Consider the following 57,671-nt stretch of genomic DNA (forward strand, 5'->3'; position numbering starts at 1 on the left):
ACAAACAAAGTGTCATCGGCATCGAAAGCGATTACTTTAAGATTCATATCCGTTTATTTTTCTAACTAATCAAAGCACCGTTCCCAACACCATCCGCATCCGGATTCACAAAAACCAATTGACCTTCTTTGTTGTTGGTCATTAAAATCATTCCTTGGCTTTCCACGCCACGTAAGGCTCTTGGCGCCAAATTCACCAATACCGTTACGCGTTTTCCAATCACTTCTTCCGGAGAAAAATGTTCGGCTATACCCGAAACGATAGTGCGAACGTCTATACCGGTATCCACTTTTAAAACCAATAATTTATTGGCTTTCGGCATTTTTTCGGCTTCTAAAATGGTACCGACACGCAAGTCTAATTTTGAAAAATCTTCAAAAGTTGTTGTAGGTTTTTGAGGTTCTACCACTTGGTTTTCCATAATATTGGCTTTTTTAGTGGCTTCGAGTTTGTCTATTTGTTTCTGAATTTCCGCGTCTTCAATTTGGGCAAATAAAATTTCGGCTTGACCAATTTGGTGACCGGCTTTCGTCAGGTTCCATTGGTCGAATGCCAAATTCCAGTGGTTCAATTGGATGTTCAGCATCTTACATAGTTTTTGCGAAGTAAACGGCAAAAACGGTTCGGATAAAATGGCTAAGGCCGAAGCGATTTGCAAAGCCACATACATTTGGGTTTGCACGCGCTCCGGATTGGTTTTTACCATTTTCCAAGGTTCTTCATCGGCCAAGTATTTGTTGCCTAAACGGGCTACATTCATCAATTCGACTTGCGCTTCTCTGAATCGGTAACGCTCTAAAGAACTGGCAATCACTGCCGGATACGCTTTGAGTTCGGCTAAAGTTTGTTCATCAACTTCAGTTAGTTCATTCGGAGCCGGCACTATGCCATTGTAATATTTGTTGGTTAAAACGACTACACGGTTGATAAAATTACCGAAAACAGCCGCCAATTCGTTGTTGTTTCTGGCTTGGAAATCTTTCCAAGTGAAGTCGTTGTCCTTAGTTTCCGGTGCATTGGCCGTTAACGCATAGCGCAATACGTCTTGCTTTTCCGGGAAGTCGATTAAATATTCGTGCAACCAAACTGCCCAGTTTTTGGAAGTCGACAGTTTGTTGCCTTCTAAATTAAGGAATTCGTTCGCAGGCACATTATCGGGTAAAATGAAACTACCTTCGGCTTTCAGCATGGCCGGGAAAATGATGCAGTGAAATACGATGTTGTCTTTCCCGATGAAGTGCACCAATTTAGTATCTTCTTTTTTCCAATAATCTTCCCAATTTTTACCCTCACGAGCGGCCCATTCTTTGGTGGCCGAAATGTATCCGATAGGCGCATCAAACCACACATAGAGTTTTTTGCCTTCAGCACCTTCTACCGGTACGTCGATGCCCCAATCCAAATCGCGGGTCACGGCACGAGGTTTTAAACCATCGTCTAACCATGATTTCACTTGTCCCAATACATTGGTTTTCCAATCTTTCGCATGGTCTTCTAAGATCCATTTTTGCAAAAAGTCTTGGTAGCGGTCTAACGGTAAAAACCAGTGTTTGGTTTCCTTGATAATTGGCGTTTCTCCGGTGATAGTAGATTTCGGATTGATTAAATCAGTAGCGTTTAAAGTAGAGCCGCAACGTTCGCATTGGTCGCCGTAAGCTTCCGGATTTTCACATTTCGGACAAGTTCCGGTGACGAAACGATCAGCCAAAAACTGCTCGGCTTTGGCATCGTATAATTGCTCAGTAACTTCTTCGATAAAGTCGCCGTTGTCGTATAATTTTTTAAAAAAAGCAGAGGCCGTTTCGTGGTGAATTGCAGCGGAAGTTCTGGAATAGTTGTCGAAAGAAATTCCGAAGTCTTCGAACGATTTTTTGATAATACCGTTGTATTTGTCGATGACTTCTTGCGGTGTAATGCCTTCTTTTTTGGCTTTCATGGAAATGGCTACACCGTGTTCATCGCTACCGCAAATAAAGGCTACATCTTTACCTTGCAATCGTAAATAACGCGCATAAATATCGGACGGAATGTAAACGCCTGCCAAATGTCCGATGTGAATCGGACCATTGGTATACGGCAATGCCGCCGTAATAGTATATCTTCTTGGATTTTCTAACATATTCAGATAAATAGACTGCAAAAATAACTTTTTAGCCACGAAATCCCGAATTAATTTTGGGATTTGTTTACTTTTGGGATAGCCAATTTACAATCATTTTCGATTCATGCGAATCCTTTTAATTTTTGTTTCACTAATTACTTTTTCTTCTTATTCCCAAAACAAGATGATTACACCACCTTATCTCCAAAAGGGCGACACCATTGCTATCGTTTCTACCGCACGAAAAAATATCGACGACAACTTAAAACCTACTATCGACATGCTGGAAGGTTGGGGCTTGAAGGTTAAAATAGGCAACACTATCGGGTTGGATTATTTCCAATTGGCCGGAACCGATGACCAACGTGCAGCCGATTTTCAGGAGCAGATGGACAACCCGAACGTCAAAGCCATTTGGTGTGTTCGAGGCGGTTACGGTACGGTGAAAATCATCGATAAATTGGATTTTACGCAATTCAAGAAAAACCCTAAATGGATTATCGGTTTTAGCGATGTAACAGTTTTACATAGTCATTTGAACCGTATGGGCATCGAATCTTTGCATGCCATTATGCCCGTGAGTGTGGCTCGAGCAACCGATGAGGCCAAAAACTCGCTTTGTACCGCACTATTTGGCGAGAAATTGCAATACACTTTAGACTGCGATGCGCTCAATCATACCGGAAAGGCCAAAGGCGAATTGGTAGGCGGGAATTTGTCGATTTTATACAGCTTGTTAGGCTCCGAATCGGCGATTGATTGCCACGATAAAATCCTGTTTATAGAAGATTTAGACGAATATTTATACCATGTAGATCGCATGATGATGAACCTCAAACGCAACGGTTGTTTGAGCAGTTTGAAAGGCATTATCGTGGGTGGCATGACCGAAATGAAAGACAACGAAATCCCATGGGGCAGAAATGCTTTGGAGATTATTGAAGATACCGTGAAAGGGCTAAATATTCCTATTATTTACAATTTTCCGGCCGGTCATATCCGAGACAATCGCGCTCTGATATTCGGGCGACAAATTACGATGGAAGTCACGCCTGAAACGAGTAAGGTAGTATTTGAATAACCTCAAACTTGTCGTTCCGAGGGACGAGGAATCTCATAATCTGAATCAAGTGATGTGACTCCTCCTTCGTCGGAATGACAAAAAAGAAAAAAATGGCAGAACACAACGAACTCGGTAAGTTAGGCGAAGAATTGGCCGTGGATTTTCTGCAGCAAAACGGCTATACCATTTTAGAAACCAATTGGACTTTCCAAAAAGCCGAAATTGATATTATTGCGCAAATCGGTAACACTTTAGCCGTGGTGGAAGTTAAAACGCGTTCTTCCATAGAGTTTGGTTTGCCACAGGATTTTGTCAAACCCAAGAAAATCCGGTTGTTGGTTAAAGCCGTAAATGAATACGTAACGAGTAACGATTTAGATGTTGCCATTCGCTTCGATATTATCGCTATTTACAAAGAAGAAAATAGTTATAAAATCGACCATATTCAGGATGCTTTTTATCATTTTTGATAAGAATTTCTGAAAAAAAGCGTTAAAAATAGATTTTACACTGAATTTCAATAACTTTACTTCAAAAATATTGCTATGAAAAGAATCCTACTATTCTCATTGCTACTGCAATGTGCTTTGCTCCCGGCACAAAACAGAATTGCAAAACAAGTATCCGAGTTGCAGACCCGGAATACTAATTTCAAAGATTTTTCTGTGCTGCAAACCAAATCCAATCAGTTTGATGCTCAGGTAAACGGCGTGGTTAATGACGCTACTTTAGCTACAGTTGACGTGTCTAAAGTAAATGAAATTGCTCTAAACCAATACGAAGCGATAAAGCTTCAAATTCCTTACCAAGGACAGAATATCGAAGTCTTACTTTTTAAGGTTACCCTTTTTACCGAAGATTTTAGTTTGGATACCGATAAAGGGAAAAATGTGCCTTACCAAAAAGGAGCTTACTATCGCGGTATTGTAAACGGCGATGTGAATTCGGTATCTTCTTTTAATTTCTTCAACGGAGAGTTCAACGGCATCATTTCCGGAGCGCAATGGGGAAATTTGGTGATTGGAAAATTGGACAGACCCAACAACCAATCGGATTACATAGTGTATTCGGATGCTAAGATGAAAGTAGCTAACGATTGGGATTGTTTCACCAAAGAAGAAGGCTATGAAAGAGACCAATCTGCTTTTGCTGCCAGAGAAGTAAATACTTTGAAATGTGTAACGTTTTATTTTGAAGTTGATTATACGTTGTTTACCCAAAACGGTAGCGATGTTATTGCCACAACCAATTGGATGACCTCTGTTTACAATAATGTACAAACGCTATTCACCAATGACGGCATTACCACAGCTTTGAAGTCTATTTTTGTTTGGACTTCCCTTGATCCATATAGTGATATGCCATCAGATGCAACTTCCGGAGATTATCTTTGGAGTTTCTCTCAAAACAGACCGGTGTTCAATGGGGATGTTGGTATGTTAGTGAGTATTGATCCCGGAGGATTAGGCGGAGTAGCTTACTTAAATTCTATCTGCGGACAGTCCAATTATGCCTATTCTGATGTGAACTTGAATTTTGCTTCAGTACCAACTTTTTCCTGGACAGTACAAGTTATTACTCACGAATTCGGACATTCATTAGGTTCGCCGCATACGCATGGTTGTGTTTGGAACGGTAACAATACCGCAATTGATGGTTGCGGACCACAAGCAGGTTATGTAGAAGGCAATTGTCCACAAGGACCTATTCCATCCGCTACGGAGAAAGGAACTATTATGAGTTATTGTCATCTGGTATCCGGAGTAGGCATCAGTTTTGCCAACGGATTTGGACTACAACCGGCCGCATTAATCAGCAATACGGTGAATTCTAAAAGTTGCTTGAGTAGCGACTGTATTGCTACTTGTATCAATACCGTTGTTGAAATTCAGATTACTAATATCACTCAAACATCGGCAGTTATTACTTGGAATGACTTGGATACCAGCAGAACAACTTGGCAAATTTCGGTTACCGGTTACGGATTGGCTTCTTCTTGGCAAACGGTATCGAGTAATTCTTATACGGTGAATAATTTGCTGCCAAACCGATACTATGAAGTTCGATTAAGACCAATTTGTACAGGTATTACACCAACCATAGAAAGAAAAGTTTTTGCTACCAACGGTGATTTTTGTGGTGGGATGGTATTTACGGATACCGGCGGTACAACAGGAAACCACAGCAATATGGAATCGTTCACCAGAACCATGATTCCTAATCAACCGAACCAAAAATTAATGGCTTCGTTTACAAGCTTTGAATTGGAATTTGATTATGATTATTTGTACATCTATGACGGACCGGACACCACTTATCCTGAGTTTTTAGCCGGCGGTTACACCGGAACCAATTCGCCGGGGAATATTGTCTCAACAGCAGCAGACGGATCTTTAACTTTCCGATTCTATTCGGATCAATACGTAACGGCTCCGGGTTGGATTGCTACGATTTCTTGTGTCCAATCGTTAGGTGTGGCAGGAAATGATTTTATAGATTACAGTTATTATCCTAATCCTACCAATGGCAGCGTGTCTATCAAATCGAAAGATGCCATACAAGAAGTTGCGGTGTATAATGTTCAAGGGCAATTGTTGTTGCAACAAAAAGGCAATGAGTTGACTGCGGAAGTCGATTTGTCTATTTTCTCTAAAGGCACTTATTTTTTCAAGTTGAAGATTAACGATAGAGAAACCAATTTCAAGATTTTGAAGATGTAGGTTGAGAGTTAACCCTATAAGGTCATTTAAAAAAGAAGGCGTTTCATAATAGGAACGCCTTTTTATTTGTTGTAGTAATGCAATGAATTATTGAGCCATCAATTGCATAAACTCCAGTGCTCGGGATATGGATTTCACATTGTCAAATGTCAGCAACAATCGCAAACCGTTTTTGGTTTCTTTCTCTTTCATTTTACACAGGTTTCCGTGCTGTTGTACAAATCGCAATACCTTTGAAAATTGTTTCGAATTGTAATAATCCGATTGTTGGTCGGAGACAAAATAGCCAATCAACTTGCCTTGTTTCATCACAATTTTTTCAATACCCATATGCGTGGCAATCCATTTGATGCGAATGCTGTTCAACAAAGCCTTAGCTTCTTTTGGTAATGGGCCAAATCGGTCGATGAGCTTAGTTTCAAAAACCTGCAGTTCTTCCTCGGTTTTAAGGTTGCCCAATTCGTTGTACAAGTTCAAGCGTTCGGTAATATTATTGATGTATTCATCCGGGAATAGCAACTCGAAATCGGTGTCGATTTGCAACTCTTTGACATATTCTTTGGTGTCGATATCACTCTCGGATTCGTACAATTCTTTGAATTCGTTTTCTTTTAATTCTTCAATGGCTTCGTTCATGATTTTCTGATAGGTTTCGAAACCAATTTCATTGATAAAACCACTTTGTTCGCCACCCAATAAATCGCCGGCACCACGAATCTCTAAATCTTTCATCGCAATGTTAAAGCCGCTACCCAATTCGCTAAATTGCTCCAAGGCCTGAATCCTTTTTCTGGCATCTTCTGTCATCGCTGAGTATGGCGGACAAATAAAATAACAAAATGCTTTTTTATTGCTTCGCCCAACGCGACCACGCATCTGATGCAAATCGGATAACCCGAAGTTATTGGCGTTGTTGATGAAAATTGTATTGGCATTCGGTACATCCAATCCGCTTTCAATTATAGTGGTAGCTACTAAAACATCGAACTCGCCGTTCATAAAGCCCAGCATCAGTTCTTCTAATTTGCTGCCTTCCATTTGACCGTGACCAATGCCTACGCGCGCATCGGGAACGAGTCGCTGAATCATACCGGCAATTTCTTTGATATTTTCGATTCGGTTATTAATGAAAAAGACTTGACCGTTTCTTTGAATTTCATAAGAAATGGCGTCGCGAATCAGCTCTTCGTTAAAACCAACCACTTGCGATTCGATAGGATAACGATTTGGCGGTGGTGTAGTGATTACCGATAAATCGCGCGCCGCCATCAACGAAAACTGTAAAGTTCTCGGGATAGGTGTAGCCGTTAAGGTTAAGGTGTCTACGTTGGCGGCTATGGTTTTGAGTTTGTCTTTTACGTTCACGCCAAACTTTTGCTCTTCATCAACAATGAGCAATCCCAAATCTTTGAATTTAACGTTTTTATTTACCAATTGGTGCGTTCCGATGATAATATCCAATTTACCCGAAGCCAAATCTTCCAAGGTTTGCGCTTTTTGTTTGGCGGTTCGGAAACGGTTGAGGTAACCAATTTTGACCGGCATGTCTTTCAAACGCTCGCTAAAAGTGCGGTAATGTTGGTAGGCTAAAATGGTAGTTGGCACCAAAACGGCGACTTGCTTACTGTTGTCCACCGCTTTAAAAGCAGCACGAATGGCGACTTCCGTTTTCCCGAAACCTACGTCGCCACAAACCAAGCGGTCCATCGGACGGTCTTTTTCCATATCGGCTTTGACGTCTTGGGTGGCCGTAATTTGGTCGGGCGTATCTTCGTAAATAAAGGAACTTTCTAATTCTTTTTGCAGATAACTGTCGGGCGCAAAGGCAAATCCTTTTTCCAAGCGGCGTTTGGCGTACAACTGAATCAAGTTGAACGCAATGTGTTTGACTCTTGCCTTGGTTTTTTGCTTTAAGGCTTTCCAAGCGTTGGAGCCGAGTTTGTAAATCTTGGGCGGCGTGCCGTCTTTCCCGTTGTATTTCGAAATTTTATGGAGCGAGTGGATGCTAACGTAAACAATATCGTTGTCGGCATACACGAGTTTGATGGCTTCTTGAGTTTTGCCTTCGACCTGAATTTTTTGCAAACCGCCAAACTTCCCGATACCGTGATCGATATGCGTCACATAATCGCCTACGGACAACGAATTCAGTTCTTTTAAGGTGATGGTTTGCTTTTTGGAATAGCCGTTTTTGATGCTGAACTTGTGGTAGCGTTCAAAAATTTGATGATCGGTATAGCAAGCCACTTGGTTTTCTTCGTCGATGAATCCTTGGTATAACGAAGCCACTACGGTATGGTATTGCTTGCGGATGTCTTCGTGATTTTCTTCGTCTATTGATTCAAAAATATCGTGGAAACGGTTGGCCTGTGCTTCATTGGCACAGTACAAATAATTGGTATAACCGTGAAAATGGTTGTCGCTTAAATTGTTGAGCAACAAATCGAATTGTTTGTTGAACGACGGTTGCGGCTGGATGTGAAACTCGAACGTTTTGGTGGTTTTGAACAGTGGCTTGTTCGATAATTCGATTAGGGAAAAATCCAATGCTTTGCGCAAAAAACCTTCTTGGTTTAAAAACAACTGTTCCGGCGAAGCGTGTTTGACGTCTTTAGAAAGTTTCTCGAAAGTCTCGATGGCTTTCCCGAAAAGTTTGTCGAGTTGCGCCGTTAAGAACTCCGTGTTTTCGATGCATAACACGGTTTTATCGCTGATGTATTCCAGGAAACTTTCGCGATTTTCTTTGATGAATTTATTTTCTAAATTCGGAATGATGGTAATCTTGTTTTGCTTTTCTACCGAGAGTTGGCTTTCCACATCGAAGGTTCGGATGCTGTCGACTTCATTCCCAAAAAACTCAATGCGATACGGATTGTCATTTGAAAACGAAAACACGTCTAAAATTCCGCCTCGTACTGAAAACTCGCCCGGTTCAGTGATAAAATCCACGCGCTTGAATTCGTATTCAAACAATACTTCGTTGATGAAATCGATGGAAACATTATCGCCTACCGCTACTTTTAAAGTGTTTTTGTCGAGTTCTTTTCGCGTCACCACTTTTTCAAAAAGTGCTTCGGGATAGGTAACAATGACGGCCGGTTTTTTACGCGAATTGATGCGGTTAAGCACTTCGGAACGCAGTAAAACATTCGCGTTGTCGGTTTCTTCAATTTGGTACGGTCGCCGATACGAACTTGGATAGAACAACACATCGTTGGCGCCAATCATTTGTTCTAAATCGTTCAAATAATATGCGGCTTCTTCCTTTTCGTTAAAGATGAGCAAATACGGCTTTTCACTGTTTTTGAAAAGCGCGTTAAACACAAAAGAAAAGGATGAACCTAAAAGGCCTTTGAGGTGTATTTTGGCTAAAGGTTGTTCTAAACTTTCCGCAATTTGCTTGACTTTCGGCGAATGCAGGTAACGGTTGTATAAAGCGTTTTGACTCAAAACTTAGGGTAAAGATTTTACTTTAGGTGAACTGGGAATGGCTCTGGTGGTGTCGAGCATTTGCAACATGTCGCTTTCGCCATCTTCCATTTTAATCTGACTTTTACGGGTAATTTCTTCCAGTTGAAATTGCAAGGCATTCACTTCGGTGTTGATACTCGGAATCAATTCCACAATTTTTTTATCCGGAATTTGTTGCAGGTTGATGTACAAGTTAACCGCATTGATTTTGGTGGTAATGGCGGCAATTCGGCTTTTTATTTCCGGAGTATTGTAAGCCATCGGGATATTGTTGTTAAGCTCTAAAGCTCTTTTGGATAAGGCTTTGGCTTTTTGTTTGAAAGCGCCGATACTGCTTTTAGGCTTTTGCCCTAATTCGGTTAAAAACATACGCCATTCCGCCCAATTGCTGGTTAACGAACCGGCTGTTTGGGTAACGGTTTGCGCATTAAAACGCCATCCCTGATTGATGTTGTTGAAAATGGCTTCTTGTTTTTTGGCTTCTTTTTCTTGTTCTAAGAGTCGGATTTTAGGATCTTCTTGACAAGACACAAGCGTCAGCGAACCGGCGAAGCAAACCAAAAGCAGAGAGCGCATCACAAAACGCAACAAATTGATTTTCATTGACCTTACTTTTTTACATCACAAAGGTACAAATGTAAAAGGAAACATGGTAAAGATGTAGTTAAAGCAAAGGTAATTTTTAAGACTTTTCCATTTACGAAAACGTTATCTTTGTTGCAATACTCTTGTGGTCTTTTCCGACGACGAGTTTTTGCTTAAAACACACAACATGAATACAAAAATTTTAATCATTGGTGCCTGTGGTCAGATTGGGACCGAACTTACCAAAAAACTCAGAAGCATTTACGGCGTTGATAATGTAGTGGCTTCCGACATCAGAAAGCTGAATATTGACATTGTTAACGAAGGCATTTTTGAAGTAGTTAATGCTTTAGATTACAATCAGATTGAGCATTTAATTGAGCAATACCAAATTACCGATGTGTATTTGATGGCCGCCTTACTTTCGGCTACGGCGGAAAAGAATCCGGCCTTTGCTTGGGATTTGAACATGAATTCGCTTTTCCACGTGTTGAATTTAGCCAAAGCGGGTAAAATCAAAAAGATATTCTGGCCTTCCAGTATAGCGGTTTTTGGGCCAACAACTCCTAGAATCAATACACCGCAATACACCATTATGGAACCAACTACTGTTTACGGCATCAGCAAGCAAACCGGTGAGCGTTGGTGTGAATATTACCATAATATTTACGGCGTTGACGTGCGCAGTATTCGTTATCCGGGCTTGATCAGTTGGTCGACAGAACCCGGTGGCGGCACGACCGATTATGCCGTGGATATCTACCACAAAGCCTTGAAAGACGGTAAATATGAATGTTTCCTTTCAGAGGACACAGCCTTGCCGATGATGTATATGGATGATGCCATACGCGCCACGGTAGAAATCATGCAAGCGCCGGCTGAAAGTATCAAAATTCGTTCGTCTTACAACTTGGCGGGTGTGAGTTTTACGCCGAAAGAGATAGCCGCTGAAATTAAAAACCATATTCCCGACTTTGCCATTTCATATAAACCCGATTTCCGTCAGAAGATTGCCGACAGTTGGCCGGCTTCTATAGACGACAGTTGTGCGCAACAGGACTGGCAATGGAAGCACCAATACAATTTGGCTTCGATGACGGTAGAAATGCTGGAAAACTTAAAATAGAAAAACGCTACTCTTTAGGGTAGCGTTTTTCGTTGCATGGAGTGGTATTTGAGGGTTTTACTGAACAATAGGATCGCGTAACGATTCTAATACCGCTACGATATCTGAGTACAATTCGGTATTAGCCGCTACACCGTTTTGCTGGGCTGCCGCGCCAACATAACCTACGAATTTAGTATAGTCGGCATTAGTTGACGTTGTGCCCATTCTTGGGTTTAACGCCGGATTGTGTGCCGTTACCATATCCAAACCGGTATAGGTATTTACCGGATTTGTTCCGCCGGTATTGAACGAGAAGAAATCGGTTAAGTTGTCTACCAAAATGGCCAAGTTAGTGGTGTTTCCTGCACCTACTTCGCCTAAAATCGGGGCAAAATGGGCACCCAAATTCCCTGAAGCATTGGCTTGCACATCGGCTACAATTAAACCTACCGTAGTATTCACTACTTTGCGGTAACTTAAGCGGCCTTGTTCAATCATTTGTCCCGGATTATCGGGATCGGCCACCATAGTGGTACCGCCTAGTCGTTCGTAAATGGATGCCTCGGGAGCAGGTGAATCATCATCACTGCTGCATCCTGTAAAAGAAATGGCTCCGAGCGCTAAGGCCAATAAGGCCCAATTTGAAAACTTTTTCATAACATTATATTTAGAGGATTAATTAAAGATTCCTTGAATGAATTTGCTGAATTTATATTTGTAACTGTCTTTTTTCATGACAGGACAAACTTGCTTTTGGGCCAAGTTGGCAGGCAGCAAAAAGCGTTCGGCTTTATAGTTGCCTTTAGTCATAAGCTCGTCGTAGATTTTTTTTGAATCGGCGATGTTGTTATCGTGGAAATACACCACTACGTTTCGCTTCACGATGATCTCGCTTTTCACACCCTTGATTTCGTGTAGCTTCTTTTGAATATCGATACTACTAATTGAATCAAAGGGCTTGTCAAAGTCGATGCGACTAATTTGAATATTGGCATTTTCCACCGGTTTCATACTGGCAATGTGGTACACTAAAATACCGAAGAGCAGCACGGCGATTCCTAACACGCTCAGCATTATTTTTTTTACGGTTCGGTTGATTCTCATGTCGATTTGTTTTTGCGGTTTCTTGCATTTACGAGAACCAATAGGATTTGGTTTTTAAATGGCTGAAAAATCGAAAAGCGCTATCTGAATTCAGACAGCGCTTTTCTTTAAACAAAAACAAAACTAACCTAATGCTATGAGACTGTAATGTAAGATTTGGATAGTGTTAAACGGGAGCAAAAAGGGCTAAGTAATAAGCTGACAGTACTAGTAATACCAATATTAAAATTGTGATGGCTACAAATAGTACTGTTATTTTTTTATGTTTATCCATAGGTATAAGGTTTTGTTTCTTGTTCTCAATTACGAGAAAAGAACTGCTATGGATTTCGGCAAAGACAGAATTTATATTTTCTTTTCTTTTAAGGTAATGATAAGTTCGTCTTCAATTGGAGATTTGATTTCGACTACTTTGTCAACATTGTCATTCGGTACGGTCATAGAAAGCACATAGTGTTTGATTTTCCATTGGCCGTTACGAAAAACCAAAACGCCCGAACCGCGACAAATTTTCATCTGTGTATCTAATAACTCGTCAAACCAAACGGTTTTTTGGTCTTCACTAACGTAAATATTGCGGTCTAAAGCTTTAAAATGCCAAGCTTTACCACGGTCGAAATACGGTTTGGCGAAAGCCTGAAAAGCGGTTTTGTTCCAATTTTCCGTGGCATCGGTTCCGATAAAAATACCATCATCGGCGATTGCCTCAAAATAGTTTTGAAAGTTCGCTTCGGCGGCGGCTTTGTGCCAATTGTCTAATATGACTTCGATTTTTTTCTTGACATTAGCAGGTGTTTCGGTTTTTGAAGTTTGCCCGAAGGTAACAAGACTAACGAATATCATAAGTCCTAAACAGTATCTTTTCATGGTTTTACAATTTGGATTCGACAAGTAAATATAAGTGTTCCATTAGTTACTAGCGATTAGTTTTTGTATTTTTATAAAAATAATTCTGCCCCGTATGAAAAAAAGAGAGTGGTTTATCGGACTGGTCTTGCTTATTTTACTCGGATTTTCTCTGACGAGTTGGTATTGTGCCCATAAAGAAAAGGCAGATAACGCTGCAACATTAACGAAGACACAATTCCACTTTGAAGAAGTTTCGTTGTCGTTTGACAGTACAGCTGTTGCTGCTTTTTACGCCAAATATCCGAAGTTGGTTTTGTACCAAAAACAAGCGGTTGATTTGTATCGTAACAACCAATTTGCCTATCTCTGGTATGACAAGAAAGGGCGCAAAGAAACGGCCGAAGTCATCTACAACAAAATGAATAATTTGTTTGAAGAAGGCGTTCAGGCGAAAGTACCTTACAAGGAAATTTTAGATGGCTTGTTTCCTAAAACCAATACGAAACCCAACGTTGAGGTAGAATTGTTCCTGACCAACTATTATTTTTATTACACTAACAAAGTACTGCAAGGCATAGACAACGCCAAAGTGGAAGAGTTGGGTTGGTATTTGCCGAGAAAGAAATTGTCTTACGGTCAGTATCTGGACTCTATTTTATTGGATCCTAAGCTAATAGATAATAATGCCAAGTTGATAGGACAATATTACAAGTTGAGAGCCGTTTTGCAGCGGTATAGAACTATTGAAAAAAACGGCGGTTGGGAAGCTATTGCAATGCCGGCCGAATTCAAGCAACTTAATCCGGGCGACACTTCCGATATGGTAGTGCAAATCAGAAAGCGAATGTTCTTGACTAATGATATAGCCGCTGATTCTAAAAGTAATATTTATGACGAATCGCTGCAAGAAGCCATTTTGAAGTACAAAAAGCGCAACGGTTTTTCCGAAGATAAAATCATCTTACCGAAACACATTTCGGAAATGAATGTTCCGATTAGCGACCGCATCAAAACCATTATGGTCAATATGGAACGCTGTCGTTGGATATCGACCGATTTGACTAAGGCAAAAGAATTTATTGTGGTGAATATTCCGTCCTATCGTTTGACTTATTTTAAAGAAGGGAAAGCCGCATTGGTTTCGAATGTTGTGGTGGGAACGGCACTCAACGAAACGGTAATATTCAGTGGGATGATGAGCTATATAGTGTTCAGTCCGTATTGGAATGTGCCGAAAAGCATCCGCGACAAAGAGATACTTCCGGCCATTAAAAAGAATAAGGATTATTTGGCCAAACACAATATGGAATGGAATGGCAACAATATCCGTCAGAAACCCGGTCCGAATAATTCGTTGGGTTTGGTGAAGTTTTTATTTCCCAATTCTAATAATATTTATTTGCACGATACACCGTCAAAAAATTTATTCAGTCAGGAAAAAAGAGCCTTTAGTCATGGCTGTATTCGAGTACAAAAGCCAAAAGAACTGGCCAATTTGATTTTGCAAGATGACCCGAATTGGACGCCGGAAAAAATAGACGCTGCCATGAACAGCGGCAAAGAAAAATGGTACACCTTAAAAAATAAAATCCCGGTTTACATTGGCTATTTTACCGCTTGGGTTGACGATGACGGCTTGGTGAATTTCCACAAAGACATTTACGGGCGCGATAATGCGTTGGCGAATTTGTTGTTGGAGGAGTAAAGGATAAGGGAAAAGGCGTTGTAGTTGATTGGATTTTGTTTTTATTTACATTTACTGCATAACATTGGTTGAACTTTTATTTTATGGCAACCAAGATTTTCACGATGTATTTTGAGAAGTGCATCTTTCACGTTTCTTCGATACGTTTTAGACTCAGTTTTGCGTTGCATTCGTCTAAAAAAAGCATCTTTTCGGCTAAGCAATAAAGCCCTTAGTCGAATAATCTCAGAAAATTTAGTTTTCTTATCCATATTTGTTATTGTCAAACAAAACGCAAACTCGGAATTATCTTTTTATGACAAAAGATGTACACATCAAAAGATTAATTAAAATGATTCCAACTGTTAGTCGGTTTTTACTAAACACCGAAAACCGACTAACATTTTTTTGTAAAATTCAAACTAAATATAACCGGAATAAGGCCGCTAATGAGTCTTTTAACACTATCCCCACAAATACAAACACAGTGTTAAACAGCACTTCTGTCACAAAAAAAGTTAATACCAATACCACAATTCATTCCCCCGACCTAATTAAATTCCTCCTCTACAGTTTTTCCCTTAACAGAGGAGGAAGGGTCAACAAAATTAACCTCTACAGAAGTGCTTTATTTTCCGGGTTTAGAGAATTTGAAACAACAAGTTCAGTGTCCTTAAGTTGCTGAACAAATAAGATGATACTACACCGATTTTAAATGAAGAGGTGAACAGTTGTTAAGTAGAGTAATGTGATTTTTTTAGTTAGGTCCCCGCAAAAGTATTGGGCGTTGCGGGGACTACTTTTTTACAGCACTTCCTTTTTGTAATTCTTTTAAGTCGGCACTTTTAAAGTTGGTCGCCGAAGCCGTATGTGCCAAGTAAATTATCTCACCGGTTTGTGATTGGGTAACCGTCACGAATTTCTCCGTAGGTGTTTTTACGAACAGTAAATAATAAAAGGGCGCAGTGCTGTTGGTGATTTTTTCGTTGAGTTCGGCAAGGTTTAAGATTTTATACGAGAGTGTAAGGTCGGTGAAGATTTCTTTTTCGGAGTACTTTTTACTCTCGTCGTCGGAATTTTTAGAGAACTTGGTCAGTACATAATCGGGGATGAAAAGCGTGGTTGAAGCCATTTTTTGGAGTTCGACAGGGTTGGCTATTTCGGTTTTGGCGGTGCATTCATTGCCTTTTTCCAGTAAAGTACAAAGTTGTTGCAGGTAGTTGCTCAGCACACCGGCGCCCCAGTTTTTAAAATGGCCGGTGGCGTCATACTCCATTTTATACATCGCACTCGGATTGTTTTGCGCATAGTAATCGGCGAAGAGTTCCACAGTGGCCACCACTATTTTATCGGCTTGATTGAAATGTCTTCTTTTCTTTGGGTCGTAGGTGAATTTGCCGTTGGTGGTCCACAGTTCCAAATACATGCGGGTTTCGGTGGAAGCCAAGGTGCTGTTGGAGGTAGTCATGTTAGCGCCCAGGGTGACAAAGCTGTTGTTGGGGGCGATGTTTTTTTCTACCTCTGTATATTTAATACACTCCACTTTACTAAGTGACCACGCTTTTTTAATGGCCGCCACATACCCCGCTGCCGCAGGCGACCCCGGATCTTTCATGGCGAAGTAGGTAGTGCCTTGTTTGATTTTGGCGATTTCGGCGGTGTTGGTGAGGGTGATTTGGGAGAGGCTGGCCAACGGCAGCCCTAACACTAGTAAAAGCAGGATTAACTTTTTCATGATAAGCGTCTTAGGTACCCAAATGTAATAAAATTTATAGTTATCCTATGCTATTTGACATAATGTATGTTTTGATATAGTACTCATATAGTAAGTAGGGCGCAGATAGGGAGGAGGCAGGAGAGCGGGTATTGATTTGTCATTCCGAAAGAGGAGGAATCGCACTTCCTTCAAATCCATCGGAGAATTATTTGGGCTTGGGATAAATTTGATTAAAATAGTTTTCAAAAGCTTTTCCCAAAAGTTCTTTGTCAAGTTCCATTAGTTCTTTTCTAACATCCCAGTCTTTGATGCACTCTTCATCTTTTTCGCAGATTTCTTCGCCATCTAGTTTTCTTGTTAAGATATCGCTTAATAATACATTATTACAATGGTAATAATTGGGATAATATTTTTCAATGAACCTCCAATAGTTAAACTCTTCTTCTTTAGGTGTTTGTTTTGTTTGAATCTCTTTGATGATTTCGAATTCTACCCATCCATTAGATTCTGACAACCCTTTGTAGAATGCATTTCTTTCAGCTAAGGTTTCAAATTCAAATTTCTTCTTATGAATTAAATTCTCATAGTCATTAAATTTTTCAACACGATGGTGTTTTTTTACCTCGTCCTTTCCAAAGATGATTTCAACTACATAGCCCATATAAAGAAAAATATTACCAAAAGTAAAAAAAACCGGACTATACTCCGTTGTTTTAAAGTCTACATTTTTCAAATTTTGTTAACATGGATATTAAACAACGATTTGGAATAAAAATTAAAGAATTGCGAAAACAAAAGGGGTTATCGCAAGAGAAGTTAGCCAATTTGGCCGAAATTGATAGAACCTATTTGCCAACAATTGAAAAAGGAGAGCGCAATGTTTCTATTGAAGTGGTTGAAAAATTAGCAAAAGCACTAGATGTTAAAATAAAAGATTTGTTCGATGAATAGGGCTTATTATTCTAGCTCTATTGATGAGTTTGTAAAAGAAGATAATAATTCTATTTATGGAAAGATTTCAGGCAATTATGATTTGAACAAATTAACTATCCAACAATCTAATGCATGGAAAAAACAAATTGAAATTTTAAAGCAATCCCTCTCTTTCTTCAGTGGTAGAATTTACTTCGAATTTACAATCCCTAGAATGGGAAAAAGGGTTGATAATATTGTAATTATTGATAATTGTATTTTCGTTTTAGAGTTTAAAATTGGCTCTGATTTATATGATAAATATGCTAAAGAGCAAGCTTTTGATTATGGATTGGATTTGAATAATTTTCATGAAGGAAGTCATAATCAAAATTTAATACCTGTCTTAATTGCAGACAAAGCACCTTCTGTTATAAACAATTATCATAAAAGTCTTGATAATTTACATCAAACTATTTGTGCAAATTCAAGCAATCTCAAAGACGTAATTGATAATACAATTCAGCATTTAAAATCTTATGAAAAGATAGATGTTAAGTTTTGGGAGCAATCCATATACAAACCAACACCAACAATTATTGAAGCTGCGACAGCCCTTTATAAAAAACATAATGTAGCAGAAATTTCTAGAAGTGATTCTGGAGCGGAAAACCTATCAGTGACTTCAAATTGTATCTCTGATATAATTGATTTTTCAAAAGAGAATAATAAAAAATCTATCTGCTTTATCACTGGAGTTCCCGGTGCTGGAAAAACATTGGCAGGTTTAAATATTGCTAATTTACGTTCAAATTATGAAGAAGAAGAACATGCTGTTTTTTTGTCGGGTAACGGACCTTTAGTTGATGTTTTGAGGGAGGCATTAGCACGAGACAAAGTCAAAAATGCAAAAGAATTTGGTGAGATTTTGTCAAAAGAAAGTGCCAAATCACAAGTGAAATCATTTATACAGAACATTCATCACTTTAGAGATGCATCTTTAAAAGATGATAAGGCCCCGATTGAAAAGGTTACAATATTTGATGAAGCTCAAAGAGCATGGACTAAGGAACAAGCTTCTAGTTTTATGAAAAGAAATAAAGGAAATTCTGATTTCAACAAATCAGAACCTGAGTTTTTAATAGAAGTAATGAATAGACATAAAGATTGGTGTACAATAGTTTGTTTGATTGGAGGCGGGCAGGAGATAAACACAGGAGAAGCTGGTCTAGAAGAATGGATAAGACCGTTTGAAAACGGTTTTAGAGATTGGAACATTTATTATTCCTCTAAAATCATTGAGGACTATAATTATATACAAGACAAAAATGTTTTAACAATCTTAAAGAACATAAATGCAGAGAAAAAAGACGAATTGCATTTGTCGGTTTCTTTGAGGTCATTTAGAAGTGCACAATTATCTAATTTTATTCAGCAAATTATAAGTAATAATCTTTCAGAGGCTAAGGATATTTACAATTTATATATTGAAAATGACTATCCAATTAGAATTACACGGGATCTAGAAAAAGCAAAAAAATGGCTAAACCAAAAGGCTAGAGGAAATGAGAGAATAGGTATAGTAGCTTCGTCAGGCGCTATAAGATTAAGACCTTTAGGCTTAAATGTAAAAGCTAAGATAGATGCTCCAATTTGGTTTCTAAATGATAAAGATGATATTCGTTCTTCATTTTTTTTAGAAGAAGTTGCAACAGAATTTGATATTCAAGGTTTAGAATTAGATTGGACTTGTGTAGCTTGGGATGGAGATTTTTATTATGATAAAAATCAATGGAATTATAAGAAGTTTACTGGAACTACTTGGAAAAACAATACTAATACAGAAAGAATTAAATACTTAATTAACTCGTATAGAGTATTATTGACAAGAGCAAGACAAGGAATGATAATTTTTATTCCACATGGAAATGATGAAGATTTAACAAGACCCTCTATGATTTATGATGGGACTTTTAATTTTCTTAAATCAATAGGTATTAAAGAAATCTAGTTTTTCCCAACAAAAAACCCCAACGTTTCCGTCAGGGTTTCTATCAAAATTAATTTTCTTTTACCAAATCTTCACGCGTTGTTCAGGCGCTAAGTACAACGAATCGCCCGGTTTTACGTTGAACGCTTCGTAAAATTCCGGTACGTTGCGTATGGTACCGTTTACACGGAAAAGTGCCGGCGAGTGTGGGTCGTTGGCAATTTGACTGCGCAACGCTTCCTCGCGGATTTTCTCGGCCCATACTTGTCCCCAGCCTAAGAACACGCGTTGCATACCCGTAAAGCCGTCCATTACCTGTGCTTCTTTGCCGTTTAATGTGGCTTTGTAGGCTTTGATGGCAATGCTTAGTCCACCCAAGTCGCCTATGTTTTCGCCTAGGGTAAATTCGCCGTTCACATTTAAATCAGGGAAGGCTTTAAAGCTGTTGTATTGCTCAACCAAAGCCGAGGTTCTCTTTTTAAAGGCGGCTAAGTCCTGTGGTGTCCACCAGTTTTTCATCGTTCCGGTGCCGTCAAATGCGCTGCCCTGGTCGTCAAAACCGTGACCAATTTCGTGTCCGATAACGGCTCCGATTCCACCGTAGTTTACCGCATCGTCTGCATTTAAATCAAAGAAAGGCGGTTTTAAAATGGCCGCCGGGAATACAATTTCGTTCAGCGATGGGTTGTAGTATGCATTTACCGTTTGTGGGTTCATGCCCCATTCGGCGCGGTCCACGGGTTTGCCCAATTTGGCCAAGTTGCGGTTGTATTCAAATTCGGTCGCACGGGCCGCGTTGCCGTACAAATCGTTTTTGTCAATTTTTAGGGCCGAGTAGTCGCGCCATTTGTCGGGGTAGCCAATTTTAATCATAAAATTATCTACCTTTTTCAAGGCTTCTTTTTTAGTAGCGGCACTCATCCAATCGAGGGTTTTGATGCTTTCGGCGTAGGCTTTCAATAGGTTTTTCACCATTTGCGTCATGCGCTCTTTGGCTTCCGGAGAGAAGTGTTTTTTAACGTACACTTTCCCCACTACTTCGCCTAAACCACCGTTCACCATTTCTACGGCGCGTTTCCAATCTTCTTGTTGGCTTTCGGTGCCGTATAAGTTTTTACCATAGAACTCGAAGTTTTGTTTGTCGAGTGCCGTGGTTAATAATCCGGCAGAACCATTAATCACGCCCCATTTTAAATAGGTTTTCCAAGTGTCGATAGGTGTGTTTTTGATGAGGTTGTTCAAGCTTTTAGTATAATCCACTTGGGTTACTACCAATTTCTTTTCACGGTCAACTCCTGCATTTTTCAGCATGGCCGTCCAATTGAAGTCGTGCATCAAGGTTTTTAAGTCTTTTACCGCATACACGTTGTACAATTTCACAATGTCGCGCGTGTCTTCTTTTTTCATTTGTTGGCTGGCCAATGCGGTTTCCAGCGCCATAATTTTAGCCGCACTTTCGGCAGGATTTGGCATGTTGGTTAGTTGGAACATCTTTTCGATGTGGGCCACATATTTTTGACGGATTTCGGTCATTTTGGCATCGGTTGCCAAATAGTACTCGCGTTCCGGTAGGCCCAAGCCACCTTGCCAAGTGATTAAGGTGTGTTTGGTTGGATCTTTAAAATCCGACATCACCGATACGGAAAACGGAATAGATACACCGGCACGGTTGGCTTTCCCGAAATAAGCAGCCAAGTCATCGTAAGAAGCAATAGCATCAATGGCTTTTAACTCCGGTTGGATGGGCGCAATTCCTTTAGCATCACGGCCTTTGCGGTCCATGAACGAGGCGTAGTAATCGCCTATTTTTTGTTCGTCGGTACCTTCGGCATTGTTGCCTTTGGCGGCTTCTTCAATAATAGCTTTGACGTCTTTTTGCGATTGGTCGTACAGCATGTCGAACGCGCCGTAAGACGATTTGTCGGCCGGAATCTTGGCGGTTTTCATCCAAGCGCCATTGACGTACATCGCAAAGTTATCGCCGGGTTTTACCAGCGTATCCATGTTTTTTTTATTGATACCCGAAGTGAGTTCTTTTTGGCTGCAGGAAGCTAAACATAAGGCTGCCAGCAAGGTAAGGGTTGCATTTCTCATTTATATTTTTGATTGAATTGAAAAGCTAAAGTAATGAAAAATGCGTTTGTGTTACGTGGTCATTACAGATTGAAATTGAAGTTCACAAAAATATTTCTTCCCATACGGGGCACTTTGTTCCAGTCGGCATAAGAGGTGTAATAGGCGTCCAGTATATTTTCGACGCCTATTTTGGTGTACAAACGGCTGCCGGAAAACACAAACTTGTATCCGAAATTGGCATTCAACAACACAAAATCGGCGGTATTGGTTTCGCCGTACACCGAACCGTAATGGGTTTGAGCGGTGTTTCCAACGCATTCTACAGCCGCATTGTATTTGGGTTTGGTGAACGTCAAAGCGGTTTTGTAACTGAGCGGATTAATCAACGGAAGGTTATTACCGTTGCTGTCTTTGCCGACACTGTACAACAAGCCGAAATTCCATTTCAGCGATTTGCTTAAGGTGAATTCCGAATTCCAATCGACGTTAAAAATCGTAGCAAAGGATAAAGCGGTGTACAATTTTACACCGCTGGCGCCTATGGTCATAGGGACTAAAGAAACGTCGGGCGTCCCAATGATATAATCCGAAATGCGAAAAAAAGAACTGCTGATTTTGGTGCTGATTTTTTCTTTTTTATAGCCGATGAACGCATGGGTTTCGATCGATTTTTCGTTACTTAGGTTCGGATTGCCTACATAATCAAAACGGTCGGAACTGTTGAAGAGGTAAAAACCGTAACCTTCCGAAACCGACGGCGCTCTTTCGCCATAACCCAAACCAAAACCGTATTCCCATTCGCTTTTGTGGTAGTTATAATGGGCGGCGATGCTTTTGAGAAAACGCGTTTTTTGACGTGCCATCTCCGGGTAAAAGATTTGCAGACTTTGTAAGCCAAAATCACTCGCCACATCGTTGGTATGGCTTCCGGCAGCCACTGATAACTTTAGTCCCGAGTGGCAGTTGAAAACCCATTGGTCTTCGGCAAACAAACCGGTGTATAAGGTGCGCACATCGGGCCAAGTGTACATGAACATCAGGTTTTCGTTCGGGTCGCTTGGATACATGGTCATTTCGGCCACCGATTGGTTGTAAAACGCATTGAGGTTCACCAAAAAATGGTGGTTGTTTTTGACGGCCGTCGCTTTAGAATACATTCCGAATGTTTTGCTCCAGCCGGGCATGTCCATGTGAATGGGAACTGATGGTCGCGTGGTATCGTCCATACGATGGGTGATGGTGTTGAAATACACTTTGGTTTCCCAATCTTTCACTAAGGACGATTTCGGAACTACGACATATTTCAGAGAGGTAATTAACGCTTCTGCCAGAGATACGTCCATGGGTAAGGCCGGATAACCTACATCGGTGGCTTTGTCGTAAATGACGGAAGCTTCCAGTAGTTTGTTGGTAAAGAATTTGAACCCTGCGGTACCCAAGAAATTCAGTTTTCGAAATTGAGAATACAAAATTTCGCGGTTGTTTCCGGCGGCGTAGTTATCGGCTTCGCGGAACATGACATCGGTATCCACATAATACGTACTGTCAGTATAATTAACAGAAGAGCCCATAATTTTCTGACGGTTGTTGGTTTCGAAACCGGTGTTGAGGGCGAAATCCCATTTCTGACTTCCGAAACGGTTTTGGCTTCGTTTTAAATCGATAGCACCACCAATGGTTGACCCGAAACACGAGCCTTGCTGCCCGGATTTTATGGTAGCTTCCGATAAATTAGAGACTTCTACATAGGAAGTAATCGGATCCATTTTATCTGTACAAGCGCCAAAAATGCGCATGCCGTCTATGGTGATTAGCGTGCGTTCGGTGGCCATACTATTGATGAGCGGTTCCCAAGCATAAGCGCCGCGTTTGACCAAATCGACTTTGCTTCCTTTGTCGAGAAACTCATCGATAGTAGCCAGCGATTTGCTTTGTTTTTCGTGGATTTGTGTTTTTTTGCCGATGACAATCACTTCTTTTAAGTCTTTAGGCACCAAGGAATCTTTGGTTTCTTGGGCATACGAAAAGAAGCCACTGCACAACAGCAACAAGAATAGATTTTTCATCACGATTAGATTTTAAAGGTCTTACCCTTTTAGAAGCAAGACCTTTTGGAGTGGATTTTTTAGAATTCGACTTCGAAGAAAATGCTGCTTTCCAACACGGTGTCGGTGATGGCTTCGCCTTTTAAAACAGTACCTTCGGCATTCAACAATTGTAAGTTGATTTTCCAGTAACCCGTCATGGTTAGCGATAGTTTGCCTTCGTACAAACCACCGGTTGTTTTTTGCGTAGCATCTACATTATTCGGAGAACTGTGGTTGCCCATACTTGGCATTCTCGGATCGATTTTTACGGTGTAACCATCTACTACCGGGAAGTTCATCATGTCTTGCATTTTCCATACGCCGAAAACTACATCGTTAACGGCTACTTTTGGGTGGTGTGGTTCGGCATAGGCCACGATGTATTTGGTGCCGTCGGTTCCCATAAAAGTATTAACACGACGTTTAACAGCAGCCGGAACATCAATAACTGAAGTGGCAGAGTAGGCAGCGCCATTGATGGTGTAATCTACTCTTAAGTCCCAATATTCTGTAGCATTTTGCGCCATTTGGAATACGATATAACCTTGGTATAAGGTGCCGTTTGTAGTCACTTTTTCTACGGCCGATTTAGGGCAAGAGTGGTTCATCATGGTCATGTGCATGATAGGCATCCAATTGACTTCGGCATTTTTTACGTAGTCGCCGGAGGCGTTGTCTTTGATGCGTAAGGCGATTTCGTTATAGCCTTGTTCCAAGCTGCCCATGTGGGAATACAATTCGACAGTATGGGTTTCGTTAGCGAATTCTTTGAATTTGGTTAGGTTGGCTAATTCGTCGGTTGCCGGATTGCTGTCGTCCGAAGAACAAGAAGTAAGGGTTAAGGCCAATAAGAATAAGGAAAGCGTATATTTTAATAAGGTTTTCATGATTGTAAAGTTTAAATAATAAAGATTTGATTGGAAGATTTTCCAATGCGATTCGGACATAAATCGTCCGGTCAACCTCAGTAAGATTGATAAAAACGGTAAGGATTAAGCCGAGAAAGTAGGCGGATGGAAAACGGAACCACTCGCTAAGTGAAAGTAAAGATTGGCGTAGTGGTTGCCAATAGCATTTTTATGCTGAAAAAAAGTTTGTCCAGTCAATAACGGTTGGATTTCCTGAAAGAACAGCACTTCGGTTTCTTGTACTTGGATTTTTTTTACCGGGGTAATTGGTTTTTCCTGTTCCGAAGCTTTGGCCAATTCTTTCATTAACTGACACTTTCCGTTACATTCTAATTCGGGTTTGGCTTTGTTTTCACAAAGCACTTTTGAGATGTAATCGTAATTAATAATATAGTCGGCCACCGGGAGTATCGGTTTTGCGAACATCACAAGTGCCACTATGATTATTAACTTTTTCATGAGACAAAGATAGGAGTTAAAAAACCTCTATTTGTATGATTTCAGTCATATTTTTAGTATTTTCGTTAAAACTAAATTTGTAACCATTAGCTGTAAAGCCTTATGAAATAAGGGGTTTTAGCTTAAAACACTCAAAATCAATTATGCAAATAGACTTAGATTTACTCTATACTTGGGGTGCCATTGCTAAGGAATATAAAAAAGGCGAGATGATTTTTTGTGAAGATGAAACGGCCAATTTTTATTATCAAATTGTAGAGGGCAACATTAGGATGTACAACTCAAACGAAGAGGGCAAAGAATTTACGCAAGGGTATTTTTCCAATGGACAAAGTTTTGGAGAACCGCCTTTGTTTATTGATGAGTGTTATCCGTCTACAGCAGAAGCTTTTCAGGATAGCGTAATTGTGAAGTTGTCGAAAGACAAGTTTCTGAAAATATTGGAGGAATATCCAAGCATACAAAAACAGTTTTTAGTACAAATGTCGCGCCGGATTCATTCTAAAGCGATGACCTCGAAAGATATCATCAATCAAAAGCCCGAGTTTAGAATACTGGCGTTTTTAAACGCACATAAAAAAGGAAAATGTTCCAACGAAAAAGAGCAAATTCCGTTTACCCGACAAGAGATAGCCAACTTTACAGGGTTAAGAGTAGAAACGGTGATTCGCGCTTTATCGAAAATGGCCAAGGAAAAAAAGGTAGACATCATTAACCATAAAATATATTTCTAATGCACTTTAAGGCTAAGTTCTGGTTGCAATTTTCATTGTTCAATTTGTTACTGGTAGCATTACTTGGCTTGTTAATGCGTTACAAAATAGGTTTTGAGTTTCCGCTTTTCAACCAAAAGAACTTACAACATTCTCATTCTCATTTTGCATTTGCCGGTTGGATCAGCCATACTTTAATGGTGTTGATGGTTGGGTTTTTGGAGAAGAGAGGCCCTTCGACTGCGCTCAGGGTGACAAAAATGAAAAGGACGTTTTCGTATAACACCTTATTGACAGCCAATTTGATTTGCGCTTATGGGATGTTGGTGTTTTTCATCATCCAAGGGTATGCTGCTTTATCGATTGTATTTTCTACAGCTTCTATTGTAGTGGCTTATGTTTTCGGCTACCAATTTTGGAAAGATTTGAAACAGGTTAACCCGGAATGGCTTTCGGTGCATTGGTTTAAAGCAGCAATTTTCTTCAATGTGATTTCTTCCTTTGGGACTTTTGTTTTGGCCTTTATGATGATTACTAAAAACATTCACCAAAACGAGTATTTGGCTTCCATTTATTATTATTTGCACTTCCAATACAACGGTTGGTTTTTATTTGCCTGTGTGGGATTGCTTTTCCATTTTTTTAACCTGAAATCAACAGAGCATCCTTTCTTTAAAAAAGTGTTTTGGTTGTTTTTTGCGGCTTGTATCCCGGCATATTTTTTATCGACTTTATGGCTAAACTTACCAATTTGGCTTTATGTTTTAACCGTAGTGGCAGCTTTTGTTCAAAGTTATGCCTGGTTCAAACTGCTGGTTGTTTTGGCCCGAACCCGAAAAGGTTATTTTGAAAATTATCCGTTCTTTTTACGTTACATCATATTGTTTGTTGCAGTGGCTTGCAGCATTAAAATAGTATTGCAACTCGGTTCCACCATTCCGGCTTTGAGTCAGTTGGCTTTTGGTTTCCGACCGATAGTCATTGCTTATTTGCATTTGGTATTGTTGGCGGTGATTAGTTTGTTTTTGTTGTTCTATATTTATGTAAACCATTATTTCTACATCAGCAAACCCATTAAGTTTGGGATTATTTTGTTTTCTGTAGGCGTTTTTTTAAACGAATTGGTCCTGGCGGTTCAAGGTGTCGCTTCCTTCAGTTACACTTTAATTCCTATGGTGAATGAGTTGCTTTTTGCCGTGGCAGTATTGTTGGTTCTCGGAATTGCGGTTACAGCCTATTATTCTATAAAAAAAGTTAAAATTCCCCCGGTTTTATGAGTACAATCATAAAATAACTGTTTCATAGTTAGGTACTTTGTATGCATAAACCAAGTATTTATTATTATGAAAAATTCCATCAAAATTTTGCTTTTAGCTTGCTTTTTTGCGGCCGTAGGTTGTAAACAAAGCAGCGAAACCCCAACCGAAACCACCGAAAGTACACCAACCCAAAACGTAGGTCAAGAAGGCGTAGTAGATGAAACTTCCAACCCGAATATCGTTCAGGTCGCTTCCGGCAGTAAAGACCACACTACTTTAGTGGCGGCTGTTAAAGCTGCCGAATTGGTTACCTCATTAAGCAATGCCGGACCGTTTACGGTGTTTGCGCCAACCAATGCCGCTTTTGATAAATTGCCTGCCGGAACGGTGGAAGGCTTGTTGAAACCGGAGAAAAAAACCGATTTGCAAAATGTTTTAGGCTACCATACCTATGTAGGTGTTTTGAAACCGGAGTACATGCAAGACGGTCAAGAGTTTGACATGGTATTTGGCGGTAAGGTAAAAATTACCAAACAAGGCGAAAAAACCTTTGTTAACGGTTCTGAAATTGTTGCTTCTATAGAAACTTCCAATGGCATTATTCACGTGATTGGTGATGTTTTACTTCCAAAATAGGATAATTATTAATTCAAATCTTGTTTTTCTTTTTTGAAAGAGAAAAGGCGTGGAAGTTGTCATTCACGCCTTTTTTGTGATTAAAATCATAAATCAAGACACTTTCTTTGCTTCTCTTTGTACTTCTATTTCAAAGCCTTTATTATGTTTTCTCACGGAAAATACCTGCTTGTTTTACTACTGTTGTTGCTACTGTTTGCAGCTTACAATTACACCCTTTACACCACCCAATCGGACTATGGGACAATCCAACTTTCCGAAAAAGCCCTGCAAGGCGAAAAACATTGGCGGGAAAACAATTGTAATGCTTGTCACCAATTGTACGGATTGGGCGGTTATCTCGGACCCGATTTGACCAATGTATATTCTTTTAGAAAAGCAGATGAGCAGTATTTGAAATCGATGTTTAACAGCGGTGTCAAAGCCATGCCGCGATTTGATTTCAACGAAACTGAAAAGGAAGAATTACTGCAGTTTTTGATGGAAGTAGATCAAACCGGCACTTATCCCAACACCGAAGCCACGATTAAGCCTGACGGTTGGGTAAAAGTCCAATATAAAAAGGAAACCTATGAACACTAGTCGCTACCCGTTTTACTTTATTGCTGTCGGATTGTTGTCGTTGTTGTTGGGTTTGCTTTGCGGATTACTCGCTGGTTTTCAGTATGTTGTTCCCGATTTTATCAAAGAAACTTTACCGTTTACGGCGCTGCGACCGTTGCACACACTCTTTGTGGTGTCCTGGGTTTTGCTCACGGCTACCGGCGGGATTTATTATTATCTGAGTCGAAATAAGGCGCATTCGTTATCCGAATCGTATTGGGTTAAAGCGCATTTTTGGATTTTTATCCTGACGGGATTTGGTATTGCTTTATCTTATTTGTTACGAAACTTTGCCGGAAAAGAATACTTGGAATTTCCGAGTTATTTCTATTTTCCCATTGTTTCAGGATGGCTGTTATTCGGCATCAATTACTTTAAAACATTAGCTGCCACTTTCAAAACCTGGCCGGTGTATTATTGGATGTGGGCCACCGGAATTGTGATGATGATTTACCATTTCACCGAAGCCCATTTGTGGTTGTTGCCTTATTTTAAATCGCATTTCATACAAAACACAGCATTGCAATGGAAGGCCGGCGGTTCCTATGTAGGTTCATGGAATATGTTGGTTTACGGTACTGCCATTTTTGTCATGGCCAAAATCAGCCAAGATGAACGTTATGCTACTTCGGTCAAGGCGTTTTTCTTTTACTTTTTGGGCTTAACTAACCTCATGTTTGGCTGGGCACATCATGTATATATAGTGCCAACCGCGCCTTGGATTCGCTATCTTGCTTACGGCATCAGCATGACCGAATGGATTATTTTGGCGTCTATTATTTACGACTGGAAAAAGAATTTAGCCAAAGCACCGTCAATCCGTTTTCTTATGGCTTACCAATTCATGCGCTTGGCCGATTTTTGGGTGTTTCTCAACATCATTTTGGCGCTGCTCATTTCGATTCCGGCGATTAATTTGTTTACCCATGGAACGCACATTACTGTAGCGCATTCTATGGGAACGACTATTGGAATCAATACGTTAATTTTGCTCTCTTCCGTAACTTATATACTCGAATCGAATCAGTATTCGTTTTCAGTATCAAAAATTCGATTCGGCATTCGCCTGTTTCAAACTTCCTTTGTGCTGTTTTGGTGCTGTTTGTTATTGATGGGTGTTCAAAAGGCACATTGGACCTTCTTCAATCAAGCCTTGTCTTTTAGCCAATTCCAAGACGATATGCATTGGTTTTATCTGCTTTTTGTACTATTCGGGTTGGGCATTTTTATCGGCCTATACCGCATCGTATTCGAATTGCTCAACGGTTTGCGCCTATCCTTTAAATAATCGTTGGAAATGACATATATCATACTTTTTCCCGAATGATTTCACAAAATTCGCCCCTTATTAATACGTACTACATGACTACTAAAAACGTCCACACCTTCCACATACCCGTTATGGGATTGGCCTATACGATAGACAGCCCGATACGCGTGGCACATTACGGCATTTCCTCTGTAATTTCTATTACCGATGATGAACTGATTGAAAAAATGCGTGCCTTTTACAGCCGAAAATTCAGTTTGCCTTATCGTGAAATTACCCAAAAATGTCAAGATTACCGCGCCGAACGTATCAAGCATTACTTGAACTTGGTCGATACCGTGGTGAAAGACAAATTCGAACGTTTTAAAACTGAATTGGCGGAAAACAAATCCACTTTGGACAATTACATTGCGATGTTACCCAACCAATCGGAGTTTAAAAATGGCTTGCAAAAGCTGGCGGCTGAGGGGTTAACTTTTAAAGAAAACATCAAAAATTACTTGGCCGAACACTTTGCGCCGGGCAGTATTGATGTGAATATCATGACCAAAGTGGATAAAGAGAATTACGATAAAAATGAACCTTTGCCGGTGGAATTCAACGATGCGCATGCGTCATTGCGCGGTTTTGCCGAAAGTAATCTTACTTCGTCCGTAGTCCTTTCGGCCGGTATGAATCCGAGACTATACAGCTATTTCGAACAGTTTCCGGTGTTTTATCCGGATGCCGAGGGACAGTTGCAAAAGAAAATTATACTGAAGGTGAGCGATTTTCGTTCGGCCATGATACAAGGGAATTTCTTGGCCAAAAAAGGCCTTTGGGTGTCGGAATACCGCATCGAATCGGGTTTGAATTGCGGTGGCCATGCTTTTGCTACCGACGGATTTTTAATGGGTCCGATTTTAGAAGAATTCAAATCCAAAAAAGAGCAACTCATCCAATCAGCACATGAACTGATGGTTAAAGCTTTGCAAGCGAAAAATTTGCCCGTTCCGACGATGCCATTCGACTTAAAAATCACTGCCCAAGGCGGCGTTGGCACGGCTGAAGAACACGAGTTTTTACTACAGCATTTTGACATGGACGCTGTAGGTTGGGGTTCGCCGTTTTTATTGGTTCCTGAAGCGACTTCGGTAGATGAAGCCACCCGAACGCTGTTGGCTCAAGCGAAAGAAAAAGATTTTTATTTAAGCGATATTTCGCCACTCGGCGTATTGTTCAACACGGTAAAAGGGATGAGCAATGACCTTTGGAAACAAAAACGCATCGATGAAAACAAAGCCGGAAGTTCGTGTCCGAAAAAGTTTTTGGCGCTCAACAAAGAATACGACCCGCAAGGCATGTGTACGGCTTCTAAAAAATATCAGGATATTAAATTGGCCGAATTGGAAGCGCAAAAAGACCAATTATCAGAATCAGAAATTCAGCAAAAGCAAACCAAAATCTTCGAGAAATCGTGTTTGTGCGTAGGTTTGGCCAATGCGTCGTATTTGGAAAATGAGATGGAGGTCAAAGGCCAGCAACAAGGCGTGGTGATTTGTCCGGGACCGAATTTGGCGTATTTTGACCGCGTGGTTTCTTTGGCCGATATGGTGAAACACATTTACGGTAATGCCAATGTTTTAGCCAACAATAATCGTCCGCATATGTTTGTGAAAGAGTTAACGATGTATGTGGATTACCTCAAAAACGAATTGGAGCAATTTACCGATGACTTTACCTCGGCCCAACTTAAAAAATGGAGCGCGTTTAAAAGCAATTTGCTTTCGGGTATGGAGTATTATTCGAATTTATTCAGTAATACCGATTATTTCAGTCGGGAAAAACAGGCCATAATGCAGCAATTACAGCAGTGTAAAGCGGCAGTCAATCAAATGCAGATTCCTGTTTTAGAGACCGTTTAATTTAGCGAAATTTGATTTTCAGCTTCGGATTTTCGGGGAGTTGGTGTTCCAAACGATTTCGGGAATCCGGCAATTTGCCTATGGTTTCGACGTTATTTCGGAAGTGTTGAATGTAATACGTTCCCGTGTATTCGTTGTATTGCAGGTAGTCAATCATCTCGTTGAGCTCTTCTTTGGCCAGTAATTCCGAATGGTAAGTGGTGCGCACTTCAAAAGTAATATTGGCTGCCAACAACAACTGCAGCGATTTTTCGAATTGATCAAACAAATCTGACTGGGTGATGCTATGGAAAGATTCTTTAGTCGATTTGAAATCGAGGGCAACATAATCAATTAATTCCTGTTCCAGTAAGTTTTGCAGTACTTCGGGTTTGGAGCCGTTGGTGTCTACTTTCACCAAAAATCCCATCGCTTTAACGGTTTGAATTTGCTCGACGATGTCTTTGTGGAGCAAACATTCGCCGCCACTAAATACTACAGCATCGAGTAAGCCTTTCCGGGTTTCCAAAAAGGAGACCATTTCGGAAAAGGTAAATTTTCCTTTCCCGAAAACAACCTCAGGATTATAGCAATACAAACACCGCATATTACAGCCGGCATACCACAAGATACAGGCGGTTTTATCCGGATAGTCCAACAGGGTGAACGGTGTTATATTGCTAACCGATTTTACCATCTCAGCTTTCTTTAAAGTGCAGGCGTTGTTTGTGTTCGCCTTTTTTACCGATGTTGAAACTTTCTACCGGACGATGGTAGCCCATTACACGGGTGTACACCAGGCATTTGGTGCGTAGTTCTTGGTGTTGCTCCAGAACAAGGTTAGTGTTGGTTTTCATAGTTATCTTGGTTTAGTTTTTCTAATAAAGCATCGTCACATTTCGGGCAAAATTCGTGTTCGCCGTTGAGGTAACCGTGCACCGGACACACACTAAAAACGGGTGTTACGGTGATGTAAGGCAATTTGAATTTCGACAGCACGGTTTTCACAAAGTTTTTACAGGCTTCCGAAGTGCTGATTCTCTCGTTCATGTACAAGTGCAACACGGTGCCGCCGGTGTATTGGCACTGCAATTCGTCTTGCATTAATAAAGCTTCAAACGGATCTTGGGTAAAATCAACCGGAATTTGAGAGCTGTTGGTGTAATAAATATTGTCGTCGCTACCCGCTTGTAAAATGTTCGGATAGCGTTTTTTGTCTTCTTTGGCGAAACGATAGGTAGTGCCTTCCGCAGGTGTAGCTTCGAGGTTGTATAAATTTCCGGTCGCTTCCTGGAATTCTTTCATGCGATTGCGGATGTGGTTTAAAATTTCCATCGAAAATTCATGGCCGAAACGCGAGGTAATGTCTTCTTGGTCATTGGTGAAATTGCGAATCATTTCGTTCATTCCGTTGACACCAATGGTGGAAAAATGATTGCGGAAATGCGGCAAATACCTTTTGGTGTAAGGATATAAACCTCTATCGTACATTTCCTGTATGAATCGTCGTTTTTTCTCTAAAGTCGATTTGGCCAACACCATCAGTTCGTCCAATCGGGTGAAAAGCGCCTCTTTATCGCCTTCATATAAGTAGCCCAAACGAGCCATATTGATAGTGACTACACCAATGCTACCGGTCATTTCGGCACTACCAAACAAACCGTTCCCGCGTTTGAGCAATTCGCGCAAATCGAGTTGCAAGCGACAGCACATACTGCGTACCGCATTGGGTTTGTAGGCATTTGGGTTTTCCATTTTGTTGCCGTTTTCGTCTGTAGTATATTGACTTCCGATAAAGTTTTGGAAATAGGAAGAACCGATTTTAGCCGTGTTTTCAAACAGCAGTTCGGTGTTTTCGCCGTTCCAATCAAAATCTTCGGTGATGTTTACGGTCGGAATCGGGAAGGTGAACGGTTGGCCGTTGGCATCGCCTTCGGTCATCACCGTATAATAGGCTTTGTTAATCAGATTCATTTCGGCCTGAAAATGCTCGTAACGCAGTTCGGTTAAGCTTACCACGCCGCGTTCTTGGGCACGTGCCAAGATTTTTTTATCTGTAATTTTTTCAAATAAATGCTGGTCGTTTTTGGTTGGGACTTGTGTCGCTAAATCTGCGGGGACAACCCAATCTAAGGTAATGTTGGTAAACGGCGATTGGCCCCAACGCGCGGGAACATTAAGGTTGTACACAAAACTGCGAACGGCTTTAAGTACGTCTTCAAATGACAAATTGTCTTTGAAAACGTAAGGTGCTAAATAGGTGTCAAACGAACTGAACGCTTGGGCACCGGCCCATTCGCTTTGCAAAATTCCGAGGAAGTTGGCCATTTGTCCTAAGGCTTCTCGGAAATGTGAAGGTGCTTTGCTTTCCACCCGACCGCGAACGCCGTTGAAACCGTCGTTGAGTAAAACCCTCAAACTCCAACCTGCGCAATACCCGGTTAAGCAATCCAAATCGTGAATGTGGATGTCACCGTTGCGATGGGCGTAACCTTCTTCTTTGGCATACACTTTATCCAGCCAATAATTGGCAATGATTTTTCCGGCCACATTGTTCACCAAGCCCGCATTGGAATAGGAAGTGTTGGCATTGGCATTAATGCGCCAATCGGTTTGTGCGATATACTCTTCGATGGTTTGGGTGCTGTCTACATAAGTTGTGTCGTCGTTCAATCCTTGCACGTGTTCGCGTTGTAGTTTTCGCGTGTGGCGGTACAACATAAACGAACGCATCACAGTGAAATACTGGTGCTCGAAAAGTATTTTTTCAATGGTATCCTGAATTTCTTCAACGGCCCAAGTATCCTTGGCATCGATGGTTCCCATTACTTTTTCCAAAACACGCTCATCAAACGGAAGCGAAACGCTGGTAAAGCTCTTGACTATCGCATCCTTTATTTTAAAAGGTTCAAAAGGTTTATAATCTCCGTTTCTTTTGATGACATATTTTTCCATGATGAGCGTGGTTTTTTAGGTTAGGTTAGTAAGAATTATGCGAGGTTGAACTTGGCTTCCATAGCCTGCGCTTTAGGGAACACAATATTGTTTTCCAAGTGGATGTGCTTGTGTAAATCCTGTTCAAATTCTTTCAGCATAGCAAAAGTTACGCGGTAGGTTTCACAAGCATCGGCCGGCGGATTGTAATCATTGGTCAATTTGGCAATCAGACGGAAGCGTTCGCCTTCGTTTTCATGCTCATGTTGCATCATGGTAATCGGATTGTCAACGGTACCAAAATGTGGCTGTTCGATGGCGGTGTTGTCTCGTAAGGCATAGAACATCTTTTTGACAAACGGAAACAAAATCAGCTCTTCTTTTTTCATGTGTTGGGCCAATTCTCCGGCGCAAATTTTAAAGTGTAAAGCGATTTCAAACAGTTCCGGATGGCGCTGGCCGTGTACTTTGCATAGTTTATCGAGATAGAATAATAAAGCGGTCGATTTTTCTTCTACATAACGATGGTGCGTTTTTTCGATGTAGTCGATTAATAGGTCGGTTGGCCAAGATTTAAAATCGATGTTGTTATCCGATTTCGATTCTAAAACGGCATTCAATTCGTCTTGTACTACATGGATATCGAGTCCTTTTTTTTCGCAAACTTCGTCTAAAGTTCTATTGCCTTTGCAGCAAAAATCGATGCCGTATTTAGAGAAAACCGCAGCGGTTCGGAAATCACCCGCTACAAATTCTCCTACAGTTATTTGGTCTAAAGCATTCATAAATAATGTGTTTTAATTTTAATAATTCCAAAATTAAGACTTGAAGGCCGTTGCGATATATGATTAAAGTCATAGAAAATGGCTTTTTTCAGCCCTTATTTTGTAGCTTCTTACAATACACCTATGGAAAATTTAAAAGAGCAGATTCTCCGATTGAAAAAGGAGAAGCATGCGGTTATTTTAGCGCATTATTACCAGCAACCCGACATACAGGAAGTGGCCGATTATGTGGGCGACAGTTTGGGATTGTCGCAAGAAGCGGAAAAAGTAAATGCCGATATGATAGTGTTTGCCGGCGTACATTTTATGGCCGAAACCGCCAAATTATTGAATCCGAAGAAGAAGGTTTTGTTGCCTGATTTGAATGCCGGTTGTTCGTTAGCCGATTCTTGTCCGCCTGATATTTTTAAGAAATTCATCGAAGCCCATCCCAATCATATCGTGATTACTTATGTGAATTGCTCCGCCGAAATCAAAGCGTTGAGCCATTTGGTTTGCACGTCGTCCAATGCGGAAAAGATAGTCAACTCGGTACCCGAAAACATCCCGATTATTTTTGCGCCCGATAAAAACCTCGGAAACTATATCAACCAAAAAACCGGACGCCAAATGGTGCTTTGGGACGGCAGTTGTGTAGTACACGAAGCTTTTTCTTTAGAGAAACTGATCGCGCTACACAAAGAACACCCAAATGCTGCAATTATTGCGCATCCCGAATCGGAAACGCATATTTTAGAAACGGCGAGTTATATCGGATCCACTTCAGGGATGATTGAATTTGTAAAGCAAAGTCCGAAAACCGAATTCATCGTCGCCACCGAAGCCGGCATTTTACACAAAATGCAGGAAGCTGTACCCGATAAAGTTTTAATTCCCGCGCCGGCTATGGAAGACAATACTTGTGCGTGCAGCGAGTGTGCGTACATGAAACTCAATACGCTTCGCAAATTATACGATTGTTTGGCCAATGAAACGCCCGAAGTAACTGTTCCGAAAGCGGTGGCCGAAAAAGCCATTGTGCCTATACAACGCATGCTTGAATTATCTAAATAATGAAGTTAGAAACCGATTATTTGATCTTAGGTTCGGGCATCGCCGGACTGACGGTTGCCATCAAACTGGCCCAGCATTTTCCGAAGCGAAAGGTATTGATTGTGACCAAATCCAACGAAGACGAATCAAACACCAAATACGCCCAAGGTGGGATTGCCGTGGTGATCGATGGTGTGAGTGATGATTTTGAAAAGCACATCCACGATACTTTGGTATGTGGCGATGGGTTGTGCAATCGTGAAGTAGTAGAAATGGTGGTGAAAGAAGGACCAAAGCGCTTGGCCGAACTCATCCAATGGGGAACGCAATTCGATTTGAACGATACGGGAACGCTCGATTTAGCCAAAGAAGGTGGTCATTCTAACTCGCGCGTGGTGCATTATAAAGACCAAACCGGGCGTGAAATTGAGCGCGCTATTTTAGCCAAAGCCCATCAGCAACCCAATATTGAAATCCTCGATTTTCATTTGGCCACCGATTTGATTACTGACCAAAATACCTGCCACGGGGTTTGGGTTTTGGATGAAAAAACCAACGACATGTTGCCGATTTTTTCCCGCTTCACCATTTTGGCGACCGGTGGTATCGGACAAGTGTATCAGCAAACGACCAATGCTACAATAGCTACCGGCGACGGCATTGCCATGGCGATTCGAGCCAAAGCTAAGATTAGTGATATGGAGTTTATCCAGTTTCACCCAACAGCTTTGTATGCACCGCAGTCGGCTTCGACGTTTTTGATTTCTGAAGCAGTTCGGGGTTTTGGTGCCTATTTAAAAACAAAGGACGGGCATCGGTTTATGTTGGATTATGATGATCGAGGCGAATTGGCATCGCGCGATATCGTTTCCAGAAGTATCGAAACCGAACTCAAAAAATCGGGTGACGATTGCGTGTATTTAGATTGTACGCATTTGGATTTAGTCGAATTTAAAAAGCATTTCCCGACGATTTATCAGAATTGTTTGTTGGAAGGTGTTGATGTGGCTACAGCTTGGATTCCGGTGATTCCGACGCAGCATTATTTGTGTGGCGGCGTTGAGGTGGATAAAAACGGATTGACTTCCATTAACCGATTATTGGCTTGTGGTGAATGTGCCCGAACCGGTTTGCATGGGGCGAATCGCTTGGCGTCGAATTCGTTGTTAGAAGCGTTGGTGTATGCCCATCAGATTTATACTTATTTAGGCGAAACGGATTCGGAAAACAGTTCATTTTCCTTGAAAATACCGAGTCATTATCCTCAAAAAGCCAAAAACGTTTCCTCCGCATGGGTATCGAAGCATCGGGAAGCATTGCAAAACCTTATGCAGCAAAATGCCGGGATTGTTCGGCACGACATCGATTTGAAAAACACCTTAAAGCAATTGCAACTTTGGAAAAACGAGTGTCGGGAAATGGAACGGGAATTCGCCGTGACCAAAGATTTTTTAGAATTGAAAAACAGTATTGAGGTTAGCATACCGATTGTCGCTTTTTCTTTAAAACGTCATGAAAATAAAGGCAGTTTTTACAAAGAAGGGAAAGCTATAAACCTCCAATTCTAACCCAACTTCCCAAGACCAGCATTGCTACTCCGATAACGGTAATGGCGATAATTTGAAAAGCCACCGGGCGTAAATTGTCAGATTTGATTTTCGGGAAGACAAACAATTGGGCGTTGATGGCCAAGCCTACGGAAAGCAACAGCAGTAGCAATTTGGCGGAAACTACTTTTTCAATACTGCCTGAAAACGAAAACCAATGGGTAACCGTTACATCGTAATGATACGCCATGGCAATTCCGGTGATTAATAAAGTTAGTAACGACGGTAAGCCTACCGGTTCGAATTTATCTTTAAAATTGATTAATACCTTCGCCTCTTTCTTTTTCAAGGCTTCGGGTAAATAGCGAATGGCTAAAAAAAGATGACCGCCAACCCAAACGGTCGCGGCCAGTAAATGAAAGATTAAAATAATTTGATGTGTCATCAGCTCAGGGTTTTGTACATCATGGCGGCGGAAATGTTCAGCGCGCGATTTTTGATTTCTTCGGCCTTCGGACCTTCAAAAAGTTTGTCTACGGTTTCAGTGAATAATTTATTCCAATGTCCGAAATGCGTCGGGTTCATCGGGCTTTTTTCGTGTAATTCTTTGTGACGGGCCATCGGATTGCCTTCGTAATTTCCGGTAAAGAAAAGAATGTTTTCCCAAAAATTGTACATTTTGGGCAGGTGATTTTCCCAATTCACCTGAGCCACATCGTTGAATAAATAACCGATAACGTCGTCGGTTTTTACTTTGTCGTAAAAGGTATTGACCAATTTCTCGATGTCTTTTCGGTTTCGGATATCGGTTTTCATGTTACAAATCTTTTTGGTTGAATTTTTTCAGTGAGATAAAAAACGGAACCATCGCCCACAAACAAAGCAGCAAAAACGAAACGATTAAACCGACTGCGGTTCCGAAGAAATCCTGAAAAATGGCTCCGGTATAACCCATCATGGCAGAAACATCCAAGTGCATCAAAATTTGAATACGCGCCAAATCGATTGGGCTTAAAGCCGTCATGGCTACCATGGCATGTTCGATAGGATAATCGGCCAATTGGAAGAGTAAGAACAACACGATACCGTCGAATAATAAGGCAAAAAACAACCAAGTCATGATGGCAATCCCAATGCCTTTGGCTTTGTCTCGGGTTAGAATCGAGCTCAAAAAGGCCAGCGCTACAAAGATGACCGAGATTAAACTGCCGACCACAATCATCATTAGTCCAACGCTGTCGGGTGCATTAATCAGCAACGGAATGCCGGCACCGACCACAAAGGCTAATACCATAGAAAGTGACAATCCCAAGAACAAACTGGTCCAAATTTTTCGGCGTTTGATGGGTTGGCTCAGCAACAGTTCGATAAATTCTGAGCTGTTGTATAAGTAAATGGTGGAAAATAGTATGGAAACCAATGGTACGGTGAATAAAATTACGTTGAGTATGGTAAGTAAGCCTTTGGCAGCGTTGTCTTCCAAGGCAAAAGAACTCCAAGACAATGCGGCCAAAATCAAGGTATAGGCCAACACAATTTTATTCTTCAGGATATCGAGTAAGATGATTTTAATGATGCGGTTCATGGTGCGTTTCGGGTTTCGGTTTGTTTGGCTTTCAGGATGCTGGCAATGGCTTTGGAAATTCTGGTTTCGTTGGTTTCGGCTTGAATAACGGTAACATTTTTATGGAAATGCACTTGGCCCTCCTGCATAAAAATGATTTCGGTGATTAAGTCGTCGAGTTCACTAAGCAAGTGTGACGTGATGAGAATCAGTTTGCCTTTTTCTTTTTCGCGGATGATTTTTTCTTTTAAAATCTCAGACGCCAGCGGATCTAAACCGGCTGTAGGTTCGTCTAAAATCAGCACATCGGGATTGAATAAGAAGGCTAAAACAGCACTTACTTTTTGGGTAGTTCCGCCCGAAAGGGTTCGCATTTGTTTGTCGAACATTTTTTCGAGCTCGAAAGCGTGAATCAATTCTTCGTCTAAATTAGTGGCTGTAGGACGAACTTTTTTAATCATTTCGATGATTTGACCGATGGTCATGTTGTCGGGATAGCGTCCAATTTGTGGCATATAGCCTATGTTGTTTCGGTACAAATAATCACCGAGAATTGATTTTCCGTTGAAAGTAATCGAACCGTTATCGGGAATGACCATGCCTAAAATCGATTTGATTAAAGTGGTTTTTCCGCAACCGTTAGGTCCGATTAGGGCAATGCATTGTCCTTTTTGAAACGAAAGGGTAATGTCTTGTAATACGGCTAATTTGCCGAATTTTTTGTTTATATTTTGTATATCTATCATAGCGGCAGAGACTTCATTAAAGGCGTATTGTCTACAAAATTATCAGGGGTGATACTGGGTAATACTTTTTCGGATTTGTCCAAAAGGGTAATCATAAAACTTCGGTACAATAACATCGACGACGGATTGCTTTCGGTGAGCACTGCAAACAAACTCAGCGGATGGTAGGGCACATCGCCTATGCCGTCTTTGTTTAAATCGTAGCCTTCGTATTTGTCCCAGTAATTGCTATTGAAGGTATTGAGTACCAAACTTCCGTTGGTGCTGATGTCGAATGTATTGCCGACATAGTTGTTGTTTACCACTTCGTTTTCCATACAACTGGCTTGGATTTTCATGCCCCAGCCGTTAGCTTCAAAAACGTTTTTTTCGACTTTAATTCGGGACGTACCTTCCATATAAATTCCGGAAGTATTTCGTTTGAAATGGTTGTTAAAGATATAACTGTCGGCTATCTCTTTGAGCAATAAGCCATAGGCCGAATCGCCCCAGTTTTCTTCGAAATAATTATTGAACATCTTGACGTTTTTGGTAAACATCACGGCAACACCGGCTCCGTTTCCTTTGAAGACATTGGTTATATAAGAATCGTCGTTGGAAAACATAAAGTGCAAACCGTAGCGAATGTTGTGGTTGGAGATGTTGCGCCAAATCACGGAGTTAGTTACAAATTCGAAATAAATTCCGTCTCGGTGTCCCGAAATTTTGTTGCCAATGATTTGCAGGTTTTCGCTTTTCCAACAGTGAATACCGTTTCCGATGAGTTGTTCTTGTTTACCGTAGGCTTTGATGAAGTTGTTTTTGACAATGCTGTTTTTGGAATTTTGGAGGTAGATGCCGAAAAAGTTATTGTCCAGAATGTTGTTCTCAATGCGAACAAAGTTACGGTCATAGACTTTAATTCCACAAGGATCATCTAATGCCGCATAACCCGAATTAATGATTTTGAAGCCTTTGATAACCACATTATCGGCGGCCACAGAAATGACTTCAAATTTGTTTTGGCCGTCAAGTGTTGGGAAGTTTTTGCCCAGGAAAATGATTTTTTTGTTAATTAGAATAGTTCCTTCTTTGTAAATACCCGGAGTCACTAACACGGTATCGCCATCGTTAGCCAAAGCTAGACCTTGTTTGATGGTTTTAACCGGATAGGATTTTCCGATAGTAATGGTTTTGGCATTACTGATTAGGCAAAAAAAGCAAAGGATGTAGACTAATTTTTTCATTTGTAGGTATTGTAAACTTCAGACCAAGTTAGGGTTTGAGCTCCAAGTTTTTTGGCATATTCGCCTTGTGGTGCAGCGGAAGAGAATCCCGCCACATTGCCTCTCATGGGCGAATTAAGTTGATCACTTTTGATATAGAAAGCCGTTTCTGCCGGAATCAAGGTGTTGTCCTTCAAATAATCGCTTACAAAGAAAGATTGATAAGGAACAACTGTATTGGATTTGGCAAATTGTATCATACATGCCAAATCGTCAAACTTGTAGTAACGACCTTTTTGGGTAATCAATTCGGCTCCGAATTTACCGTTAGCAATGGTCATCTTGCAAAAATCGCAAGCATCAGTGTTTATTTTAATCGGTTTTGGTTCGTTGGAGCCGCAGGACATTAAAGTCAGTAAGGCAATACAGGCTAGGGCAATGGTTTTCATATTATGCTTTTTTAGTAAACTTATATTCTTTGAGCACCACTAAAAATAATAAAATTCCGGCTACTGTTAACATCCAGCCTCCGGTATCTGGTATAGAGTAGGCACCAAAGTTGAGTAATTGTTTGTAACCGATTAGCGGTGGTTGGTAGGCCATGCCCGGCACTCTGATGGCCGCGTTAGGATCGAGGTTGTGTCCGTACTCATAATTCCATCGGTAGAAATCTACGGCAGCTAAGATTACAAAAACCACATAACTGATTAGAAAAAGTAAGACTGCTTTTCTTTTGGCTATGAAAATCAGAATAAGAGCAATGAGTCCGAACGCTCCAAAGACATAAGGCAAAACGGTAAACTCGAAAAAGTTTTCGGTGTGCAAAGTGGCCATACCGATATAGTGATTTAATCCGTTGATGATTTCCACATCGCCACCTATTTTGTTGGCATGGAGTCTAAGCACTAATCCTTCGGGATATTGCGGTGCTTCCAGTTGGATTTGCCACATTGGTACAAACAGTGCACCGATAAATAACGCCCCGGTTATCAAAAGCAATACTTTCGATAGCCCTGATATTGTTGGATTTTTCATTTTATTGAGAGAAAAAAAGGGAACAAATAAAATCTGTTCCCTTTGGTTAATTTTATTTGGTTGCCTTCGGTAAGTTGGTTCCCACACTCCAAGAGAGCGGGACATTACTTCCGGCCGGAGAAACTCTCACGTAGCCTTGCATTTCTTGGTGTAGCGCGCTACAGAAATCGGTACAGTACATCGGATACATACCGGCTTTCTTAGGAATCCATTTTAGGGTAGTGGTTTCACCAGGCATGATGAGTAACTCACCGTTATCGGCACCTTTGATGGCAAATCCGTGCGGTACATCCCAGTCTTGTTCTAAGTTGGTTACGTGGAAGTACACTTCATCGCCTACTTTAATACCTTCAATGTTATCCGGTGCAAAGTGAGAGCGGATGGATGTCATGTACACATGTACTTGGTTTCCTTGTCGCGTTACTTTAGCATCTTTTTCCCCTTTGGCTACATAAGGGTGATTGTTATCTGCAATTTTATAGAATTTCAACTGACCGTTGTTTCGAATCAAATCGGCCGGAGCGGCTTGCGCATAGTGCGGTTCACCGATGGTCGGGAAGTCGAGTATGAGTTGCATTTTATCGCCGCTGATGTCAAATATTTGAGCGGATTGTGCTAACTCCGGACCGGTTGGTAAATAGCGGTCTTTGGTAATTTTATTATAGGCGATTAAGTATTTACCGAAAGGTTTTTTACTGTCACCACCAGGGATACATAAGTGACCTACAGAATAGTAAGTTGGTACTCTATCCAATACTTTTAAAGTTTTGATATCCCATTTTACTACTTCAGAAGACACGAAGAAAGTGGTATAAGCATTTCCTCTACCGTCGAATTCGGTGTGTAACGGACCTAAGCCCGGTTTTTGCACTTCACCATGTAAAGCAGCTTCGTATTTTACTACCGGAATTCCGCCATAATCGCCTTCGAATTGTTTGTTTTTGATGGCGCCCATTAATTTATCGAAACTGAATACCGGAATCAAGGCAGCCAATTTACCGGAACCTACAATGTATTCTCCTGTTGGATCTACGTCACAACCGTGAGGTGATTTAGGACAAGGAATCATGTAACAAATGTCTTTTAAAGCAGCAGCATCCAACACTAAAACTTCATTTTTCATTTCAGAAGTGGCAGTGTGTGTTTTCTCATTCCATTTGTTGTGAGCGTATTTTACGCTTTGTTTTTTACCTTTTCCGGCTTTGATGTACTCTTCGGCTTTTTTCCAGTTCACCGCCATAATGAAGTCTTTGTCACGTTGAGACGCATTTACTTCTAATAAGGTGTTGGCTTGTTCGGTGTTGTAACAAGAGAAGAAGAACCAACCGTGAGATTTGCCTTTACCGGCGTGAGATAAGTCGAAGTTAACACCCGGTGTAACAATTTGGAACGCTAAGTCCATTTCTCCTTCTTTGCCCACTTTCACAAAACTGATGTGGCCTTTGAAGTTTTCTTTATAAGTATTGATGGCTACATCTCCGTTTTCGTAATCCGGCGGTACACTAAAACGAGTTCCGGCTACTACATATTCAGTATTTTCGGTGATGAATGGCGAAGAGTGATTACCACCACTGTTTGGCAACTCGATAATTTCGGCAGTTTTGAACGTTTTCAAGTCGATACGAGCGATACGCGGGGTGTTGTTGGCGTTACCAAAAACCCAACGACCATCTACTTCACCATTGGTTTGAGAGAGTTCGGTGTGGTGTAAATCGTCCCAAGGCACAAAACCGTTGGACGTGTTTAACATCGGTTTGGTTTCTTCGCTGTAACCCCATCCTTTTTCAGGGTCAACGGAAAACACCGGAATTACTCGGAATAATCTACCGCTTGGCAGACCGTAAACACTCAACTGTCCGCTGAAACCTCCGGACACGAAGTTATAAAATTCGTCATATTTACCCGGAGCGACATAGGCTTTTTGAGCGGCATCACCACTCACAGCATCGCCCGAGTTCTTTGGCTTACAAGAAGTGAACAAAGCACCTCCGAGAACGATAGCAAAAATTGCTTTTACAAACTTATTTTTCATTATTATTGATTTAAATAAGATTGGTCAGCACTTTCACGGGTTAACCAATCTCAGGTTTTGGTTTATTTTACACCGTCATTTTTACGCATGTACTCTAAGATGTGACGAGCATCATCATCGCTTAATCCTTGGTTAGGCATACGAACCAGACAGATTTCCAATTGGGCCTGTACTTCCGGATCTTTGTCAATCATTGGGTCAGGATTAGTAATAAAGTTCATAATCCACTCCGGTCTTCTTCTTTCGGTTACGCCTTTCCATCCCGGACCAACCAATTTTTCATCGGTCATTTTGTGGCATGAAGTACATTTTACTCCGGATACTTCTTCTCCTTTAGTAGCCATGGCTTGATCAAGTGAAGCGCCAAGCTCTACAGTAGTGAATTTACCTTCACCTCTTTTAGGATCGTAACTAGCAGGATCAGCGGCAGTTGTTTGAGAAGCAGACGGGTCGGCTGCAGGGTTGTATTCTTCAGTTTCTTTTTCTTTTTTTCCGCAAGCAATCAGTAGGGAAAAAGCGAGAGCAGTTAAAAATAATTTTTTCATGATAGGAAGTGTTAAAAATTCATATACAAATTTCAGTATTAAACACTTGTTAATTTTATGATTACAATCATAAAGAGCAGGAAACTTTTCAGTCACATTTTTACAAACGTATGATTCTGATAATCAATCAGTCATAAATGATTCGGCTGAAGACCGTTAGTGTATTAAAAAATGCTTTACAAGCTGTAACTATAAATCTTATCTTTACTTCTCAATTTAAGCTTATGCCTAATCAAAACATCAAAATATTACACATCGACAGCAATCATCCACTGTTGTGGGAACAGCTTGAACAAGCCGGGTTTCAGAATGAAGCCGATTTCACATCGTCTAAAAGCGAAATCGAAGCTAAAATTCAGTATTATCAAGGGATTGTTATTCGGAGTCGGTTTAAAATCGACCAAGATTTTATAGATAAAGCCACCAATCTCAAGTTTATTGCCAGAGTCGGTGCCGGTTTGGAAAGTATTGATTGTGACTATGCTGAAGCTAAAGGTATTCATTTGATTGCGGCACCCGAAGGGAATTGCAATGCCGTTGGGGAACATGCTTTAGGGATGTTATTGTCGTTAATGAACAAACTCAACAGGGCTGACCGTTTGGTGCGCCAAGGCCAATGGATACGCGAAGGCAATCGAGGGTATGAGTTAGAAGGTAAGACCGTTGGTATTATAGGATATGGCAATATGGGGAAATCGTTTGCCAAAAAGCTGCGCGGATTTGACGTTACCGTTTTGTGTTACGATATTTTACCCAATGTAGGCGATGCCAATGCGCGTCAAGTTTCGTTAGCCGAATTGCAAGCCAAAGCGGAGGTATTGAGTTTGCACATTCCGTGGACACCGGAAACGGATAAAATGGTAAATGCTCCATTTATCGACGCTTTTGCCCACCCTTTTTGGTTGATCAATACGTCAAGGGGGAAAAATGTGTTGACCGATGATTTGGTGGCTGCGTTGGAATCGGGTAAAATCCTTGGCGCCGGATTAGACGTTTTGGAATACGAAAAATTATCCTTTGAAAATCTTTTCATCGATACCGAAAAACCCAAGGCTTTTGAGTATTTACTGCAAGCGGAAAATGTATTGTTAACCCCACATATTGCGGGCTGGACTTTTGAAAGTCATAAAAAATTGGCCCAAACGATAGTGGATAAAATCGTTGCGTTTTATGAACAAAATTAGTTATTACTTAGTTGTGATTGTAGGGTTACTGACTTTTATTCAGTTTTTCCCACACGCATTTTTAGGAATGCCTTCTGTATTGGAGCACATTCAAAAAGGAGAGATTCAACCTGCGGCAGCACAAAGCATGCAAATGATTTGGTTGTATTCCTCCGTAATGATGTTACTGTCGAGCATTTGGTTATTCTTTTTGGCTAAACCTGTCAAAGAAGGAAAGCACGTAGCTCGTTTGCAGGTGTTGTACCTGAGTATTGGTTTGTTGGCTTTTGGATTGGGTTGCAGTTATATTGCTCAAACAGTATTCAATCCATTGTTTTTCTTTACGGTAGAAGGTATTTTGTTGTTATTGTCGGTAACGGTGTTTTATAGAAGAGATCAGCAAGAGTAGATAAAGGTTTTTAACCGGGGTTGCTTTTTGGGTTGGAATTTTATATCAATAAATTATTACTAATTAAATTTATTACAAAATTTCTGTATATTTGAGAATATTAACCAACGGAGTAACCGAAAATCCTTAAGAGTAGGACTAACTAAAAACTATTATTTATGTTTGATTGGTACAAGAAAGTTGTATTTGAAAATTACGCCAATTTTAATGGCAGAGCCAGAAGATCAGAGTATTGGTATTTTACGCTCTTTAACGTTATTTTTTCTTTAATCACTACCGCAATTGACAAAATGTTAAACTTAGACATTGGTTTGAATACCGTTTATAGTTTGGCAGTTTTTATTCCGGGCTTAGCTGTTTCTTTCCGAAGATTACATGATATTGGGAAAAGCGGATGGTTATTAGTGATTATTTACTTAGCCATAATTATTGCTGCTTTTGTTATGGTAGGAGCAAGCTTGACAGCCTTAGCAGGTGGTGCTTCTCCTGAAAGTTTTGGAGTAGGAATGATTATTGCTTTAGTGGTTGTTCTTGGTTTAGCCATCTGGTTGCTTGTTATGTTTTGCACGAATGGAGACGTAGGCGAAAACAAATACGGTCCGGACCCAAAAGCTGATGGTTCAGAAAACATAAGTCAGATTGGAGTAGAATAATCCAATTTGCCATTCAATAAAAAAGCCGGTAGTCACTACCGGCTTTTTCTATTTGTAATTTTTCTCTTTGCGTTCCAATTCGGCTTGGAATTCTTCCATAACCGGTTTTACAGTGCTTTCGGGTAAGTCGGCAATGCGAATGTACATCAAGCCATCGACAGCATTGTTGAATAACGGATCTACATTAAACGCTACCACTCGCGCGTTTTGTTTGATGTATTTTTTAATCAATACCGGAAGACGCAAACTGCCCGGCTCGACTTCATCAATGATTTTGTCGAATTTATTCAAATCGGCTTCCGTCTCATTGAATACAAAATCCTTGTCGGCATCTTTCAATTTTACTTTGAACTCTTTCTTCGGATTGATGTATTGCGCTACATACGGATCGTAGTAATGCGACTTCATGAACTCAATCATCAACGATTTGGAGAATTCGGTAAACTGATTGCTGATGCTTACGCCGCCAATCAAATATTTGTGTTCAGGATAACGTAAGGTGGTATGCACGATGCCTTTCCATAACAAGAACAGCGGCATTGGTTTTTGTTGGTAATCGCTCACAATAAAGGCGCGACCCATTTCGATGGACTTCGACATCATGTCGTATAACTCCGGTTCGAAACGGAACAAATCTTGTAAATAAAAGCCTTCGATGCCGTATTTCGGGAAAATCTCAGCGCCCAATCCCATACGATAGGCTCCGGCAATTTGCTGGGTTTCATCATCCCACAAAAACATGTGATGGTAATAATTATCGTACTGGTCTAAGTCGATGGATTCGTTAGTGCCTTCGCCTACAGCCCTAAAAGTAATCTCGCGCAGACGACCGATTTCGTGTAAAATGTTCGGGATTTTATCGGCAGTTACTAAAAAAACCAAGTAGTTTTTACTTTGTAACAAACGGTAATCACCTTGTTTTAATACTTCGATTTCTTCTAAAATCTTGTCGTGGTTGGCCGGTTTTACAATTTGTTTCGGACTCTTAGGTGTTTTCAAATTCAAATTGAGGTTTTGCGAGCTCAACAATTTGGATTCTTCGTTAAAAGAATTGGCCAACATGTAGGTTTTACGACGCAAGAATTCCGAGTATTCTTCAATGGTTTTGTGTTCGTTTTGCTCGGCTACGGATATCGGTTTCCCGATACGCACCTTAATTACGCGGTCTTTTTGGGTTAGCAATTCCGAGGGTAATTTGGCGGTACGAAGCGTTGGATTGATTTTCGATAAGAAGTAGAAAAAGCGGCTGTTTTTGGCATGGAAATAAATCGGCACTACCGGAACTTGCGCTTTGCGAATCACTTTAATGGCGCCTTCTTCCCAAGCTTTGTCTACTACCAATTTGCCGTCTTTGTAAGTCGATACTTCTCCGGCAGGAAACATGCCTAAAGGTTTGCCGTCGCTCAAATGGCGCAGCGTTTCTTTGATGCCGATGACACTCGACTTAGCATCTTTGTGATTTTCGAACGGATTAACCGGCATGATGTAAGGCTTCATCGGTTCGATGCGATGCAACAGGAAATTGGCGATAATTTTAAAATTCGGTTCTCTTTCGAGCATTAACTTCAACAACAAAATACCGTCAATACCACCCAGCGGATGGTTGGAAATGGTAATGTACGGACCTTCTTTCGGCAATCGTTTTAAATCATCTTCCGGAATTTCAAACTTAATTTGAAACTCGTCCAAAATAGCGTTTAGGAATTCTACTTCGCTCAAATGTTTGTTGCGGTCGTAGATTTTATTCAAGGTAGAGATTTTCAAAGCTTTCATTAGTAACCAGCCACAAAAAGTTCCGAAAACCCCGTATTTATCAGCGTTTATTGCTTTTGCAACTTCTTTAGCAGTAACTAAACCCATGTATACCGTTCGTTTTTGAGTAAGAAACAAAGATAGTAATTCTGCTGAAATAGCCTTGAGAAAATGTGGAAAACACGGTTGAAACTTTAATTTTTTATTAAGGTTTTTGGGTTTCAAATGTTTGGCTTTTTGTCTATTTTTGACCCAAGACCATTCGGTTGAACAGTATGCAACAGAATTTAATCTAAAGCTTAATGCGCATCATCTCTTATAACGTAAACGGCATCCGCGCGGCGATTTCAAAAGGATTTTTGAATTGGTTGCAGCAAGCCAACCCCGATGTGATTTGCCTCCAAGAAATCAAAGCCACCGAAGACCAAATCCCGTTGTTAGACGTGGAACTTTCCGGCTATCCTTATCACTATTGGTTTCCGGCGACTAAAAAAGGTTACAGTGGCGTGGCTATTTTGTCTAAAATAAAACCCAACAAAGTAGTTTTCGGCACCGGTATTGATCACATGGATTTTGAAGGCAGAAACTTGCGGGTGGATTTCGACGATTTTTCGGTGATGAGTTTGTATTTGCCTTCGGGAACCAATATGGATCGCTTGGATTACAAGTTCCAGTACATGGATGAATTTCAGGAATACATCAATAATTTGAAAAAGGAAATACCAAATTTGATTATCTGTGGCGATTACAATATTTGTCACGAAGCCATTGATATTCACGATCCGATTCGCAACAAAACTGTGTCGGGATTCTTGCCGGAAGAGCGCGCTTGGTTGGACAAATTCATGAAAAGTGGATTTATCGATACTTTCCGATTCTTTAACAAAGAGCCTCATCATTACAGTTGGTGGAGTTATCGTGCTAATGCCAGAGCAAATAATAAGGGTTGGAGAATTGATTATTGTTTGGCCAGCGAACCTTTAAAAGACCGTTTGCGTAGAGCGGTAATTTTACCCGAAGCCAAACATTCCGATCATTGTCCGGTTTTGGTAGAAATTGAATAAGTAAAAACAGCCTTAAAATAAATAAAATGATTAAAAGAGTAGTTTTAGGAATCGCAATGTTGACGGTTATGTCGTCGTGTGTGTCTAAGAAAATTTACAATGATTTAGAGAACAAGTACACCGATTTAAAAAAGGAAAATCGTTCGTTAGCCGATGAGGTAGATGAGTTGCACAAAGCCAACGCCGAGTTTGACTCGGTTAACAAATCGCTTACGGCTGAATTGGCCAAATTGAAAGCCGACCGCGATAAATTACAAGCCGATTGTACGGCAACCACTAATAATTTAAAGGCTTTACAAGAATCGTACGCTGCTTTGGAGAAAAACAGCAACGATGCTTTGGCCTCAAACATGAACAAGAATCGTGAGTTGCTTGCCCAATTGGAGGCCAAAGAAAAAGCCATGGCGGCAGAGCAAGATCGTTTGAATAAATTGAGAGATGAATTGGCCTCTAGTACCAAGCGTCTGAACGAATTGGAAAGCATGATTGCGGCCAAAGATGCCAGCATGAAAAAGCTGAAGGAAACCTTATCCAAAGCGCTCAATGCCTTTGAAGGGAAAGGGTTAACCGTAGAACAAAAGAACGGTAAGGTTTATGTTTCTATGGAAAACAAATTATTGTTCCAAACCGGAAGCTGGGCAGTTGGTGCCGAAGGAAGAAAAGCCGTAGTAGAAGTTGGAAAAGTATTGGCTCAAAATCCTGATATTACGGTGTTGATTGAAGGGCATACCGACAACGACAAAATTTACGGCGCTATTGGTGGCGGTGTAGAAAATAACTGGGATTTATCGACTAAAAGAGCCACAGCGATTGTGAATATTTTGGGTGAGAATGCCGGTATTCAAAAGAAAAATTTAACCGCAGCGGGTAGAGGAGAATTTGCCCCGTTGATGAGTAATGATACACCGGAAGGCAAAGCCAAAAACCGCAGAATTGAAATTATTTTGACACCAAAATTGGATGAAATTTCCAAGATGTTGAATGAGTTTTAAGAGATAGGTGCTGAGGCGCTGAGCTACTAAGGTTCTGAGTTACGACTTGGAACCTTTTTTTATGCCGTACGTTTCCAAAAAATCTGTTAATCGAAACTAAAAAACGACTTCAATGCGCTACTTTTGCGGTGCAAAAAAGCCATTCAAAATGAACTATACTACTTTACCGAATACCGATATTAAAGTCAGCAAAATTTGCTTGGGCACTATGACTTTCGGAGAGCAAAACACCGAAAGTGACGCACATGCGCAATTGGATTATACCGTAGAGCAAGGCATAAACTTTATTGATACTGCCGAAATGTATCCGATTGCAGCGAGACAAGCTACTTTAGGTTCGACGGAAAGGTATATTGGTTCTTGGCTTAAAAAAACCGGAAAGCGTGAAGATTTGGTAATTGCGACTAAAATAGCCGGGCCGAATAGAGGTATGGAGTATATTCGTCAGCCTTTAAACTTTTCTAAGAAAAGCATACATGAAGCGGTAGAGTTGAGTTTGAGAAACCTGCAAACGGATTATATCGATTTGTATCAAATGCATTGGCCGGAGCGTGTGATGAACATGTTTGGTCAGCGAGGTGTTTCGAAAATTGACACCCAATGGCAAGATAATTTTGCGGAAGTGTTACAAGTGTATGACGGTTTGATTAAAGAGGGTAAAATTCGACATATCGGCGTTTCCAATGAAAACCCTTATGGTGTAATGAAGTTTTTAAGCGAGAGTGAAAAGCATGGTTTACCTAGAATTGCCACTATCCAAAATCCGTATTCGTTATTGAATCGTTTGTTTGAAGTAGGATTGTCGGAAATCTGTATGCGTGAGAATGTTGGTTTGATGGCTTATTCCCCATTGGCTTTTAGTTTTTTAACCGGGAAACATTTGAACGGTTTGCAACCGGATTCTCGTTTAGGCTTGTTTCCTCAGTTTACGCGCTATGCCAGTGAGAATTGTTGGAAAGCCACCCAATTGTATCAGCAGTTGGCATTGGATAATGGTCTGACTCTAACCCAAATGGCTTTGGCTTTTGTGTACCAACAAAACTTTGTAATGTCGACAATTATCGGGGCCACTAAAATGGAACAACTCCAGGAAAACATAGCGGCTTTTAACACTGTGCTTTCTGCTGAAGTTGTTGCCGAAATTAACAAAATTCAAGCGGTATTTCCTGATCCTGCGCCTTGATTCGTTTATTTTGAACCCAAATGAATGGAAGTAATGCTATTGGTGGAAGTGTTATAATTCAATACTACAAATGAATCGGAACTTTTGTCTTTTCCGTTTTCAATGTCGATAATTATGAAACCTAATCCATTGACAAATCCTTTATTTTTATAGGAGTTTGGAAAAAAAGGTTGAATTATATCAATGTTGCTGCCCACTTTAATTTCCGGTTTGTAAAAATAGAAGTGCTCATTTCGCAATTCAAAACCTATCAAATTGTTTTCATAGAAATACAATGAATTGTTTTTGTATCGGTAATCTTTCCAAGTTTCATTATCCATTTCATTCTCGTAATTACTGATGGTATCCGGGTTTCCCATTTTTTCGACAATTGAATTAGTGGTTTGTTGTAATACAACACCATTGATATTCAAGTCATCATAGGTTAAAGAGTCGTTTTTAACGGTACATGAAATCATTCCGACGGACCATAAAAAGAAAAGTGCTTTTGTCATGACAATAGGTTTTTTTAAGTTTAATTCAATGTAAAAGTTGCCTTATTCGGTAGGTAATATTCTTCATTGGGCTGTGACAGTTGTTCTAGATACAAGGACTGATTATCGGGTTTTAATATAATTCTGATATTTATTACTGCATCATTTATGCCACTTTTGACAGTACCTTCATAAACATTTTCAGTAATTAAATTAAGCGAAATAGCATTGTCAGCATCGGTTTCTTTGCAGTCGAGTTTTGAGCCGTTCCCGAAACTACTACAGTAATTTCCGGTGATTTGCTTTCCTTTTTGAACCAAATAGAGTTCTGTATTGCCGGTAGCAGATTTCCAATACCAAGTCCCGGTAATTTCTTTGGATTTGGCACAGCCTGCCAGACTTAGTAAGAATGGAATGGCTGAAGCGATGATAAGGTTTTTTAGTGTAGCTTTCATGATGTATCATTTCTAAGTTTTGTAGAATAACCTCAGTAGTATGGAAAATACTACTGAGGTTATGACAGTTCATTCATTCTAAGGTTGACGGTTAAAAACCATAAATCCACTTTTATCAACGGGTCTCAACGTTAGTGTAGTTTCAGACAAGCCATATATTTCATAACAATATTGTTCCTGATTATTATTGGGATTAACCAATTTTAGATAATTCAACTCTGTAGTGACAGGTACAATTTCACCACACTGAGGAGAGGTGTTTGACAAAGTAAAAGTATATGTAACATTGGGCTGTCCCGAATATACCCAAGTACAAGTATTTCCGTTGAACACCATTTTGTAATTGCTATCGGCCTCGGAAATCCAAGAGCCTATGATTGTGGCTTCTTGGCTTGGGTTGTTAGTAAAGGAAGAGAGTACCGAGCAAATTGCAACAGCAATTATGATTCTAATTTTTGTTTTCAAAGGTCTCATGATTTAGTGAATTTAGTTTGTTACACTATTTGTATACTTGATACGAGGGCGTAAAAATTAATTTCTGTTGAAGAACTGTTCAGTTTTTTTACTTTTTTACCTCTGTGAAAATCTTGTTGAACCTCACAATCAGGGGCTTTACTTTTTGTATTTCATAAAAAAATAGTTTTATTTTTTTATAAATATCTTTTAGTAATAAATGTAAATTGTTGACTAAATTATAGACAATCGTTGAGTTTTTCGATTTCTCAAACTTCGTTTTATTTTTTTGAAATTTATATCATTTCTAATTTAAACTCTGGAGATTTTTTTATAATCCTCCAGAGTTTATTCAAACTTGAATATTATTCAAGATTAGTCTTAAGCTAAAATTCTACATTTAATATTATTGTTTAATAAAATGACTATAACTTACTTTCGGTGCAATTGTTGCCAAGGTCATCTTATAATTTCCTATACTATTAATTGCATATTCATAAACTTCGTTTGAGTTATTAATATTTATCAACTTTAAATATGTATGTTCAATTCCGTTTTGAGAAAACTCGCTAGTTATAGAAAATGTAAATTGTCCAATTATTTCTCCATTTAATCTCCACTCGCAATAATTATTGTTGGTAAATGTCCATACATTTGCAACTTCATTTTCAATTACCCAAGTGCCATTGATTTTTGCTCTTTCACTTTCTATTAATGTTGTTTGCCCGCTTGCAAATCCAAAAGAAAGCAGCAATAAAGTAATAGTTAATATTTTCATGATTTTTTTATTTTAGATTTATAATATTCTCTAGATAGTCTTACAAACAATTTATAAAATTTTTTGCTTCTGTAAATAAGGAGTTTCTATGTTGTAAACCATTTGTTCCTCCATTTACTAACAAAGTTATTTTTTTAGATGTTGTTAGGCTATTGATAGGAGAGCCTAATTTGTCTATAACGTTATTTTTAAAATACCATAAGGCACTAATTACAGCTATCTTCATATCGGAAGCAATAAGTTCTGGATTTTCGACTAAATTTACCGTATTATCATAATTTTCTTGATAAAACATATTAAATGAAGTATAATTGTCTCTTCCTGTTAGTTGAAAGATTCCTCTGCCAATAAATTTATATCCATCTCCATAGTTTGTATTTCCTAATTTTGATTTAGGACTTCTGTTAGCATCATCATAAACATAATTTGCAAACATTTCATGATTAACAAAAGTATTATTTGCAGTATTTACATAATCATTAGGATTTGCCTTGTTAGGATTTGCGTTAGGATTTGATAAAGGATTAAAGTATTTTTCCCAATAATCTTCTGTGCCTAATCTGCTTACTCGATAATTTAAATTTTCAGTAAATGTTCCAAATTCTATTCCAGTTATTGGATTTGTACTTTCATGTCCTGCTTGAGATAAGAAGTGTTGTAATTTTTCTTTTGTATCAATGCCAAATTCTTTTCCATACTCATTAACATATTGAGCAATTTTTTCTAAGGTAATGTCAGGAGTATTTGGAAACATCAACTTTAATTTTTCTTTTGAAGTATTACAATCGCCTTTATCGCCTAACACCCCAATCGCTCCACTAGGTGCACACCTAAGGAGTCCCGTTTGGCAAACATCTTCATAACTTACAATCAAGGTTACACTATATCCGGGATAACGTCCGTTACCACAATCTGAAGCCAAGTAAGATTCCCAACTTGAGTAGGACTCTCTGCATTGGCAGAGTACTGTTAAATAAACTTTAGTACAACCTGTATTGCTCGATCCGCCATACTCACCTTCTCCTCCTCCTCCTCCTGAGCTTCCGGTAGGATAATCTCCTACGGTACCACCCATTCCGCCACCGCCACTTTCAGGTTCAGTATCATCAATGACAGGATTCGTAAAGTCAGCCATAAGGTCTTCGCATGGATTTGTTTGCAACATGCCTTTAGACGTTATGGTTCCTCGAAACTCTTGGAGCTTTTTAAGTTGTTCCTGGTACTCTTGGGCAAATACATCCGTCATGGCATATTTCATCAATGTTAATTCGAGTTCTCCTTCTTTGTCAGTCATGACCAAATTGTGAAAGGTTTTATAATCATCTTCGGGATGATTAGTAACTCTAAAAATATAATTTCTAACCCCTAATGAATCAACAACTAATAGGATACTGCTGTAATCAATTGTCTCGTAATCGGTTCTTAATAAAGATTGTTGTTGACTGTTTGCCCCTAAGTTTTGAAACTTAGTTTTCAGTACATTGGCAATTCGTTTTGCCTCAGCACCTTTCAAATACTCGGTTGTGATACCGCTTTTTTGCCCTAATCCTTTCTCTTTAACATAAAGTTCTTCTGTTTGACAGCCTTGTAATGAACAAAGCATTAAGGAAAGGATTCCCCAAAAATACAAAATTCTTACATTCATAAATAAATAAAATTAAAATTTAACAAATAAATACAGTCAAAACTATATATATTTGTAGTAAATTTCTATTTAAAAATGAATTGTGTTAAGTCAAAATGTAATAATTATGGAAATAGGAATCAAAATCAAAAAATTGCGAGAAGGCAAGAAAATGTCACAGATGGAGTTGGCTTATATCTTGGGAATATCCCAATCGAAACTTTGTAATATAGAAAGCAATGAAGACAAGTCTATCGATTTTGTACTCATGCACAAAGTTTGTCAGTTTTTTGAAGTTGGGTTTGACCATTTTTTAGACCTTAATAAAGTCAATAGCCCGTCAGTCAAATCCCAAAATTCACTTAGTACGCTACACGATGCCTTTGAAGATAGTGTGATGAATCAAATTCATTTTCTGATTGCGGATAACCGCTCCAAAGAACATCGAATTCAAGAGTTGCTGTTTCAAATTGCACAAATGAAACGAGACCAAACCTGATTAATAATAGAGGTACAATAGTATCGGCTTTTCAGAGGTGTCAATAATTTTTTCCAAACGATTAAAAAAGGTCTCATTCACCATTGGACACCCCAAACTATTGCATATCGGACTCAATTGTTCCTCATGAGGTACTTTCTCATAATGATGCAACACTATAAATCTTTCTAAAGCTTTATCGTTCGTTTTGTCTAGGCCGAAAAGTTTATAAGCTTTGCCGAATTTCCCTGTATAGTGGCGTCCAATTTCATACTTCCCCAACGATGTAGTGTGCGAATCGGGGATGTTGCTGAAATGTAATTTACCTTCAATACCGGTTTCTGACCCGGAACCATGCGCCATTAGTCCTTGATCGATGCATTGGTTTTTCTTTACATTGTAAACAAAGAATCGGTTTTTACCCGACATGATTTTTAAGTCGGCCAAAAAAACTATTGCCTCATTGTATTTCGGATTGTTCTCGATAAACTTTTCAATCTCACGTATTTTAGTATACCGTCGTTTTTGTACATCATCGTCGGAAATGGGTATGGACTGACTGGATAGTGGTAAAGATTTTTTCCAGTACCAATACCCTAAACCCAAAATGACCATTATTAAAAATATGCCGAACAGTTGCTTCATTGGATTAATCCTTGACGAGTTTGGTTTGGAACATGGTGCCGTTTAATCCTTTAACGGTAGCCAAATAAATTCCTTTGGCTAAAGAGGCCACTGAAAAACGATGGTTTTCCAGAGTGTCCAAACCTTGTTCTAAAACTACTTTACCGGTAAGGTCGGTTATGATTACAAAGGTCAGCACATGATTGTTTTCATTTTTAAGATACAATTCTTCTTTAGCGGGATTCGGATAGAGTTGAATGCCCTTGTTCCCGAAATCATTAACGGATAAACTACTGTCTACCATTTTATAAACTACACCGCCCATAATTACATAAATTTCCCCGTCTTTGTCTTCTCCGAAAGTGGTTATCAAATTCGGGCCGTTGTAATTCCAAGTTATCGTTCCGTCAGGGGTTACCCAACCGATTTCTCCGGTACAATAGTCGGCGAAAAAGTATTTGTTGACAAAATTCGGATAAGTAGAGCCGGTATATACATAACCACCTGTAATGGAACAACGATTGGTGGTGCCATGCAAATACACAGCAATTGGTGCATGAGTAGATGCATATCCCGGGCAATCGGTAGTGTTGTAAGCTATATTTCCTTCATAACAACGCCACCCGAAGTTCAAACCTGTATTGGGAAGCGGTGCAGGAACTTTGTTAATTTCTTCAATCGCATTTTGTCCTACATCGGCTATCCACAAATCACCGTTTAAACGGTTGAATGAAAACTTCCAAGGATTGCGTAATCCAATACCCCAGATTTCATCATTACCGGCTACGCCAACATAAGGATTAGTTGTCGGAATACCGTAAGGTGAAGCCGAATTCACATCAATTCGGAGCATTTTACCTAAATTCTCATTAATATTTTGTGCTCGGTTTCCGGGATCACCGCCACTGCCGCCGTCACCCATGCCAATGTACAAATAACCATCGGGA

The 57,671-nt window shown here is 40.1% G+C and carries 56 protein-coding genes (2 of these 56 cut by a window edge); 22 read left to right on the forward strand and 34 right to left on the reverse strand.

Annotated elements, in window-relative coordinates:
• Together Q0M21_RS05425 and metG are read right to left on the reverse strand one after the other, a co-directional pair.
• Positions 1–47, reverse strand: partial view of an HAD family hydrolase gene (locus Q0M21_RS05425; RefSeq protein ID WP_295335420.1) — the 5' end (the start) only. Its footprint begins 643 nt before the window's first position; 47 of the gene's 690 nt are visible here — the first part of the coding sequence; it begins with the start codon at positions 45–47; the stop codon falls past the left edge of the window.
• Positions 48–61: 14 nt separating this feature from the next.
• The gene (gene metG / locus Q0M21_RS05430) at positions 62–2,119 is read right to left on the reverse strand and encodes a methionine--tRNA ligase (RefSeq protein ID WP_295335601.1); all 2,058 of its coding nucleotides are present in this window, start codon (positions 2,117–2,119) and stop codon (positions 62–64) included.
• Between the two features lie 166 nt (positions 2,120–2,285).
• Between metG and Q0M21_RS05435 the strand changes: the two genes are divergently transcribed.
• The 3 genes from Q0M21_RS05435 to Q0M21_RS05445 all read left to right on the forward strand — a co-directional run bounded on the left by Q0M21_RS05435 (position 2,286) and on the right by Q0M21_RS05445 (position 5,884).
• Entirely contained in the window at positions 2,286–3,182 is an 897-nt protein-coding gene (locus Q0M21_RS05435; RefSeq protein WP_295335422.1) for an LD-carboxypeptidase, read from the forward strand.
• 92 nt (positions 3,183–3,274) lie between these two features.
• Entirely contained in the window at positions 3,275–3,634 is a 360-nt protein-coding gene (locus Q0M21_RS05440) for a YraN family protein (protein WP_295335424.1), read from the forward strand.
• A gap of 75 nt (positions 3,635–3,709) precedes the next feature.
• On the forward strand, positions 3,710–5,884 hold the full coding sequence (locus Q0M21_RS05445; protein ID WP_295335426.1) for a M12 family metallo-peptidase: 2,175 nt from the start codon (positions 3,710–3,712) through the stop codon (positions 5,882–5,884).
• Positions 5,885–5,971: 87 nt separating this feature from the next.
• Here Q0M21_RS05445 and mfd read toward each other — a convergent pair whose 3' ends face one another.
• Both mfd and Q0M21_RS05455 read right to left on the reverse strand, forming a co-directional pair.
• Entirely contained in the window at positions 5,972–9,334 is a 3,363-nt protein-coding gene (gene mfd / locus Q0M21_RS05450; protein WP_295335427.1) for a transcription-repair coupling factor, read from the reverse strand.
• A 3-nt stretch (positions 9,335–9,337) separates the two neighbouring features.
• On the reverse strand, positions 9,338–9,958 hold the full coding sequence (locus Q0M21_RS05455) for a hypothetical protein (protein ID WP_295335429.1): 621 nt from the start codon (positions 9,956–9,958) through the stop codon (positions 9,338–9,340).
• Between the two features lie 169 nt (positions 9,959–10,127).
• Between Q0M21_RS05455 and Q0M21_RS05460 the strand changes: the two genes are divergently transcribed.
• Complete coding sequence (locus tag Q0M21_RS05460; protein ID WP_295335431.1) at positions 10,128–11,066, forward strand: L-threonine 3-dehydrogenase; 939 nt, start codon at positions 10,128–10,130, stop codon at positions 11,064–11,066.
• A 57-nt stretch (positions 11,067–11,123) separates the two neighbouring features.
• On the opposite strand, the gene Q0M21_RS05465 is transcribed toward Q0M21_RS05460, so the two are convergent.
• The 3 genes from Q0M21_RS05465 to Q0M21_RS05475 form a co-directional block, all read right to left on the reverse strand.
• Positions 11,124–11,705, reverse strand: a complete 582-nt coding sequence (locus Q0M21_RS05465; RefSeq protein WP_295335432.1) for a hypothetical protein — start codon at positions 11,703–11,705, stop codon at positions 11,124–11,126.
• 18 nt (positions 11,706–11,723) lie between these two features.
• Positions 11,724–12,152: a hypothetical protein gene (locus Q0M21_RS05470; RefSeq protein ID WP_295335434.1), complete on the reverse strand. Its 429-nt coding sequence runs from the start codon at positions 12,150–12,152 to the stop codon at positions 11,724–11,726.
• A gap of 345 nt (positions 12,153–12,497) precedes the next feature.
• The gene (locus Q0M21_RS05475; protein WP_295335436.1) at positions 12,498–13,019 is read right to left on the reverse strand and encodes a nuclear transport factor 2 family protein; all 522 of its coding nucleotides are present in this window, start codon (positions 13,017–13,019) and stop codon (positions 12,498–12,500) included.
• A 94-nt stretch (positions 13,020–13,113) separates the two neighbouring features.
• Between Q0M21_RS05475 and Q0M21_RS05480 the strand changes: the two genes are divergently transcribed.
• The gene (locus Q0M21_RS05480; RefSeq protein WP_295335437.1) at positions 13,114–14,706 is read left to right on the forward strand and encodes a L,D-transpeptidase family protein; all 1,593 of its coding nucleotides are present in this window, start codon (positions 13,114–13,116) and stop codon (positions 14,704–14,706) included.
• Positions 14,707–15,481: 775 nt separating this feature from the next.
• On the opposite strand, the gene Q0M21_RS05485 is transcribed toward Q0M21_RS05480, so the two are convergent.
• A complete protein-coding gene (locus tag Q0M21_RS05485; RefSeq protein WP_295335439.1) occupies positions 15,482–16,420 on the reverse strand; it encodes a hypothetical protein in 939 nt (312 codons plus the stop codon).
• Between the two features lie 187 nt (positions 16,421–16,607).
• Positions 16,608–17,135 (reverse strand): hypothetical protein, encoded by a 528-nt coding sequence (locus Q0M21_RS05490; protein WP_295335441.1) that lies wholly within the window; start codon positions 17,133–17,135, stop codon positions 16,608–16,610.
• Positions 17,136–17,146: 11 nt separating this feature from the next.
• Between Q0M21_RS05490 and Q0M21_RS05495 the strand changes: the two genes are divergently transcribed.
• Both Q0M21_RS05495 and Q0M21_RS05500 read left to right on the forward strand, forming a co-directional pair.
• Positions 17,147–17,353 carry a helix-turn-helix transcriptional regulator gene (locus Q0M21_RS05495; RefSeq protein ID WP_295335443.1) on the forward strand — a complete coding sequence of 69 codons (207 nt, stop codon included), beginning with the start codon at positions 17,147–17,149 and terminating at the stop codon, positions 17,351–17,353.
• Positions 17,346–19,325, forward strand: coding sequence for a DUF2075 domain-containing protein (locus tag Q0M21_RS05500; protein WP_295335444.1), 1,980 nt, complete (start codon positions 17,346–17,348; stop codon positions 19,323–19,325). Before Q0M21_RS05495 ends, Q0M21_RS05500 begins: the two co-directional genes overlap by 8 nt.
• Before the next feature lie 60 nt (positions 19,326–19,385).
• Here the strand turns inward: Q0M21_RS05500 and Q0M21_RS05505 are convergent, their stop codons facing one another.
• The 4 genes from Q0M21_RS05505 to Q0M21_RS05520 all read right to left on the reverse strand — a co-directional run bounded on the left by Q0M21_RS05505 (position 19,386) and on the right by Q0M21_RS05520 (position 24,834).
• Entirely contained in the window at positions 19,386–21,398 is a 2,013-nt protein-coding gene (locus tag Q0M21_RS05505; RefSeq protein ID WP_295335445.1) for a M13-type metalloendopeptidase, read from the reverse strand.
• 62 nt (positions 21,399–21,460) lie between these two features.
• On the reverse strand, positions 21,461–23,446 hold the full coding sequence (locus Q0M21_RS05510; RefSeq protein WP_295335447.1) for a TonB-dependent receptor: 1,986 nt from the start codon (positions 23,444–23,446) through the stop codon (positions 21,461–21,463).
• 59 nt (positions 23,447–23,505) lie between these two features.
• Positions 23,506–24,354, reverse strand: coding sequence for a FixH family protein (locus Q0M21_RS05515; RefSeq protein ID WP_295335449.1), 849 nt, complete (start codon positions 24,352–24,354; stop codon positions 23,506–23,508).
• Positions 24,355–24,459: 105 nt separating this feature from the next.
• Positions 24,460–24,834: a hypothetical protein gene (locus tag Q0M21_RS05520; protein WP_295335450.1), complete on the reverse strand. Its 375-nt coding sequence runs from the start codon at positions 24,832–24,834 to the stop codon at positions 24,460–24,462.
• Positions 24,835–24,977: 143 nt separating this feature from the next.
• Here Q0M21_RS05520 and Q0M21_RS05525 point away from each other — a divergent pair, with 143 nt between their 5' ends.
• The 6 genes from Q0M21_RS05525 (at position 24,978) to Q0M21_RS05550 (ending at position 31,219) form a co-directional block, all read left to right on the forward strand.
• The gene (locus Q0M21_RS05525) at positions 24,978–25,568 is read left to right on the forward strand and encodes a Crp/Fnr family transcriptional regulator (protein ID WP_295335451.1); all 591 of its coding nucleotides are present in this window, start codon (positions 24,978–24,980) and stop codon (positions 25,566–25,568) included.
• Complete coding sequence (locus Q0M21_RS05530; RefSeq protein ID WP_295335453.1) at positions 25,568–26,824, forward strand: hypothetical protein; 1,257 nt, start codon at positions 25,568–25,570, stop codon at positions 26,822–26,824. The genes Q0M21_RS05525 and Q0M21_RS05530 overlap by 1 nt, the downstream gene beginning before the upstream one ends.
• A 66-nt stretch (positions 26,825–26,890) precedes the next feature.
• Positions 26,891–27,442, forward strand: a complete 552-nt coding sequence (locus Q0M21_RS05535) for a fasciclin domain-containing protein (protein ID WP_295335455.1) — start codon at positions 26,891–26,893, stop codon at positions 27,440–27,442.
• A 144-nt stretch (positions 27,443–27,586) separates the two neighbouring features.
• Positions 27,587–28,024 carry a cytochrome c gene (locus Q0M21_RS05540; RefSeq protein ID WP_295335457.1) on the forward strand — a complete coding sequence of 146 codons (438 nt, stop codon included), beginning with the start codon at positions 27,587–27,589 and terminating at the stop codon, positions 28,022–28,024.
• Positions 28,014–29,333 (forward strand): cbb3-type cytochrome c oxidase subunit I, encoded by a 1,320-nt coding sequence (locus Q0M21_RS05545; RefSeq protein WP_295335458.1) that lies wholly within the window; start codon positions 28,014–28,016, stop codon positions 29,331–29,333. Before Q0M21_RS05540 ends, Q0M21_RS05545 begins: the two co-directional genes overlap by 11 nt.
• Positions 29,334–29,407: 74 nt before the next feature.
• On the forward strand, positions 29,408–31,219 hold the full coding sequence (locus Q0M21_RS05550; RefSeq protein ID WP_295335459.1) for a hypothetical protein: 1,812 nt from the start codon (positions 29,408–29,410) through the stop codon (positions 31,217–31,219).
• Between the two features lies 1 nt (position 31,220).
• Here the strand turns inward: Q0M21_RS05550 and Q0M21_RS05555 are convergent, their stop codons facing one another.
• The 4 genes from Q0M21_RS05555 to ric are packed head-to-tail and all read right to left on the reverse strand — an operon-like array spanning position 31,221 to position 34,917.
• Entirely contained in the window at positions 31,221–31,895 is a 675-nt protein-coding gene (locus Q0M21_RS05555) for an anaerobic ribonucleoside-triphosphate reductase activating protein (protein WP_295335461.1), read from the reverse strand.
• A gap of 1 nt (position 31,896) precedes the next feature.
• Entirely contained in the window at positions 31,897–32,055 is a 159-nt protein-coding gene (nrdD, locus tag Q0M21_RS05560; RefSeq protein WP_290872191.1) for an anaerobic ribonucleoside-triphosphate reductase, read from the reverse strand.
• The gene (locus Q0M21_RS05565; RefSeq protein WP_295335464.1) at positions 32,039–34,153 is read right to left on the reverse strand and encodes a ribonucleoside triphosphate reductase; all 2,115 of its coding nucleotides are present in this window, start codon (positions 34,151–34,153) and stop codon (positions 32,039–32,041) included. The genes nrdD and Q0M21_RS05565 overlap by 17 nt, the downstream gene beginning before the upstream one ends.
• 35 nt (positions 34,154–34,188) lie before the next feature.
• Positions 34,189–34,917: an iron-sulfur cluster repair di-iron protein gene (gene ric, locus Q0M21_RS05570; protein WP_295335466.1), complete on the reverse strand. Its 729-nt coding sequence runs from the start codon at positions 34,915–34,917 to the stop codon at positions 34,189–34,191.
• A 78-nt stretch (positions 34,918–34,995) separates the two neighbouring features.
• On the opposite strand from ric, the gene nadA reads away from it, so the two are divergent.
• Positions 34,996–35,970 carry a quinolinate synthase NadA gene (gene nadA / locus Q0M21_RS05575; RefSeq protein WP_295335468.1) on the forward strand — a complete coding sequence of 325 codons (975 nt, stop codon included), beginning with the start codon at positions 34,996–34,998 and terminating at the stop codon, positions 35,968–35,970.
• Positions 35,970–37,517, forward strand: coding sequence for an L-aspartate oxidase (gene nadB, locus Q0M21_RS05580; protein ID WP_295335470.1), 1,548 nt, complete (start codon positions 35,970–35,972; stop codon positions 37,515–37,517). Before nadA ends, nadB begins: the two co-directional genes overlap by 1 nt.
• Here the strand turns inward: nadB and Q0M21_RS05585 are convergent.
• The 9 genes from Q0M21_RS05585 to Q0M21_RS05625 form a co-directional block, all read right to left on the reverse strand.
• Positions 37,498–37,944 carry a copper resistance protein CopD gene (locus tag Q0M21_RS05585; protein ID WP_295335604.1) on the reverse strand — a complete coding sequence of 149 codons (447 nt, stop codon included), beginning with the start codon at positions 37,942–37,944 and terminating at the stop codon, positions 37,498–37,500. The two genes, nadB and Q0M21_RS05585, sit on opposite strands and share 20 nt — an antisense overlap.
• Entirely contained in the window at positions 37,941–38,312 is a 372-nt protein-coding gene (locus Q0M21_RS05590; protein ID WP_290872180.1) for a group III truncated hemoglobin, read from the reverse strand. Before Q0M21_RS05590 ends, Q0M21_RS05585 begins: the two co-directional genes overlap by 4 nt.
• A gap of 1 nt (position 38,313) precedes the next feature.
• The gene (locus Q0M21_RS05595; protein ID WP_295335472.1) at positions 38,314–39,081 is read right to left on the reverse strand and encodes an ABC transporter permease subunit; all 768 of its coding nucleotides are present in this window, start codon (positions 39,079–39,081) and stop codon (positions 38,314–38,316) included.
• Positions 39,078–39,806, reverse strand: a complete 729-nt coding sequence (locus Q0M21_RS05600; protein ID WP_295335474.1) for an ABC transporter ATP-binding protein — start codon at positions 39,804–39,806, stop codon at positions 39,078–39,080. The genes Q0M21_RS05595 and Q0M21_RS05600 overlap by 4 nt, the downstream gene beginning before the upstream one ends.
• A complete protein-coding gene (locus Q0M21_RS05605; RefSeq protein ID WP_295335475.1) occupies positions 39,803–41,032 on the reverse strand; it encodes a nitrous oxide reductase family maturation protein NosD in 1,230 nt (409 codons plus the stop codon). Before Q0M21_RS05605 ends, Q0M21_RS05600 begins: the two co-directional genes overlap by 4 nt.
• The gene (locus Q0M21_RS05610; RefSeq protein ID WP_295335476.1) at positions 41,029–41,460 is read right to left on the reverse strand and encodes a nitrous oxide reductase accessory protein NosL; all 432 of its coding nucleotides are present in this window, start codon (positions 41,458–41,460) and stop codon (positions 41,029–41,031) included. The genes Q0M21_RS05605 and Q0M21_RS05610 overlap by 4 nt, the downstream gene beginning before the upstream one ends.
• A gap of 1 nt (position 41,461) precedes the next feature.
• Positions 41,462–42,046: a hypothetical protein gene (locus Q0M21_RS05615; protein WP_295335478.1), complete on the reverse strand. Its 585-nt coding sequence runs from the start codon at positions 42,044–42,046 to the stop codon at positions 41,462–41,464.
• Between the two features lie 52 nt (positions 42,047–42,098).
• The gene (nosZ, locus tag Q0M21_RS05620; protein WP_295335479.1) at positions 42,099–44,078 is read right to left on the reverse strand and encodes a Sec-dependent nitrous-oxide reductase; all 1,980 of its coding nucleotides are present in this window, start codon (positions 44,076–44,078) and stop codon (positions 42,099–42,101) included.
• 62 nt (positions 44,079–44,140) lie between these two features.
• Positions 44,141–44,623: a c-type cytochrome gene (locus tag Q0M21_RS05625; RefSeq protein ID WP_295335481.1), complete on the reverse strand. Its 483-nt coding sequence runs from the start codon at positions 44,621–44,623 to the stop codon at positions 44,141–44,143.
• A gap of 224 nt (positions 44,624–44,847) precedes the next feature.
• Between Q0M21_RS05625 and Q0M21_RS05630 the strand changes: the two genes are divergently transcribed.
• From Q0M21_RS05630 to Q0M21_RS05640, 3 genes are all read left to right on the forward strand, one after another.
• Positions 44,848–45,807 carry a 2-hydroxyacid dehydrogenase gene (locus Q0M21_RS05630; protein WP_295335483.1) on the forward strand — a complete coding sequence of 320 codons (960 nt, stop codon included), beginning with the start codon at positions 44,848–44,850 and terminating at the stop codon, positions 45,805–45,807.
• Positions 45,794–46,195, forward strand: coding sequence for a hypothetical protein (locus Q0M21_RS05635; RefSeq protein WP_295335485.1), 402 nt, complete (start codon positions 45,794–45,796; stop codon positions 46,193–46,195). The genes Q0M21_RS05630 and Q0M21_RS05635 overlap by 14 nt, the downstream gene beginning before the upstream one ends.
• A gap of 158 nt (positions 46,196–46,353) precedes the next feature.
• Entirely contained in the window at positions 46,354–46,848 is a 495-nt protein-coding gene (locus Q0M21_RS05640) for a DUF805 domain-containing protein (protein ID WP_295335487.1), read from the forward strand.
• Positions 46,849–46,896: 48 nt separating this feature from the next.
• Here Q0M21_RS05640 and Q0M21_RS05645 read toward each other — a convergent pair whose 3' ends face one another.
• Positions 46,897–48,708: a lysophospholipid acyltransferase family protein gene (locus tag Q0M21_RS05645; protein ID WP_295335489.1), complete on the reverse strand. Its 1,812-nt coding sequence runs from the start codon at positions 48,706–48,708 to the stop codon at positions 46,897–46,899.
• A gap of 194 nt (positions 48,709–48,902) precedes the next feature.
• Here Q0M21_RS05645 and Q0M21_RS05650 point away from each other — a divergent pair, with 194 nt between their 5' ends.
• The 3 genes from Q0M21_RS05650 to Q0M21_RS05660 all read left to right on the forward strand — a co-directional run bounded on the left by Q0M21_RS05650 (position 48,903) and on the right by Q0M21_RS05660 (position 51,839).
• A complete protein-coding gene (locus Q0M21_RS05650) occupies positions 48,903–49,664 on the forward strand; it encodes an exodeoxyribonuclease III (protein WP_295335491.1) in 762 nt (253 codons plus the stop codon).
• A 26-nt stretch (positions 49,665–49,690) separates the two neighbouring features.
• Positions 49,691–50,656 (forward strand): OmpA family protein, encoded by a 966-nt coding sequence (locus tag Q0M21_RS05655; RefSeq protein ID WP_295335493.1) that lies wholly within the window; start codon positions 49,691–49,693, stop codon positions 50,654–50,656.
• A 148-nt stretch (positions 50,657–50,804) separates the two neighbouring features.
• Positions 50,805–51,839 carry an NADP(H)-dependent aldo-keto reductase gene (locus tag Q0M21_RS05660; RefSeq protein WP_295335494.1) on the forward strand — a complete coding sequence of 345 codons (1,035 nt, stop codon included), beginning with the start codon at positions 50,805–50,807 and terminating at the stop codon, positions 51,837–51,839.
• 5 nt (positions 51,840–51,844) lie between these two features.
• Here Q0M21_RS05660 and Q0M21_RS05665 read toward each other — a convergent pair whose 3' ends face one another.
• The 5 genes from Q0M21_RS05665 to Q0M21_RS05685 form a co-directional block, all read right to left on the reverse strand.
• Entirely contained in the window at positions 51,845–52,333 is a 489-nt protein-coding gene (locus Q0M21_RS05665) for a hypothetical protein (RefSeq protein ID WP_295335496.1), read from the reverse strand.
• A 20-nt stretch (positions 52,334–52,353) separates the two neighbouring features.
• Positions 52,354–52,767 (reverse strand): hypothetical protein, encoded by a 414-nt coding sequence (locus tag Q0M21_RS05670; protein WP_295335498.1) that lies wholly within the window; start codon positions 52,765–52,767, stop codon positions 52,354–52,356.
• 78 nt (positions 52,768–52,845) lie between these two features.
• Entirely contained in the window at positions 52,846–53,232 is a 387-nt protein-coding gene (locus Q0M21_RS05675; protein ID WP_295335500.1) for a hypothetical protein, read from the reverse strand.
• A gap of 394 nt (positions 53,233–53,626) precedes the next feature.
• Positions 53,627–53,998, reverse strand: a complete 372-nt coding sequence (locus Q0M21_RS05680) for a hypothetical protein (RefSeq protein WP_295335502.1) — start codon at positions 53,996–53,998, stop codon at positions 53,627–53,629.
• A gap of 40 nt (positions 53,999–54,038) precedes the next feature.
• Positions 54,039–55,643 carry a hypothetical protein gene (locus Q0M21_RS05685; protein WP_295335504.1) on the reverse strand — a complete coding sequence of 535 codons (1,605 nt, stop codon included), beginning with the start codon at positions 55,641–55,643 and terminating at the stop codon, positions 54,039–54,041.
• A gap of 106 nt (positions 55,644–55,749) precedes the next feature.
• Here Q0M21_RS05685 and Q0M21_RS05690 point away from each other — a divergent pair, with 106 nt between their 5' ends.
• Positions 55,750–56,121 carry a helix-turn-helix transcriptional regulator gene (locus Q0M21_RS05690; RefSeq protein ID WP_295335505.1) on the forward strand — a complete coding sequence of 124 codons (372 nt, stop codon included), beginning with the start codon at positions 55,750–55,752 and terminating at the stop codon, positions 56,119–56,121.
• Here Q0M21_RS05690 and Q0M21_RS05695 read toward each other — a convergent pair whose 3' ends face one another.
• The gene (locus Q0M21_RS05695; protein ID WP_295335507.1) at positions 56,122–56,745 is read right to left on the reverse strand and encodes a murein L,D-transpeptidase catalytic domain-containing protein; all 624 of its coding nucleotides are present in this window, start codon (positions 56,743–56,745) and stop codon (positions 56,122–56,124) included.
• Between the two features lie 4 nt (positions 56,746–56,749).
• Positions 56,750–57,671 carry the 3' portion of a PQQ-dependent sugar dehydrogenase gene (locus Q0M21_RS05700; protein WP_295335509.1) on the reverse strand. It continues 452 nt past the right edge of the window, so only the last 922 of its 1,374 coding nucleotides appear in the window; its start codon lies beyond the right edge, outside the window; it ends in the stop codon at positions 56,750–56,752.

The organism is Flavobacterium sp. (assembly GCF_024710485.1).
In the GTDB taxonomy this organism is placed as follows: Bacteria; Bacteroidota; Bacteroidia; order Flavobacteriales; family Flavobacteriaceae; genus Flavobacterium.

Coding starts and splice junctions, on each gene's coding strand:
- Q0M21_RS05535 (WP_295335455.1), top strand. CDS start 26,891: ATGAAAAATTCCATCAAAATTTTGCTTTTAGCTTGCTTTTTTGCGGCC.
- Q0M21_RS05540 (WP_295335457.1), top strand. CDS start 27,587: ATGTTTTCTCACGGAAAATACCTGCTTGTTTTACTACTGTTGTTGCTA.
- Q0M21_RS05555 (WP_295335461.1), bottom strand. CDS start 31,895: ATGGTAAAATCGGTTAGCAATATAACACCGTTCACCCTGTTGGACTAT.
- Q0M21_RS05440 (WP_295335424.1), top strand. CDS start 3,275: ATGGCAGAACACAACGAACTCGGTAAGTTAGGCGAAGAATTGGCCGTG.
- Q0M21_RS05510 (WP_295335447.1), bottom strand. CDS start 23,446: ATGAAAAATCTATTCTTGTTGCTGTTGTGCAGTGGCTTCTTTTCGTAT.
- Q0M21_RS05625 (WP_295335481.1), bottom strand. CDS start 44,623: ATGAAAAAATTATTTTTAACTGCTCTCGCTTTTTCCCTACTGATTGCT.
- Q0M21_RS05480 (WP_295335437.1), top strand. CDS start 13,114: ATGAAAAAAAGAGAGTGGTTTATCGGACTGGTCTTGCTTATTTTACTC.
- Q0M21_RS05680 (WP_295335502.1), bottom strand. CDS start 53,998: ATGAAAATATTAACTATTACTTTATTGCTGCTTTCTTTTGGATTTGCA.
- Q0M21_RS05515 (WP_295335449.1), bottom strand. CDS start 24,354: ATGAAAACCTTATTAAAATATACGCTTTCCTTATTCTTATTGGCCTTA.
- Q0M21_RS05470 (WP_295335434.1), bottom strand. CDS start 12,152: ATGAGAATCAACCGAACCGTAAAAAAAATAATGCTGAGCGTGTTAGGA.
- nosZ (WP_295335479.1), bottom strand. CDS start 44,078: ATGAAAAATAAGTTTGTAAAAGCAATTTTTGCTATCGTTCTCGGAGGT.
- Q0M21_RS05630 (WP_295335483.1), top strand. CDS start 44,848: ATGCCTAATCAAAACATCAAAATATTACACATCGACAGCAATCATCCA.
- Q0M21_RS05455 (WP_295335429.1), bottom strand. CDS start 9,958: ATGAAAATCAATTTGTTGCGTTTTGTGATGCGCTCTCTGCTTTTGGTT.
- Q0M21_RS05685 (WP_295335504.1), bottom strand. CDS start 55,643: ATGAATGTAAGAATTTTGTATTTTTGGGGAATCCTTTCCTTAATGCTT.
- Q0M21_RS05525 (WP_295335451.1), top strand. CDS start 24,978: ATGCAAATAGACTTAGATTTACTCTATACTTGGGGTGCCATTGCTAAG.
- Q0M21_RS05600 (WP_295335474.1), bottom strand. CDS start 39,806: ATGATAGATATACAAAATATAAACAAAAAATTCGGCAAATTAGCCGTA.
- Q0M21_RS05565 (WP_295335464.1), bottom strand. CDS start 34,153: ATGGAAAAATATGTCATCAAAAGAAACGGAGATTATAAACCTTTTGAA.
- Q0M21_RS05695 (WP_295335507.1), bottom strand. CDS start 56,745: ATGAAGCAACTGTTCGGCATATTTTTAATAATGGTCATTTTGGGTTTA.
- nadB (WP_295335470.1), top strand. CDS start 35,970: ATGAAGTTAGAAACCGATTATTTGATCTTAGGTTCGGGCATCGCCGGA.
- metG (WP_295335601.1), bottom strand. CDS start 2,119: ATGTTAGAAAATCCAAGAAGATATACTATTACGGCGGCATTGCCGTAT.
- Q0M21_RS05530 (WP_295335453.1), top strand. CDS start 25,568: ATGCACTTTAAGGCTAAGTTCTGGTTGCAATTTTCATTGTTCAATTTG.
- Q0M21_RS05550 (WP_295335459.1), top strand. CDS start 29,408: ATGACTACTAAAAACGTCCACACCTTCCACATACCCGTTATGGGATTG.
- Q0M21_RS05635 (WP_295335485.1), top strand. CDS start 45,794: ATGAACAAAATTAGTTATTACTTAGTTGTGATTGTAGGGTTACTGACT.
- Q0M21_RS05460 (WP_295335431.1), top strand. CDS start 10,128: ATGAATACAAAAATTTTAATCATTGGTGCCTGTGGTCAGATTGGGACC.
- Q0M21_RS05640 (WP_295335487.1), top strand. CDS start 46,354: ATGTTTGATTGGTACAAGAAAGTTGTATTTGAAAATTACGCCAATTTT.
- nadA (WP_295335468.1), top strand. CDS start 34,996: ATGGCTTTTTTCAGCCCTTATTTTGTAGCTTCTTACAATACACCTATG.
- Q0M21_RS05485 (WP_295335439.1), bottom strand. CDS start 16,420: ATGAAAAAGTTAATCCTGCTTTTACTAGTGTTAGGGCTGCCGTTGGCC.
- Q0M21_RS05500 (WP_295335444.1), top strand. CDS start 17,346: ATGAATAGGGCTTATTATTCTAGCTCTATTGATGAGTTTGTAAAAGAA.
- Q0M21_RS05545 (WP_295335458.1), top strand. CDS start 28,014: ATGAACACTAGTCGCTACCCGTTTTACTTTATTGCTGTCGGATTGTTG.
- Q0M21_RS05505 (WP_295335445.1), bottom strand. CDS start 21,398: ATGAGAAATGCAACCCTTACCTTGCTGGCAGCCTTATGTTTAGCTTCC.
- Q0M21_RS05495 (WP_295335443.1), top strand. CDS start 17,147: ATGGATATTAAACAACGATTTGGAATAAAAATTAAAGAATTGCGAAAA.
- Q0M21_RS05465 (WP_295335432.1), bottom strand. CDS start 11,705: ATGAAAAAGTTTTCAAATTGGGCCTTATTGGCCTTAGCGCTCGGAGCC.
- Q0M21_RS05670 (WP_295335498.1), bottom strand. CDS start 52,767: ATGAAAGCTACACTAAAAAACCTTATCATCGCTTCAGCCATTCCATTC.
- Q0M21_RS05595 (WP_295335472.1), bottom strand. CDS start 39,081: ATGAACCGCATCATTAAAATCATCTTACTCGATATCCTGAAGAATAAA.
- nrdD (WP_290872191.1), bottom strand. CDS start 32,055: ATGAAAACCAACACTAACCTTGTTCTGGAGCAACACCAAGAACTACGC.
- Q0M21_RS05475 (WP_295335436.1), bottom strand. CDS start 13,019: ATGAAAAGATACTGTTTAGGACTTATGATATTCGTTAGTCTTGTTACC.
- Q0M21_RS05435 (WP_295335422.1), top strand. CDS start 2,286: ATGATTACACCACCTTATCTCCAAAAGGGCGACACCATTGCTATCGTT.
- Q0M21_RS05655 (WP_295335493.1), top strand. CDS start 49,691: ATGATTAAAAGAGTAGTTTTAGGAATCGCAATGTTGACGGTTATGTCG.
- Q0M21_RS05445 (WP_295335426.1), top strand. CDS start 3,710: ATGAAAAGAATCCTACTATTCTCATTGCTACTGCAATGTGCTTTGCTC.
- Q0M21_RS05590 (WP_290872180.1), bottom strand. CDS start 38,312: ATGAAAACCGATATCCGAAACCGAAAAGACATCGAGAAATTGGTCAAT.
- Q0M21_RS05690 (WP_295335505.1), top strand. CDS start 55,750: ATGGAAATAGGAATCAAAATCAAAAAATTGCGAGAAGGCAAGAAAATG.
- ric (WP_295335466.1), bottom strand. CDS start 34,917: ATGAATGCTTTAGACCAAATAACTGTAGGAGAATTTGTAGCGGGTGAT.
- Q0M21_RS05665 (WP_295335496.1), bottom strand. CDS start 52,333: ATGACAAAAGCACTTTTCTTTTTATGGTCCGTCGGAATGATTTCATGT.
- Q0M21_RS05610 (WP_295335476.1), bottom strand. CDS start 41,460: ATGAAAACCATTGCCCTAGCCTGTATTGCCTTACTGACTTTAATGTCC.
- Q0M21_RS05660 (WP_295335494.1), top strand. CDS start 50,805: ATGAACTATACTACTTTACCGAATACCGATATTAAAGTCAGCAAAATT.
- Q0M21_RS05615 (WP_295335478.1), bottom strand. CDS start 42,046: ATGAAAAATCCAACAATATCAGGGCTATCGAAAGTATTGCTTTTGATA.
- Q0M21_RS05605 (WP_295335475.1), bottom strand. CDS start 41,032: ATGAAAAAATTAGTCTACATCCTTTGCTTTTTTTGCCTAATCAGTAAT.
- Q0M21_RS05645 (WP_295335489.1), bottom strand. CDS start 48,708: ATGGGTTTAGTTACTGCTAAAGAAGTTGCAAAAGCAATAAACGCTGAT.
- Q0M21_RS05520 (WP_295335450.1), bottom strand. CDS start 24,834: ATGAAAAAGTTAATAATCATAGTGGCACTTGTGATGTTCGCAAAACCG.
- Q0M21_RS05650 (WP_295335491.1), top strand. CDS start 48,903: ATGCGCATCATCTCTTATAACGTAAACGGCATCCGCGCGGCGATTTCA.